Source organism: Metapseudomonas otitidis (assembly GCF_900111835.1).
Lineage (GTDB): Bacteria > Pseudomonadota > Gammaproteobacteria > Pseudomonadales > Pseudomonadaceae > Metapseudomonas > Metapseudomonas otitidis.
In genome coordinates this window covers 112,332-169,493 of the sequence record NZ_FOJP01000017.1, presented here as the reverse complement: position 1 = coordinate 169,493, position 57,162 = coordinate 112,332, and the positions used below count along the sequence as shown (strand labels likewise).

Annotated in this window: 46 protein-coding genes, 1 tRNA gene and 2 pseudogenes (2 of these 49 running past the window's edge); 26 read left to right on the top strand and 23 right to left on the bottom strand. The window is 66.3% G+C overall.

All coding sequences use genetic code 11. The annotated features are described in order from the left end of the window. The 4 genes in view from BM198_RS22140 to BM198_RS22125 are tightly spaced (at most 51 nt apart) and all read left to right on the top strand, a layout consistent with a single transcriptional unit that may run on beyond the window. On the top strand, positions 1-195 hold the 3' end of the coding sequence (locus BM198_RS22140; RefSeq protein WP_074972487.1) for a hypothetical protein. 765 nt of this gene lie to the left of the window's left edge; 195 of the gene's 960 nt are visible here — the last part of the coding sequence; its start codon lies beyond the left edge, outside the window; it ends in the stop codon at positions 193-195. A gap of 18 nt (positions 196-213) precedes the next feature. Then, entirely contained in the window at positions 214-546 is a 333-nt protein-coding gene (locus BM198_RS22135) for a hypothetical protein (protein WP_074972444.1), read from the top strand. Positions 547-597: 51 nt separating this feature from the next. Beyond that, complete coding sequence (locus BM198_RS22130) at positions 598-3,927, top strand: STY4851/ECs_5259 family protein (protein ID WP_074972442.1); 3,330 nt, start codon at positions 598-600, stop codon at positions 3,925-3,927. Then, entirely contained in the window at positions 3,920-10,255 is a 6,336-nt protein-coding gene (locus BM198_RS22125) for a DEAD/DEAH box helicase (protein WP_074972440.1), read from the top strand. The genes BM198_RS22130 and BM198_RS22125 overlap by 8 nt, the downstream gene beginning before the upstream one ends. A gap of 354 nt (positions 10,256-10,609) precedes the next feature. Here BM198_RS22125 and BM198_RS22120 read toward each other — a convergent pair. Next, positions 10,610-10,686: transfer RNA gene (locus BM198_RS22120), tRNA-Arg, on the bottom strand. Between the two features lie 420 nt (positions 10,687-11,106). Here BM198_RS22120 and gabD point away from each other — a divergent pair. The 3 genes from gabD to BM198_RS22105 all read left to right on the top strand — a co-directional run bounded on the left by gabD (position 11,107) and on the right by BM198_RS22105 (position 15,417). Further along, on the top strand, positions 11,107-12,558 hold the full coding sequence (gene gabD / locus BM198_RS22115) for an NADP-dependent succinate-semialdehyde dehydrogenase (RefSeq protein ID WP_044401960.1): 1,452 nt from the start codon (positions 11,107-11,109) through the stop codon (positions 12,556-12,558). A 175-nt stretch (positions 12,559-12,733) separates the two neighbouring features. Then, the gene (gene gabT / locus BM198_RS22110) at positions 12,734-14,011 is read left to right on the top strand and encodes a 4-aminobutyrate--2-oxoglutarate transaminase (protein ID WP_044402076.1); all 1,278 of its coding nucleotides are present in this window, start codon (positions 12,734-12,736) and stop codon (positions 14,009-14,011) included. A 197-nt stretch (positions 14,012-14,208) separates the two neighbouring features. Beyond that, entirely contained in the window at positions 14,209-15,417 is a 1,209-nt protein-coding gene (locus tag BM198_RS22105) for an HDOD domain-containing protein (protein ID WP_074972438.1), read from the top strand. Here BM198_RS22105 and BM198_RS22100 read toward each other — a convergent pair. Both BM198_RS22100 and BM198_RS22095 read right to left on the bottom strand, forming a co-directional pair. Next, positions 15,404-16,000: a 2-hydroxychromene-2-carboxylate isomerase gene (locus BM198_RS22100; RefSeq protein ID WP_074972436.1), complete on the bottom strand. Its 597-nt coding sequence runs from the start codon at positions 15,998-16,000 to the stop codon at positions 15,404-15,406. The two genes, BM198_RS22105 and BM198_RS22100, sit on opposite strands and share 14 nt — an antisense overlap. A gap of 157 nt (positions 16,001-16,157) precedes the next feature. Next, positions 16,158-16,898, bottom strand: coding sequence for an SDR family oxidoreductase (locus BM198_RS22095; protein ID WP_074972434.1), 741 nt, complete (start codon positions 16,896-16,898; stop codon positions 16,158-16,160). Positions 16,899-16,980: 82 nt separating this feature from the next. Between BM198_RS22095 and BM198_RS22090 the strand changes: the two genes are divergently transcribed. Then, on the top strand, positions 16,981-17,553 hold the full coding sequence (locus tag BM198_RS22090; protein WP_074972432.1) for a TetR/AcrR family transcriptional regulator: 573 nt from the start codon (positions 16,981-16,983) through the stop codon (positions 17,551-17,553). A gap of 66 nt (positions 17,554-17,619) precedes the next feature. Here BM198_RS22090 and BM198_RS22085 read toward each other — a convergent pair whose 3' ends face one another. Further along, positions 17,620-17,784, bottom strand: a complete 165-nt coding sequence (locus tag BM198_RS22085) for a rubredoxin (protein ID WP_044401971.1) — start codon at positions 17,782-17,784, stop codon at positions 17,620-17,622. 117 nt (positions 17,785-17,901) lie between these two features. Further along, complete coding sequence (locus BM198_RS22080; RefSeq protein WP_074972430.1) at positions 17,902-18,969, bottom strand: fatty acid desaturase; 1,068 nt, start codon at positions 18,967-18,969, stop codon at positions 17,902-17,904. Between the two features lie 102 nt (positions 18,970-19,071). Between BM198_RS22080 and BM198_RS22075 the strand changes: the two genes are divergently transcribed. Beyond that, positions 19,072-20,082: an AraC family transcriptional regulator gene (locus BM198_RS22075; RefSeq protein WP_074972428.1), complete on the top strand. Its 1,011-nt coding sequence runs from the start codon at positions 19,072-19,074 to the stop codon at positions 20,080-20,082. 617 nt (positions 20,083-20,699) lie between these two features. Then, positions 20,700-21,107: pseudogene (locus BM198_RS30805) on the top strand (methyl-accepting chemotaxis protein); the annotation flags it as partial. A 7-nt stretch (positions 21,108-21,114) separates the two neighbouring features. Here BM198_RS30805 and BM198_RS30550 read toward each other — a convergent pair. The 3 genes and pseudogenes from BM198_RS30550 to BM198_RS22060 all read right to left on the bottom strand — a co-directional run bounded on the left by BM198_RS30550 (position 21,115) and on the right by BM198_RS22060 (position 22,966). Then, positions 21,115-21,486, bottom strand: a complete 372-nt coding sequence (locus BM198_RS30550; protein ID WP_236213881.1) for a CZB domain-containing protein — start codon at positions 21,484-21,486, stop codon at positions 21,115-21,117. A gap of 24 nt (positions 21,487-21,510) precedes the next feature. Further along, positions 21,511-21,801 (bottom strand): annotated as a pseudogene (locus BM198_RS30800) (methyl-accepting chemotaxis protein); the annotation flags it as partial. A gap of 469 nt (positions 21,802-22,270) precedes the next feature. Further along, positions 22,271-22,966 carry a Crp/Fnr family transcriptional regulator gene (locus tag BM198_RS22060; protein ID WP_074972423.1) on the bottom strand — a complete coding sequence of 232 codons (696 nt, stop codon included), beginning with the start codon at positions 22,964-22,966 and terminating at the stop codon, positions 22,271-22,273. A 90-nt stretch (positions 22,967-23,056) separates the two neighbouring features. On the opposite strand from BM198_RS22060, the gene BM198_RS22055 reads away from it, so the two are divergent. Next, the gene (locus BM198_RS22055) at positions 23,057-23,581 is read left to right on the top strand and encodes an Mpo1 family 2-hydroxy fatty acid dioxygenase (protein ID WP_074972421.1); all 525 of its coding nucleotides are present in this window, start codon (positions 23,057-23,059) and stop codon (positions 23,579-23,581) included. 37 nt (positions 23,582-23,618) lie between these two features. On the opposite strand, the gene BM198_RS22050 is transcribed toward BM198_RS22055, so the two are convergent. Together BM198_RS22050 and BM198_RS22045 are read right to left on the bottom strand one after the other, a co-directional pair. Further along, complete coding sequence (locus BM198_RS22050) at positions 23,619-24,359, bottom strand: hypothetical protein (RefSeq protein WP_074972419.1); 741 nt, start codon at positions 24,357-24,359, stop codon at positions 23,619-23,621. 136 nt (positions 24,360-24,495) lie between these two features. Continuing rightward, positions 24,496-25,287 carry a helix-turn-helix domain-containing protein gene (locus BM198_RS22045; protein ID WP_074972417.1) on the bottom strand — a complete coding sequence of 264 codons (792 nt, stop codon included), beginning with the start codon at positions 25,285-25,287 and terminating at the stop codon, positions 24,496-24,498. Between the two features lie 134 nt (positions 25,288-25,421). On the opposite strand from BM198_RS22045, the gene BM198_RS22040 reads away from it, so the two are divergent. Beyond that, positions 25,422-25,826, top strand: coding sequence for a hypothetical protein (locus tag BM198_RS22040; protein ID WP_044401991.1), 405 nt, complete (start codon positions 25,422-25,424; stop codon positions 25,824-25,826). A gap of 122 nt (positions 25,827-25,948) precedes the next feature. On the opposite strand, the gene BM198_RS22035 is transcribed toward BM198_RS22040, so the two are convergent. The 6 genes from BM198_RS22035 to dibA all read right to left on the bottom strand — a co-directional run bounded on the left by BM198_RS22035 (position 25,949) and on the right by dibA (position 32,172). Further along, entirely contained in the window at positions 25,949-26,938 is a 990-nt protein-coding gene (locus BM198_RS22035) for a sulfate/molybdate ABC transporter ATP-binding protein (protein WP_044401994.1), read from the bottom strand. 3 nt (positions 26,939-26,941) lie between these two features. After that, positions 26,942-27,811, bottom strand: a complete 870-nt coding sequence (cysW, locus tag BM198_RS22030) for a sulfate ABC transporter permease subunit CysW (RefSeq protein WP_074972415.1) — start codon at positions 27,809-27,811, stop codon at positions 26,942-26,944. A gap of 10 nt (positions 27,812-27,821) precedes the next feature. Further along, on the bottom strand, positions 27,822-28,640 hold the full coding sequence (gene cysT / locus BM198_RS22025; RefSeq protein WP_074972413.1) for a sulfate ABC transporter permease subunit CysT: 819 nt from the start codon (positions 28,638-28,640) through the stop codon (positions 27,822-27,824). 137 nt (positions 28,641-28,777) lie between these two features. Then, positions 28,778-29,788, bottom strand: coding sequence for a sulfate ABC transporter substrate-binding protein (locus BM198_RS22020; RefSeq protein WP_074972411.1), 1,011 nt, complete (start codon positions 29,786-29,788; stop codon positions 28,778-28,780). 129 nt (positions 29,789-29,917) lie between these two features. Beyond that, entirely contained in the window at positions 29,918-30,097 is a 180-nt protein-coding gene (gene oscA / locus BM198_RS22015) for a sulfur starvation response protein OscA (RefSeq protein ID WP_044402006.1), read from the bottom strand. 134 nt (positions 30,098-30,231) lie between these two features. After that, positions 30,232-32,172: a phosphodiesterase DibA gene (gene dibA, locus BM198_RS22010; protein WP_074972409.1), complete on the bottom strand. Its 1,941-nt coding sequence runs from the start codon at positions 32,170-32,172 to the stop codon at positions 30,232-30,234. Positions 32,173-32,355: 183 nt separating this feature from the next. On the opposite strand from dibA, the gene desA reads away from it, so the two are divergent. Then, a complete protein-coding gene (gene desA / locus BM198_RS22005; protein ID WP_074972406.1) occupies positions 32,356-33,540 on the top strand; it encodes a delta-9 fatty acid desaturase DesA in 1,185 nt (394 codons plus the stop codon). Between the two features lie 184 nt (positions 33,541-33,724). On the opposite strand, the gene BM198_RS22000 is transcribed toward desA, so the two are convergent. Beyond that, positions 33,725-33,922: a hypothetical protein gene (locus tag BM198_RS22000; protein ID WP_044402015.1), complete on the bottom strand. Its 198-nt coding sequence runs from the start codon at positions 33,920-33,922 to the stop codon at positions 33,725-33,727. Positions 33,923-34,018: 96 nt separating this feature from the next. Beyond that, positions 34,019-34,975 carry a LysR family transcriptional regulator gene (locus BM198_RS21995; RefSeq protein ID WP_044402018.1) on the bottom strand — a complete coding sequence of 319 codons (957 nt, stop codon included), beginning with the start codon at positions 34,973-34,975 and terminating at the stop codon, positions 34,019-34,021. 164 nt (positions 34,976-35,139) lie between these two features. Here BM198_RS21995 and BM198_RS21990 point away from each other — a divergent pair, with 164 nt between their 5' ends. From BM198_RS21990 to BM198_RS21980, 3 genes are all read left to right on the top strand, one after another. Then, positions 35,140-36,201, top strand: a complete 1,062-nt coding sequence (locus BM198_RS21990; protein WP_074972404.1) for an HlyD family secretion protein — start codon at positions 35,140-35,142, stop codon at positions 36,199-36,201. Positions 36,202-36,209: 8 nt separating this feature from the next. Further along, positions 36,210-37,232, top strand: a complete 1,023-nt coding sequence (locus BM198_RS21985) for a DUF2955 domain-containing protein (protein WP_074972402.1) — start codon at positions 36,210-36,212, stop codon at positions 37,230-37,232. Positions 37,233-37,306: 74 nt separating this feature from the next. Next, positions 37,307-38,275, top strand: coding sequence for a GGDEF domain-containing protein (locus BM198_RS21980; RefSeq protein ID WP_044402027.1), 969 nt, complete (start codon positions 37,307-37,309; stop codon positions 38,273-38,275). 174 nt (positions 38,276-38,449) lie between these two features. Here BM198_RS21980 and BM198_RS21975 read toward each other — a convergent pair whose 3' ends face one another. From BM198_RS21975 to BM198_RS21965, 3 genes are read right to left on the bottom strand one after another with little or no spacing between them, the layout of a single operon-like run. Further along, on the bottom strand, positions 38,450-40,057 hold the full coding sequence (locus tag BM198_RS21975) for an arylsulfatase (RefSeq protein WP_044402030.1): 1,608 nt from the start codon (positions 40,055-40,057) through the stop codon (positions 38,450-38,452). A 13-nt stretch (positions 40,058-40,070) separates the two neighbouring features. Continuing rightward, complete coding sequence (locus tag BM198_RS21970) at positions 40,071-40,922, bottom strand: ABC transporter ATP-binding protein (RefSeq protein ID WP_074972400.1); 852 nt, start codon at positions 40,920-40,922, stop codon at positions 40,071-40,073. Continuing rightward, positions 40,919-42,508: an ABC transporter permease gene (locus BM198_RS21965; RefSeq protein ID WP_083422454.1), complete on the bottom strand. Its 1,590-nt coding sequence runs from the start codon at positions 42,506-42,508 to the stop codon at positions 40,919-40,921. Before BM198_RS21965 ends, BM198_RS21970 begins: the two co-directional genes overlap by 4 nt. A gap of 278 nt (positions 42,509-42,786) precedes the next feature. Between BM198_RS21965 and BM198_RS21960 the strand changes: the two genes are divergently transcribed. Continuing rightward, entirely contained in the window at positions 42,787-43,833 is a 1,047-nt protein-coding gene (locus BM198_RS21960) for an ABC transporter substrate-binding protein (protein WP_074972397.1), read from the top strand. 205 nt (positions 43,834-44,038) lie between these two features. Here BM198_RS21960 and BM198_RS21955 read toward each other — a convergent pair whose 3' ends face one another. After that, complete coding sequence (locus BM198_RS21955; protein WP_044404533.1) at positions 44,039-44,968, bottom strand: LysR family transcriptional regulator; 930 nt, start codon at positions 44,966-44,968, stop codon at positions 44,039-44,041. A 360-nt stretch (positions 44,969-45,328) separates the two neighbouring features. Between BM198_RS21955 and BM198_RS21950 the strand changes: the two genes are divergently transcribed. The 5 genes from BM198_RS21950 (at position 45,329) to BM198_RS21930 (ending at position 51,422) form a co-directional block, all read left to right on the top strand. Beyond that, a complete protein-coding gene (locus BM198_RS21950) occupies positions 45,329-47,671 on the top strand; it encodes a TonB-dependent receptor (protein WP_074972395.1) in 2,343 nt (780 codons plus the stop codon). Between the two features lie 36 nt (positions 47,672-47,707). Then, complete coding sequence (locus BM198_RS21945; RefSeq protein WP_074972393.1) at positions 47,708-48,613, top strand: TauD/TfdA dioxygenase family protein; 906 nt, start codon at positions 47,708-47,710, stop codon at positions 48,611-48,613. An 848-nt stretch (positions 48,614-49,461) separates the two neighbouring features. Continuing rightward, a complete protein-coding gene (locus tag BM198_RS21940; RefSeq protein ID WP_074972391.1) occupies positions 49,462-50,277 on the top strand; it encodes an energy transducer TonB in 816 nt (271 codons plus the stop codon). Between the two features lie 34 nt (positions 50,278-50,311). Then, entirely contained in the window at positions 50,312-51,019 is a 708-nt protein-coding gene (locus tag BM198_RS21935) for a MotA/TolQ/ExbB proton channel family protein (protein ID WP_074972388.1), read from the top strand. Between the two features lies 1 nt (position 51,020). After that, positions 51,021-51,422: an ExbD/TolR family protein gene (locus BM198_RS21930; RefSeq protein ID WP_044407112.1), complete on the top strand. Its 402-nt coding sequence runs from the start codon at positions 51,021-51,023 to the stop codon at positions 51,420-51,422. Positions 51,423-51,553: 131 nt separating this feature from the next. Here BM198_RS21930 and BM198_RS21925 read toward each other — a convergent pair whose 3' ends face one another. Further along, a complete protein-coding gene (locus BM198_RS21925) occupies positions 51,554-52,102 on the bottom strand; it encodes an RNA 2'-phosphotransferase (protein WP_074972386.1) in 549 nt (182 codons plus the stop codon). A gap of 137 nt (positions 52,103-52,239) precedes the next feature. Here BM198_RS21925 and BM198_RS21920 point away from each other — a divergent pair, with 137 nt between their 5' ends. The 4 genes from BM198_RS21920 to mdcA all read left to right on the top strand — a co-directional run. Continuing rightward, positions 52,240-52,818, top strand: coding sequence for an RNA polymerase sigma factor (locus tag BM198_RS21920; protein ID WP_083422453.1), 579 nt, complete (start codon positions 52,240-52,242; stop codon positions 52,816-52,818). Continuing rightward, positions 52,818-53,816: a FecR family protein gene (locus BM198_RS21915; RefSeq protein WP_074972384.1), complete on the top strand. Its 999-nt coding sequence runs from the start codon at positions 52,818-52,820 to the stop codon at positions 53,814-53,816. Before BM198_RS21920 ends, BM198_RS21915 begins: the two co-directional genes overlap by 1 nt. Before the next feature lie 225 nt (positions 53,817-54,041). Continuing rightward, positions 54,042-56,477, top strand: a complete 2,436-nt coding sequence (locus BM198_RS21910; protein WP_083422452.1) for a TonB-dependent siderophore receptor — start codon at positions 54,042-54,044, stop codon at positions 56,475-56,477. Positions 56,478-56,656: 179 nt separating this feature from the next. Then, a protein-coding gene (gene mdcA / locus BM198_RS21905) for a malonate decarboxylase subunit alpha (RefSeq protein WP_074972382.1) crosses the window boundary here: on the top strand, positions 56,657-57,162 show its 5' portion. It continues 1,159 nt past the right edge of the window; the window shows 506 of its 1,665 coding nt (coding positions 1-506); its start codon is at positions 56,657-56,659; its stop codon lies beyond the right edge, outside the window.

Genomic DNA, 57,162 nt, shown 5'->3' with positions numbered 1-57,162 from the left:
GCAGACAATGAGGATTGGGTGGGGCAACTGACACAGTCATCTGCCGGAAAAATCGTTTCCCTACTGCGTTATCGGAAGGAGGCGGCACCTGCCATTGAGTATCAGGCCAGCTTGCTGGATTTTTCTTCTGAAAGGCCGTCGGTGCTTGAGTCGCTCAGCAATGAGACCGCTGAGATCAAGCTATTGGTGGCTTAACTGTGTCAGGGAGGCGAAATGGAAAGCAGCTATCAGCTCTACAAGCTTGCACATACTCCCTCGGGACAGCGCCTATGGACTTATATGGCAGCCATTCTTGAGGTCACGGAGATGGATCAAGGCAAGCCGTTTCCATTGAAGCGATTCCTGAAAAACTTTCAGACTCACCTAGACGCAGGGCGAATCGAGCGCGTGCCCGAAGGCTACAGACTGACCTGCATCGGGCGGGACTATTTTCATGACCGCTACCGGGTCGGGAGCCCCCAGTACATTGAGCGGGCGGCGGTCGAGCGGATGATCAGCTTTATCCGCACCGGTAGCGGAGAAGGGGATTGGGTTCTGCTGACCTGAGGTGCGTGTTTATAGAGATTGGGAAGGGTAATTCCATCAGGGAGGGTTTTCATGTCGTACTCCGTAATCAAGTACTCGTCCTGGCTGGGTCGCTTCCTCCAGCGCCGTGGGCTTTCAGCGCCCGATCAGCGCGGGCTCTACGCGTACCACTGCAGTCTTGAGGAGTATGGCGAGCTGCAGCATTTGCTCCGTGAGTTGGGGGGCTTCGATGCTGCGTTAAAGGACCCGGCGGCCTGTGCCTGTTTGGTGCTTTTCGGCTCGGAATGGTACCGCCGTGAGTACCGCAGCGAGTATGCCTGGACCTGGGACCCGATCTGGCAAGCTTTGGGATTCCGCCTGTCTCCGGTAGACCTGAGCAAGGCTATCCCTAAAGGACTTGAGGGGTATTGGAAGCGTCCTCTTCATCTCTACGAAGCAGGCCACCGCGATTTTCTGGGGTCTCTGTTTGGTGAGGGGGGCTTGCCCTTTCAGGTTTTGCGCGAGGGGGGAAGCCGCTTCCGATCTCTATTTGACCGTTTGCTAAAGCAGTACGATCAGTGGCACCTGCTGGGGCTCAACACCCTCCAGCAGGTGGAGCAGCAACTGGAAAAGGCCAGTCTTCCTCAGGTGTTTGCCTCGCGTACGTCGGTGGAGCTGATTGCGCGAATGGCCGATGAGCTGGTGGCTCTGGTCCGGAATTATGGACTGACGCAAGCAGATGAGCCTGTCATGCACCTGGATGCCATGAACCCCAAGTGGCGTGAATTGTTTCCTCTGCCGCTGGATAACCAGACGGGCAACGAACTCCTCAATGGCCTGCTAAAAACCGCGACCAACGAGGGCAAAAGGCGCCGCCGGGATGGATGGGCATGCCAGCATTTCTGGCATGAGGCGCAGGCGGATGCGCTCAAGGTTCAGGTATCAATGCCTGAGGTGGTGGTGTTTCGTCTGAGGACGCAGCCATCCACCACTCGTTTTGAGCTGGTGATTGCCGAAGAGGGGCAGGTGATTGCTGACCTTGGTCCCGGCTATGCGTTGGTGGACAACGGTGTTGCGCACATTCGCTTGCGCTTGCGAGAGGTGATTGGCAAGCGGCGGGATTGCAGCATTCCTCTGAGCCTGGTGGCTATGGCTGGCGGCATGCAGATCTCTACCCTGCCGATAGAAGGCAGTGCGGTGGCACTGGGTGAGGTGCCGCTGGGCTTCGAGCCAATAAACGACCGCTGGCAGCTGTGCGGCCAGGCTTCATTCAATACGGCCAGCGAAGAGTTGCTGCTGGTGTTGCCTGACGGTGGCAGTTTGGGCACGGTAGGCAGCAACGAGGAGGCCATTTTCAGTGATATGCCTCCAGCGTTCTCGCGGCGTACGGTCAAGGTGCAGGGCAAGGTGCAAGTCCTGGTTGAGGGGGAAGAGTGTTACCGGATACGCACGGGCCATGCCGCCGGTATGGGGATTGGGTTGGAACTGACTGGTGCCCAGACTGGATGGCCGACCAAGCCCACGATGACCTTTGTCGGCTTGCCCCGTGTGCAGTGGCCGACCGCTGCTGGTGAGCTGCAACAGCAGGGTGGTGATCTGTACGTTGCCGGCAAGCAGCCGGGTAGCGGCTTGTTGCAGGAGATGCTCGGTACCCAGTATGTATCGGTGCGCAACCGCACCGGCGATACCTTGCTGCGCCGCAGGGTAGGCATCTTGCCGACGGATTTCCGTGTTGAGCTGCGTAGTGGTGACGCACCGGGGATGGGCAGCGTTCTGGTTTACTCTCGGCAGCGCTGCCTGCTTCAGGTTGATGACGAAAGCCTGCAGGTACAGCAGGTAAGGCATGAAGCCCATACCGAGCTTAGGCTTTCGGCAAAGGGCTTCCCCCCGATCAGGGTCCGGCTTTCCGTTTTCCCGAGCTTGATGGCCGATCCGGTGGAAATTGACCTGCCATTTCCCAGTTCGGGCTGCTTGGCCTTTGACGGCAACGGGAAGCAGCTGAAACGCACTTTCAGCGTCGATGACCTACTCGGGGCACGATTGTTTCTGTTTGGTCGATCCGGTACACCCACTCGTTTTGGTATTGAGTTGACCCTCAGGGGCAGCGTGGCTAGGAATGCTTGTTACAGCTGGTCCTACACGGTCGCCAACAAGCCGTTAGAGATCAGTCTTTTCAATATCCAGGAGCAGATTGTTGATCTGCTGTCGCTTCAGTCGGGTATCGATCAGGTTGTCGAGATGCGAGTGTACGGTAATGGCCAGGATGCCCATTACCGTATCCGCAAGTATGCGATGGAAATGCAACTGGATCATGGTCGCCAGTTACTGAGTGCTGTGAATCTGCACGATGGCGCCGACTCTATTCCCGAGCCGGTGTTGATGCTGCTGCATGATCCTATGCGTAGCTGTATCGCGCTTCGTTCACGCGCCAGTGAAGGTGTACCCACAGGTGACTTCGAGTTGCCGGCAGCCGCTGAGAGGGACGGCCCCTGGCTGGTGCTACCTAGGGCAGGCTCATCGGTATCCTTTCGGCCGCTCTTTGTCGCGGGTGGCTGGCAGCCTTTGGCGTCTGACGAAATGATCCAGAGTCTGCAAAAGGCAGTGCTGTCCTTCGATCATGCTTCACCTGTCAGTTCTTTCTCGCCCGTGCTGGATGCCATGGCGACAAACCCCATGCATAGCGGCTGGCAGTTTTTGCGGGCCTTGTATGAGGGGTACGGTTATCTGCCGCTGGCGACCTTCGAGGTCTGGAAGACACTGGTGGGGCATACCCGCACATTGGCGATGGCGCTTTTCAAGTTTGAGATGGATGCGAAATTCCTTGGCCGCCTGGAGGCTGAGTTCCCGCTTTTCTGGGAGTTTCTTCCCATTACAGAAATCCATCTTGCGGCAAAGCGTTTCGCGGCATTCCTTAAAGTGAAGGGAGTTGCTGAGGAGGCTGTTGATAGCCTGATCGGACGAATGTTTTCGAAATTGGGGGAAACCTATCCGTCTTATGGTCAGAGTGTGCAACGCTTCCTTTCAGGGAAGCCTGTTGGCCCAGAGATCAAGGTGCCTCTAGCGGTTTTCAAGGACGTCCTGCATGGCTGGTACCTTGAGTTGATTCGTGAGCGCAGCGAGGCTCAGTGGCCGGAGTTCGGCGGCAAGCGCCTGGAGCGTTGGTACAACAGCCAAAGCGACTCGGTAATCGCTTTTAGGTCGGATATGGATTATCGCAATGCAGTGCTATACCTGCCGGTTTTTGCTGCTGCAGTCGCCTGTGGCAAAGCCCAGTTCACCGATGTATTTACGGACGGAGTGGAGGCGATTTTCTTCCTGCGCCAAGTCCGCGATTTCGATTCGAAATGGTTCAACTCAATCTATCAGTATTGCTTGTTGAACAGCGTCATGGAAATGCATAAGGCCGAGTCGGTTAATGGATAAGTATTTCTCTGGACTAGTTGAACAGGCGCTTTCCCGCACCACTGAGTCCACCTTGAGCATCTTGAGCATCACCGATCCGGGCTTGCGTGAGCACCTCGGCAGTCTGATGCGAGCGGAGTGTGGCAAAGAAGGAGCATTCCTGGCGCCCCCTCTGTTCGAACAGACCTTCGGTTGGGAAGAGTCTTCGCTCACGATGGAGCAGCTGGCGAGTGATGAGCGCTTGCTTAGCAAGGAGATCATTGCTTCGCTCGACGGCAAGGCGAATGGGCGTTATCGCTTTGGGGCAAGCTGGAAGCCTTTCACCCACCAGTTGGCCAGCTGGCGCTCCTTGCTTGAGAAGAAGCATTCGGTAGTCGTCACTAGTGGTACCGGCTCGGGCAAGACCGAGTGCTTTATGGTGCCGGTGCTGGAGGATCTGTATCGCGAGTACCATGATGCTGGTCGTAAGCCGCTGGTCGGTGTCCGTGCGCTGTTCTTGTATCCACTGAACGCTCTGATCAACTCGCAACGCGAGCGTTTGAATGCCTGGACGCAGAGCTTTGGAAGTGGCATCCGCTATTGCCTTTACAACGGTAATACACCGGAGCTGCAGGCCAAGGTGCGCAGCGAGCAGAGCCTAAAGCCTAACGAAATTCTGTCGCGCGAGCTGATGCGCTCGCAACCGGCACCCATTCTTGTCACCAACGGCACCATGCTCGAATACATGATGGTGCGCCAGGTTGATGCGCCCATTGTAAGAATTTCCAGAGAGCAGAAGTCGCTGCGCTGGATCGTTCTGGACGAGGCCCACACCTACGTTGGATCGCAGGCGGCTGAGTTGGCATTGCAACTACGTAGGGTGATGACAGCCTTCGGCGTTACGCCCAAGGATGTCCGCTTCGTGGCGACCTCGGCGACCATTGCCGGTGAGGATGCTGCAGGACAGCTGAAGCAGTTTCTCTCGGATTTGTCTGGGGTGCCGGTCGCGCAGATTGATGTTTGGGGCGGGAACCGGGTCATCCCTTCTCTTGCACCATGTCAACAAACGCCGGTTGCTCTGGATGCGCTCGAATCGATGCCGGCGGTCAACGCGAACGATCCAGAGGTTCATCCCGAACGATACGATGCCCTGGTGCACTCTCCACAAGCCCGCGCACTGAGAAACCTGCTGGTCACCAGTCCTAAACCATTGAAGCTGACCGAGATGGTTAGCCATATGCGTCAGGAGGGGGAATGGTCGCTATCGCAAGGAGAAATACTGCGCTGGTTGGATGTGTGTTCGGGCACTCGTCCTTCGGCTAACGAGCCGGCGTTTCTGAAATTGCGAGCGCACTTCTTCCAGCGTACTACTCACGGGCTGTGGGCCTGTTTTGACAAAAACTGCTCGGCAAAGTCAGGCACGGCTCTGCAGCAAAGCTGGCCCTTTGGCTATGTCTACGCCAATCAAAGGCAAACCTGTAGCTGTGGCAGCTCGGTATTCGAGCTGGCTTTCTGCAATGATTGCAATGAGCCGCATCTGCTCGCTCGGGATAAGAACGGAAAGCTAATCCAGTGGGAAAGCTCCGGGGGGGATGAGTTTTCCCTGCAGGCTGAAACACCCGTTGAGGAGGACGCGGCTGATGCTTCTGCCGGGCAGCTGTCGGCCAAGACGCCGTTGGTGCTGTGTTCCTTCGAGAATACTGGTAGCGCCTATATCCCCGTTGAGATCGATAAGTTCGCTGGTTCATTCGCAGCAGTTTCTGCTGAGCGGGTACGGCTTGGGGTGAGGGATCTTGATGCTGTGTGCAGCCGCACCAGTTGTGGCTTGAGCGGGCTGCACGGGGCGTCTCCATTCCGCCGCGCCATGCTTGGCGGACCTTTCTATGTGGCCAATGCCGTGCCGACAGTTCTTGAGTACTGTCAGGACTATCAGGAAGAAGATCAGAAGCCGGACTATGGTCCCCAGTCTCTGCCGGGTAGAGGCCGTCGGCTGATTACTTTTACGGACAGCAGGCAGGGCACGGCGCGCATGGCTGTTCGTATGCAGCAGGAGGCCGAGCGCAGCAGGTTGCGCGGACTTGTCTTGGAAATTCTGAGCTGGCACCAGCGGAGCCAGACCACCTCGTCGGCGGATGCCAGCAGCCTCGACCCGTCGGTGTTACATCAACTTATTGCCAAGGCGAAAGCTGACGTGGAGTTGTACCGCAGCATTGGCATCAAGGAGGAAGCCAGAGCCGCAGAGGAAAAAGTCGCACGACTCTCGACCATGATAGCTGCAACTACTGGATCGAAAATTAGGCCAAAGCTGGTTTCTCTAGCCTGGCCGGAGCTCGCCAATGAGCTCAAGCAGAAGGCGGATTTGAAAGGCTCGATGCTGCTTTACAACAAGTATCAGAAGCCCGAGATATTCAGAGACAATGATGGCCCCTACAAGCTGGCGGAGATGCTGCTGTTCCGCGAGTTCATGCGCCGTCCGAGACGGCAGAACAGTCTGGAAACCCAGGGACTGGTGAAGGTCGAATACGTTGGCTTGGCTAAGGTCCAGGAAGTGCCGGCGTACTGGGAACAGAAAGGCCTGACGCTCGATGATTGGCGTGACTTCCTGAAGGTGGCGCTGGACTTTCATGTTCGGGAAAACAGCTATATCCAGGTCGATGAGGGCTGGTTGAGTTGGATCGGCAGCCGCTTTTCTGCCAAGAGTCTGCGTAATCCCGAGTCGCAAGAATCGGATGAGATCCGGGTCAAGCGCTGGCCTCAGATCCGCAACGGCAACCATTCCCAGCGACTAATCAAACTGTTGTTGCTTGGTGCTGGCCTGAATCCGGCCAGCACGACCGACGTTGATCTGGTCAATGCTTGGCTGCGGGCTGCCTGGCTGCAGTTGACCAGACCGGGCTCGACGCTTAAGGCTGACGAAAACCGATACTTCCTGCCCAGAGAGCACATGCTGTTCTCGTTGGTTGATCGGGCTTATGTCTGTCCGGTGACCAACAAGCTGTTGGATACCACCTTCAAAGGCCTTACCCCTTACCTGCCTACTCATCTGGATTTCTCTCGGCTGACTGAAGAGCAGTGTAAGGGCTATCAGGCGGAGCTGGTTGAGCTACCAGGCCTGTGGGAGTTTGACCGTTCGCAGGACGACTATGCGCCTGGACTTGTGCGAGTTAGAAACCTGGTGGCGAACGATCCTCTTGTTAGCGATCTGCGAGCACGAAACCTGTGGACAGATATCAATGATCGGGCAGTGGAGGGTGGATACTACTACCGCACAGCAGAGCACTCTGCCCAGCAGTCTTCCGAGCGCCTCGGCTCCTATGAAGAGATGTTCAAAAAGGGACAGCTCAACGTCCTGAACTGCTCCACTACCATGGAGATGGGCGTGGATATTGGCGGTATTTCTGCTGTGGTCATGAACAATGTGCCGCCGCACCCGGCCAACTATCTGCAGCGCGCCGGTCGTGCTGGGCGAAGCAAGGAGTCCAGGGCGCTTGCCTACACCCTTTGTAAAAACAACCCGCATGACCAACAGGTTTTCGCCAATCCGGGTTGGCCGTTTGAGACTAAGATCCCCGCGCCAGTAGTGGCGTTGAATTCCGAGCGACTCGTGCAACGGCACGTTAACTCACTACTGTTGGCGGACTTTCTCTGCAATGTGGTTGGTCCTACTCAGACAGAGAAAACCAGTTTGAATACCCAGTGGTTCTACGACGATGAGCACGGTGTTTCGCAGTGCGACCGGTTTATTGAGCGACTGGGTCAGGTTGTCTCTGATCTGGATGATGCACTGAAGGACTTGGTGATGGGCACAGCTCTGGCCGGTGTGGACGCGGCTCAGCTGCGCCGTCGTGCAGTCGATGCAATCAAGCCATTGCAGAGTCGCTGGTTGAAGAGCTATCGCTTCCTGCTTTCTGAGGAGAAGCAGGCGAAAGCCAACAGCCCTTATCTGAAGCGCCTTCAAATAGAAAAGACCCGCCATTGCAATGAGTACCTGTTGCGGGACCTTGCGGCGCGTACCTTCCTGCCCGGCTACGGCTTCCCCACCGATGTGGTTAACTTCGATAACTTCACGATAGAGGATTACGTTCGCGAGCGAGATGCGGGGAGCGCTCTGAAGCAGGACCGTGAGGACAATGTATCCCGATACAAGGGACTGCCTTCACGCAACCTGTCGATAGCCATTCGCGAGTACGCTCCTGGCGCAGAAATTGTTCTAGATGGTCGGGTGTTCAGATCTGCCGGTGTTTCCCTTCACTGGCATAACCTCAATGCAGACAGCAAAGAGGCGCAGAAATTGGACATCGCGTGGCGTTGTGATGTCTGCGGCACGGTGGATTATGAGGAGGCGCTGGTGAAGGCCGACGAGCTGACTTGCAGCAATGTCGACTGTCAGGCGCTGATTAAGCCCCAGAACCTTCGTAAGGTCCTGCGGCCCACCGGCTTTGTCACCGATGCCTATGTGTCGGCATCCAATGACATCCAGCATCAGAAATTCATCCCAGTTGAGACTGCCTGGGTTTTCGTAAATGCCAGCAAGACCCCGCTGCCAAACCCGGCAGTCGGGGCGATGACTTACGGTGCCGATGGGAAGGTCTTCCATCACAGCTCAGGTGAGCACGGAGCAGGTTTTGCCTTGTGTATGAGTTGTGGCCGAGCGGAGTCCATGCAGCCGGATGGGACGTTTCCGCGAGACCTGTCACCTTCCGGTGACCACTATCCGCCGCGCCCGACCAAAGAGGATAAGGACCAGAACAACAAGCGTCTCCCTTGCCAAGGAAGCGGGAGCATCCTTCCTAGCGTGAGCCTAGGTGCGGTGGCTACCACTGATGTATTTGAGCTCACCTTGCATCATCCAGTACGCGGTGAGTTTATTTCAGACTCGGCGCAGGGCAGTGTAATTGCCATGACACTCGCTGTAGCTCTGCGCGCCGCCCTGGCTGAGATATTGGGGGTATCTGCTTCCGAACTGGGCTATGCAACCCGTCCAAGCAAGCTGCCCAGCGGGCAGTCCATTCGCGTCCTTCAGCTTTTCGACGTCATCAGCGGTGGTGCGGGCTTTGCTACTAGCGCGCCGTTGCATGTCGAACGACTGCTGCGCGGGATGGTGGAAAGGCTCCACTGCAAGCATTGTGAAACTGGTTGCAGTGAGTGCCTGCTGGACTCTCAAACGCGGCATGACCACGACAAACTGGATCGCCAGGCAGCGCTCGACTGGCTAGGCTCGGACTTCATTCATCACGTGGGGTTGACCGCCGAAAACAAACTCTCCTTTGCGGATGGCCAATATGCGCCAGGCAGCATCGAGAGCGTTCTGCGCCGGCTCATCAATGAGGGGGCTGAGAGGGTCACTCTACTGACCTCTGGTGATACGGCGGAGTGGGATCTTCTTGCACCACAGTTCCGTAAGGCAATTCAGACCTATGCTCTGGCTGATGAGCTCACTGTTGACCTGCTAGTGCCAGCGGATATCAACGATGAGGAGCTCATGCAGGATCTTCAGCGTCTGTCGAGCCTTGGGGTTAATGTTGGGAATGTTATTACTAAGCCAGGTGAGCATGTCGTTGCCCAAGCATTTATAGGGGGCGAGGTTATTACGCTGGCCTCCCGCAGCCTTGTGGCAACCGTCCCAGGCTGCAGTTGGCATCAAAGCGATGAGCTAGTCGTTCTCTCAAGAAGTCAGCCGGGGCTTGACTGGAAAGCGATGGACCTTTTCCAGGCCGCGAGTGGCTCCTCCGGCAAGGTAGGGATCGTCGATATATCAATTCATGAAGAGCTCAATGGGCCACTGCTGCAGTTCGGTGAGCGTTTCTGGGAACTGCTTGGTGCTAGAGATCAGCAAGTTGCTGATGTGATTGCGACTGCGAAGATCAACAGGCTGACCTACTCAGATCGTTACATTCAGAATCCCGCAGCCGTGACGATACTGGGTGCGGTTCTGAAGAATCTGAAGAGCCGCATTTCTGCCGAAGCGTTTGTGCAGGTGAAGACCCTATTCAAATCAGGTCGGATGCAAGGGCGTAAGGCCTTTGATGACTGGGCTAGTCAGGACGACTTCGAGTTCTTCTCACGCAATTGGCTGTCGGCAATGGTTGGGTGTCAAGTTGAGCTGGTTGTGGAGTCGTCGAATCGCGAAATCCCCCATCACCGTAGGTTGGAGCTTGAGTTTGAAGACGGCAGGACGCTGAAGGTCAGGTTCGACCAAGGTGTCGCCTATTGGCGGGTTCGCTTCGGCTCGCACAGTGACATGTGGTTTGACTTTGACCTGGCTGTGCAAGATCAGCTAATGCATATGGCCAGGGTGGTTGAGACCGCCCGGATTCAGAACTCTGAGCAGAAGTGGGCGACGGACGTGTTGGTCGAGCTAAAAAGCTAATAGGGCCTGCTTTGGTGTGGAAAGGGGAGATTTTGGGGACGTGTTTCTAGGAAAGCGGGGGCGAATCAAATCGTCTTGGGCAATGACAATATGGCGGCAGAATCTCGCTGCCTTTATGCGCCAAGGCACGACGAGCTAGTACTCGCGCAGCTGTAGAGGCACGACAGGTGAACAGACTGTGCGGCACGGTTTAGGCACAGAATTGGCACAGCCCGAAAAACAGTCGAAAAGCGGCGATGAGGGCAGTGCTCATCGCAACCTGATGATTGGCATGGAGAATAGTCTTGGGGAGTGAGCCAATTCGGGGGCTGGATCGGCGAAGCCTTGTGGAAAAGACTTGTGAATCAAGGAGATTGGCGCACCAGGCGGGATTCGAACCCACGACCCCCGCCTTCGGAGGGCGGTACTCTATCCAGCTGAGCTACTGGTGCGTATGTGTTGCGGCAGTCTATTTGACCATTAGCTGACACCCTTCTCAACTCGACGAGTATTGCCTTCGGAGGGCAGTACTCTATCCAGCTGAGCTACGGATGCTTGAGAGCGCGCAATCATACCTGCACGTGACGTCGGAGTCCATTTTGCGTGGTGTGTTCTGAATATTGAACGCGCACGCTCCTCGTAACGGATTCTGCACAGCAAAACCCGACGGGCGCTCATTTTTTTGTCTGTTTTATCGAACGTAGTATTGCCCTTTGATGCCTCTGGCCCTAGCATTCGTTTGAGATTTCAAACGCCCCTTGCACTGCCAAGCCCGGCTGCTGCAATCGACTTCCTTTCCTGGCCAATCCTGGGGTTGGCCGAACAAAAACAACGGACCCCGGCTCCTTGTAACCGGTGCGAAGGAGACAGAGATGCAATTGAAAGATGCCACGCTGTTCCGCCAGAAAGCCTACATCGACGGGGCCTGGCTGGACGCTGACAGCGGCCAGACCATCAAGGTCAACAACCCGGCCACGGGTGAGATCCTGGGTACCGTTCCGAAGATGGGCGCTGCCGAGACCCGCCGTGCCATCGAAGCTGCCGAACGTGCTCTGCCGGCCTGGCGTGCCCTCACTGCCAAGGAGCGTGCGGCCAAGCTGCGTCGCTGGTTCGAACTGATGATGGCCAACCAGGACGACCTGGGCCGCCTGATGACCCTGGAGCAGGGCAAGCCGCTGGCCGAAGCCAAGGGTGAGATCGCCTACGCCGCCTCCTTCATCGAATGGTTTGCCGAAGAAGCCAAGCGCATCTACGGCGACGTCATCCCCGGCCACCAGCCGGACAAGCGCCTGATCGTCATCAAGCAGCCCATCGGCGTGACCGCGGCCATCACCCCGTGGAACTTCCCCGCTGCGATGATCACCCGCAAGGCCGGCCCGGCCCTGGCCGCCGGCTGCACCATGGTGCTCAAGCCTGCTTCCCAGACCCCGTACTCCGCCCTCGCCCTGGCCGAACTGGCCGAGCGCGCCGGCATCCCCAAAGGCGTGTTCAGCGTCGTCACCGGCAGCGCCGGTGAAGTGGGCAGCGAGCTGACCAGCAACCCCACCGTGCGCAAGCTGTCCTTCACCGGTTCCACCGAGATCGGTCGCCAGCTGATGGCCGAATGCGCCCAGGACATCAAGAAGGTATCTCTGGAGCTGGGTGGCAACGCCCCCTTCATCGTCTTCGACGATGCCGACCTGGACGCCGCCGTCGAAGGCGCATTGATCTCCAAGTACCGCAATAACGGCCAGACCTGCGTCTGCGCCAACCGCCTGTACGTGCAGGACGGCGTGTATGACGCCTTCGTCGAGAAGCTCAAGGCCGCCGTGGCCAAGCTCAACATCGGCAACGGCCTGGAAGACGGTGTCACCACCGGCCCGCTGATCGACGAGAAGGCCGTGGCCAAGGTCCAGGAACACATCCAGGACGCCGTCAGCAAAGGCGCCAAGGTCGTTTCCGGCGGCAAGCCCCACGCCCTGGGCGGCACCTTCTTCGAGCCGACCATCCTGGTCGACGTACCGAAGAACGCCGCCGTCGCCAAGGAAGAGACCTTCGGCCCGCTGGCCCCGCTGTTCCGCTTCAAGGACGAGGCCGAAGTCATCGCCATGTCCAACGACACCGAGTTCGGCCTGGCCTCCTACTTCTACGCCCGTGACCTGGGCCGCGTGTTCCGCGTGGCCGAGGCGCTGGAATACGGCATGGTGGGCATCAACACCGGCCTGATCTCCAACGAAGTGGCGCCGTTCGGCGGCATCAAGGCCTCCGGCCTGGGTCGCGAAGGCTCCAAGTACGGCATCGAGGACTACCTGGAAATCAAGTACCTCTGCCTCGGCGGGATCTGAACCTGATGCAAAGACGGGGCAAGGCGCGAAAGAGCGCGCGGCGCCCCAGCTCCACAACCTGAACCGACGAACCTCCGGCGGGCCTGCGCAGTCGATCATCGAATGCTGCGCAAGCGCCCACCGGGGGTATTCATCCTTGAGACTGCGCCGCCCGATGAGCGGCCGTGAGGAAGACATGAGCAAGAACGAATCCCTGCTGAAACGCCGTGCCGCCGCTGTAGCCCGTGGTGTTGGCCAGATCCACCCGGTGGTCGCCGAGCGCGCCGAGAACGCCACCGTCTGGGACGTGGATGGCCGTGAGTACATCGACTTCGCCGGCGGCATCGCCGTGCTGAACACCGGCCACCTGCACCCGAAGGTGATCGCCGCTGTCCAGGAGCAGCTGACCAAGCTGTCCCACACCTGCTTCCAGGTACTGGCCTACGAACCCTACATCGAGCTCTGCGAAGAAATCGCCAAGCGCGTACCGGGTGACTTCGCCAAGAAGACCCTGCTGGTCACCTCCGGCTCCGAAGCCGTCGAGAACGCCGTCAAGATCGCCCGTGCCGCCACCGGCCGTGCCGGCGTCATCGCCTTCACCGGCGCCTACCACGGCCGCACCATGATGACCCTGTCCCTGACCGGCAAGGTGGTTCCGTACTCCGCCGGCATGGGCCTGATGCCCGGCGGCGTGTTCCGTGCCCTGGCCCCGTGCGAACTGCACGGCGTGAGCGAAGACGACTCCATCGCCAGCATCGAGCGCATCTTCAAGAACGACGCCCAGCCCCAGGACATCGCCGCGATCATCATCGAGCCGGTCCAGGGCGAAGGTGGCTTCTACGTCAACTCCAAGGCCTTCATGCAGCGCCTGCGCGCCCTGTGCGACCAGCACGGCATCCTGCTGATCGCTGACGAAGTGCAGACCGGCGCCGGCCGTACCGGCACCTTCTTCGCCACCGAGCAACTGGGCATCACCCCGGACCTGACCACCTTCGCCAAATCCGTCGGCGGCGGCTTCCCCATCTCCGGCGTGTGCGGCAAGGCCGAGATCATGGACGCCATCGCCCCCGGTGGCCTGGGCGGCACCTACGCCGGCAGCCCGATCGCCTGCGCCGCGGCCCTGGCCGTGTTGAAGGTGTTCGACGAAGAGAAACTGCTGGAGCGCAGCCAGGCTGTTGGCGAGCGCCTCAAGGCTGGCCTGCGTGACATCGCTGCCAAGCACAAGGTCATCGGCGACGTCCGCGGCCTGGGCTCCATGATCGCCATCGAACTGTTCGAAGGCGGCGACGTGCACAAGCCCGCTGCCGAGCTGGTTGGCAAGATCGTGGCCCGTGCCCGTGAGAAAGGCCTGATCCTGCTGTCCTGCGGCACCTACTACAACGTGATCCGCTTCCTGATGCCGGTGACCATCCCCGATGCCCAGCTCGACAAGGGCCTGGCCATCGTCGCCGAGTGCTTCGACGAACTCGCCTGAGGCTCACCAGCCAGGCGTACTTGAGACCCGCTTCGGCGGGTCTTTTTTTGCCTCGGATCAAGCCGATTTCATCCAGTCGGTCAATATGCCATCGGGCCACTACTCAGCCCTTCATCGGCGCTTTAGACTTGTCGCCTTCTTTTTTGCCAACTCCGTCGCACCCACTCACGGCACTCCCGCAGTAGCCCGAGGTACCCATGACCGCCTACGCCAAGGTTCCGGAAGTCCTGATTGCCGAGGCAGACCCGTGGACGGCCGACCTGCTCGCTCAACTGGTGCTGGACATCCGCGCCGACGCCAACCTCGTCCGTGTCGCCGACGCGCCCACCGCCCTGGCGCGCTGCAAGCGCCGCCTGCCCGACCTGGTGATCGCCGACGGTGAACTGCAGGGCGGTGGCGGCCTGGAGCTGCTGCGCCAGCTGCGTCGCCACCCGCGCACCCCCATGCTGCCGTTCGTGCTCATCAGCGCCCGGGTGGATGCCGGCAGCGTGCGCGCCGTGCTGCCCCTGGCGCCGTCCGCCTACCTGGGCAAGCCCTTCAATGCCGAGAGCCTGCGCCAGCGCCTGGCCAGCCTGCTGCCTGCCGGCGAAGGCCGCGAGCCGACCGCACCGCTGCTGGTGGCCACCCTGGAGGAATACCTCGACAGCGTGCGCGAGGAAGGGCAGGGCGCACCCCTGCTCAGCGACGTGCGCGACGCCGTCAGCCGCTGCCTGCAGGCCAGCGACCTCGACCTGCGTGACCTCGACGAAGTCTTCTCCCGCGACCCGCAGATCACCGCCCGGCTGATCGCCGCCGCCAACAGCGCCGCCCAGCACCTGGGCACGCCCTGCCAGACCCTCACCCAGGCCCTGCAGCGCCTGGGCGTGACCCGAGTGCTCAACCTCGTGCTCGGCATGGCCCTGGAACGCAACGCCCGGCTGCGCGACCCGCGCCTGGCCGAGCTGGCCGACATCGCCTGGCGCGAGGCCCAGCGCAGCGCCGAGCTGGGCTACTGGATGGCCAGCGAGCTCGATCTGGATGCCGAGCTCTGCTACACCGCCGGCCTGCTGCACAACATGGGCGAACTGGCCCTGCTGCGCAGCCTGCAGGACTGGCAGGACGCCGGCGGCACCCTGGAGGACGACGCCCTGGAAAGCGTGATGCGCAAGCGCGCCGCCGGTTTCGGCTCCGCCCTGCGCATCCGCTGGCGCCTGCCCTTCGGCCTGCGCGAACTGGTGGCGGCCTTCTACGGCCTGGGCAGCGGCGTGTTCTCCCGCGAGGCGCTGACCATGAACCTCTGCGCCGGCCTCCTGCGCCTGCCCGCCAACGCCGCCCCGCGTGACCTGCTGGACGAGCGCTCCGCCCGCCTGCTGCGCCTCGACCCCTCGCTGCTGGATCGCCTGCCGGCCCGCCTCATGCAGGCCTGAGGGCCTCCTCGACGAAGTCCAGGCGGTCCTGACCGAAGAACATCTCCGTGCCCACGAAGCAGGTGGGCGCCCCGAACACCCCGCGCCTGACCGCCTCCTCGGTGGCCGCCTTCAGCGCCTCCTTCACCTCCGCCTCGGCCGCCAGTGCCTGCACGGTCGCCGGGTCGAAGCCGGCCCCTTCCAGCACGGCCGCCAGCACGGACGGATCGCCCAGGTTCTTCGCGTCCTGCCAGAGCGCGCGGAAGGCCGCGTCCAGGTACGCCTCGAAGCGCTCCGGCTCGTGCAGCTGCAGGCCGGTGGCGATGCGCATCAGGGTCAGGGTGTTGATCGGGAAGTGCGGGTTGAACACCATCGGCACGCCGTAGCGGCGGGCGAAGCGCAACATGTCCACCAGGGTGTAGCGCCCCTTGGCCGGTACGCTGATGGGCGAGGCGTTGCCGGTGGCCTGGAACACCCCGCCCAGCAGCATCGGCCGGTAGCGCAGCGCTGCGCCATGGCGGGCGCACAGCGCCGGCAACTGGGTCCAGGCCAGGTAGCTGGCCGGGCTGCCCAGATCAAAGAAGAATTCGACGCTCTTGTTCATTTTTTGTCCTTCGAATAACGCTACGGAGTCGGGGTCGAGCGAGCGGTACTCAGGCTAGGCGGCGGGGCGTCGGGAAAGCGGAGTTGGCGTCTGCCAATGAGCATTTCACGGCGTCACGCCAACAACGCCTGAGCGTCGCGCAGCCGGCCGTCAGTAATCACCAGCGTTCCATCCAGGGGCGCAGATCGAGTTCGAACGTCCACGCATCCCGCGGCTGGCTGTGCAGGAACCAGTAGTTGTCGGCGATGTGCTCGGGGTCGAGGATGCCGTCCTGGTCCTTGCGCGCGTAGAGGTCGGGGAAGGTGTCGCGGATGAACGCCGTGTCGATGGCACCGTCCACCACCACATGAGCGACGTGGATGTTCCTCGGCCCCAGCTCCCGCGCCATGCTCTGGGCCAGCGCGCGGATGGCGTGCTTGGCCCCGGCGAAGGCGGCGAAGCCGGCCGCCCCGCGCAGGCCCGCCGTGGCCCCGGTGAACAGCAGCGTGCCGCGCTCGCGGGTGACCATGCGCTTGGCCACCGCCTGGCTGGTGAGGAAGCCGGCGAAGCAGGCCATTTCCCAGATCTTGAAGTACTTGCGCGGCGTCTCGTCGAGGATGCTGCACGGCACGTTGGCGCCGATGTTGAAGACGAAGGCCTCGATCGGTCCGATGTCGCGCTCGATCTGCTCCACCAGCGCGTTCACCTCCTCCTCCTTGCGAGCGTCCGAGCCGAAGCCGAAGGCCTGGCCGCCTTCGGCGCGGATCTCGTCCACCAGCGCCTGCAGCTTGTCCGCGCTGCGGCGGGTCACGCAGGCGATGTAGCCCTCGCGGGCGAAACGCTTGGCGATGGCTCCGCCCGTGGCGTCCCCGGCGCCGATCACCAGCACCACCTTGTTCGTATTGTCCTGACGGGTCATCGCGGATTACCTTGGGTAAACGGTCGTTAGGTGAACGGACGTTATGCTACAGTCCGCGCCAGCGTCAAGCGAGGAAAGCCCCATGCGTTACTCCCCCAGCCACAAGGAAGAAACCCGCCAGAAGCTGCTGGAAAGCAGCGGCGCCATCGCCAAGGGCGGCGGTTTCGCCAGCACTGGCGTGGATGCCCTGATGAAGGCCATCGGCCTGACCGGCGGTGCCTTCTACAGCCACTTCCCCTCCAAGGACGACCTCTTCACCGCCGTGGTCGAGCGCGAACTGTCCGGCAGCCTGATCGGCCAGGCCGCGCGCGAACCGGGCTTCGACCGCGCCCGCCTGCAGCGCTGCCTGCACCACTACCTGAGCCTGGCCCACGTGCAGGACCCGGCCGCCGGCTGCGCCATTCCCGCCCTCGGGGCCGAGATCGCCCGGGCGGATGCCATGGTCAGGGAAACGGCCGAGCACTGGCTGCTGCAACTGCAGCGCGCCTGGGCGTCGATCCTCGAGGATGGCGACCTGGCCTGGGCCCTGCTGGCCCAGTGCGTCGGTGCCCTGGTGGTGGCGCGCATGCTGGCCAGCCAGCCCGCGCAGGAAGCGGTGTTGCAGGGCAGCCGCCGGTGGGTGGACGACTGCCTGGAGGGCGCGTGCAGCGCTTAGAGGGGCACTTCCAGGGGCTGCCGGCCTGACGGCCTCGCCCACGTTTCCGGAGGCGCCCCGGAGGGGTCAGATTTCCTGCATGTCGAAGTCGGCCTTGCCCACGCCGCAATCCGGGCAGACCCAGTCCTCCGGCACATCGCCCCAGGCCGTGCCGGCCGGGATGCCTTCCTCGGGCCAGCCCTTGGCTTCGTCGTAGATCAGGCCGCAGACCACACAGATCCAGGTTTTCATGCCGTTACCTCTTGTCGTTCACGGGGGCAGGAAGCGGGTCGAGGGGCTCGGCCAGCGGGCAGCGATAGTACGTGCAGACGGGCCGCACGGCGGCCCATCCAAGGTTGGGGCGGACGGTCAGGCCGTGTGGGCCTGGAGCGGGCGCTCCTGCTCGCGGGCACGCCAGCGGTTGGCGCGGGCGAAGGTGCCGATGTCGTTGAAGCGCACCCCCATCTCGCGCATCACCCGGTGGGCCACCGGCGCGGTCATCTGGCGGATGTAGAAGGGCTCCTTCACCACGAAGTGGTGGATCGCGTGGGTGCTGCCGAAGTTGAAGCAGAACGCCTGCAGCGGCCACAGCCACCAAGGGTTGAGCACCTGGGTCTGCTGGATCACGTTGCCCGGCTCCACGTCGCCGTAGTAGTGCATGTTGGAGCTGACGAAATGCAGGCAGAAGGTGCGCAGCACGTTGGGGCCCACCAGCACCACCACCGCGATGTCCACGCCGTGCATCACCGCCAGGGTGGTGTCCGACCAGGCCACCGGCGCCCCCAGCAGCGCACTCACGCCGTTGATGGCGTGGAAGCCGAGGAAGACGTACCAGGTGCCCCAGTTCATCAGCGCCAGCGGTGCATAGACCTTCAGCGTGCGCACCAGGATGAACTTCCTGTGCTCCCAGCTCCTGGCCCGCAGCATGCGGATCAGCGAGGACATCACGTTGTCGCCCACCATCAGCAGCCGGGCGATGCCCCAGGGCTCGCCGTTGGTGATGGCGCGCTCCTCCATGTCGGCCTCGGTGCCGGAGACCTTGTGGTGGTTCAGGTGCAGGTGCCGGCGGACCCACGGATTGATGGTGCTCGGCCGGGCCAGCCACACCAGCGCCATCATCAGGTTGTGCGGCACCTTGCGCTTGCGGAAGTACATGCTGTGGATCAGGTCGTGCTCCAGCTCGTGGGTCAGCGAAGCGAAGAACGCATTCAGCAGCAGGCATGCCCACCCAGGCAGCACGTCGTTCAGGTAGAGCAGTGCCGAGCCCACCATCCCCGCCAGGGCGAAGGCCAGGATCGCCGCACCGATGAAGTCCTGGTGACGCAGGAAGGGGTAGCGCTGGCGCAACTCCGCGCCACGGGCCATCACCACTTCGCGAATGTGGGCTGATCGCTGCGGGTCATCGAGGGGCGTGGGGCTTGCGGTGATCGGGGGCATGCTTACATCCTCTTGTCCGTCTTGTGGGCACCACTGTGCCGCCGCCCCGGCGGTGCCGCCCGACCGAGCACGCCAACCTGTTGACCGGACACGCCAACCTGCATGAGCGCCGAACCCACCACCCTGGCCAGCTGGACCCGCGCCCTGCGCAAGCAGCTCGACGCCCTCGGCCTCGACAGCGCCGCCCTCTGCCGGCAGGCCGGGCTGGACCCGGCGCTGATGGACGACCCCAACGCCCGCTACCCGCTGTCCGCCACCACCCGCCTCTGGCACCTGGCCGTCGCCGCCAGCGGCGACCCCGCCCTCGGTTTGCGGGTCTCGGCCTTCGTCGGTCCCACCACCTTCCACGCCCTGGGCTACGCCCTGATCGCCAGCGCCAGCCTGCGCGAGGTGTTCGAACGCATCGAGCGCTACCACCGGGTGGTCAGCGACGCCCTCAGCCTCCGCCTGCACCTGGAAGACGAACGCTACGCCTTCCACCTGCAGGTGCCGGTCGATGGCCCCGCCCCGGCCGATGAAGCCATCGACGCCTTCGCCGCGCTCTACGTCCGCACCTGCCGCAACCGCCTGGGGCGCGACTACGCCCCCCTGGCCGTGCACCTGCGTCGCTCCGAGCCCGCCGATCCGGCGCCCTGGCACCAGGTGTTCCGCTGCCCGCTGCGCTTCGCTGCCGAGGAGAATCGCCTGGAATTCGCCCGCGCCGACTTCGAGCGGCCCCTGGAAGGCGCCAACCCCGAGCTGGCCGAACACAACGAAGCGGTGCTCAAGCGCACCCTCGAACACCTGCAGGGCCCGAGCTGGTCGAGCCGCGTACGGGCCTGCCTGGAAGCGCGCCTGCCCAACGGCGAGCCCTCCGCCGAAGGCATCGCCCAGACGCTGCACCTCAGCCTGCGCAGCCTGCAGCGCCACCTGGCCGACGAAGGCACCCGCTACGAGCACCTCCTCAGCGACACCCGCCACGCCCTGGCCCTGGCCCACATGCGCGACCCGCGCTGTTCCATCAGCGAGATCGCCTACCTGCTCGGCTTTGCCGACACCAGCAGCTTCAGCCGTGCCTTCAAGCGCTGGACCGGGCAGAGCCCCAGCCAGTACCGCGAGGGCCTGTCCCGCTGAGCGCGGCCCCGGCGGCTGCCCGTGCTGGCGAGGGGCCGGCCGAGCAGCCAGAATGCCTACCCATAACAAGAACCGCCGAGGCCCGCATGCGTCCCGCCTATGCCCGCCATCCCTACGCCTTCATCCTCCACGCCCTGGGCCTGGCCCTGCTGATGCTGGTCTACGGCCGCTGGCAGGTGCCGCTGGCCTGGAGCGTGCCGGCCTACCTGATCCTCGCCCTGTGTCCCTGGCTGGGCCCGTGGAAGGTGCCGGAAGAGCCGGCCCCGCTCATCGATCCAGCCGCCGATGCCCGTCTTGAACGGGAGCGCCACCTGGAACAGGACGCCGCCGAGCGGCGGCAACTGGAAGCCGAACTGGCCGACGCGCGCGCCCGGTTGCACACCCACCGACAACACGCCCAGGCGCTGCTGGACGAAGCCGCCGAGGCACAGCCGCTGCCCCATGCCGAGGGCCTCGACGCCGCCACCCGGCAGGTACGGGAAGCGGTCGAACAGGGGCGCGCCACCCTCGACGCCGCACAGCAGCGGCTCACCGCCCAACTGGCGCGCAGCGGGGAAGGGCGCCAGCGGGTCGAGGCCCTGGCCACCCGCAGCGAAGCCATCCAGCAGGTGGCCCAGAGCATCCAGTCCATCGCCAGCCAGACCAACCTGTTGGCCCTCAACGCCGCCATCGAAGCCGCCCGCGCCGGGGATGCCGGGCGCGGCTTCGCCGTGGTGGCCGATGAAGTCCGCAACCTTGCGGCACGCACCGCCCAGGCCACCGAGGAAGTCGGGCGCATGGCCGAGGACATCCGCCAGCAGACCGCCGCCGCCGTCGAACACCTGGCCAGCCAGGACCAGGGTCTGGTCGACGGGGTGGCCGCCCTGGCACCGCTCGGCGAAACCCTGCAACGGCTCGACCGGGACAGCCAGGCGGTCGGCGAGGTGCTGGCGCCGCTGCAGGCGGAATGGTCGGCGTGTCACGCCCGGCAGCAGGCCCGTTGCGATGCCTGGGCCGAATGGGCCCGCCAATGGGCGGCGGAGTAGGGAACCGTCAGCGCACCTGGTGGGCCAGTTCGCGCAGCAGGCGGTTCACCTCCTGGCTGCTGCCCTCCATGTCGTTCACCGCCTGCAGCAGGGCCCGGTGGTTGTTCCCTGGCAGCTCGTCCAGCGCGCTTCGTGCCGCCTGGTGGACCCGTGCATGGGGCGCGGAGAGCGCCTGGAAGGCACGCAGCGAGCCGTACCGTGCCTGGATCGCCGAAGACTGGTACCACTGGCCCAGCCGGCAATGCTGGTGGTCGCTCAGGTTGGCGTGGTGTTCACCCTTGAACAGGTGCTGGTAGACCCCCAGCTTGAACAGCAGGTGGTCCAGCTTGACCGCCTCGGTGAAGGCGCTGAGGGCGATGCCCTCGATGAAGCGATTCATGTGCTCGCCCAACTGCACCATTTCATCCAGCGTCTGTGCCGAGTTGGACACGTTCTCGGACAGGCGCGTCGACTCGCTGGACAGGCTGCCGATGGCCTGGCTGGCGCGGCCGGTTTCCTGGTTGATGCTGTCCACCAACTGGCTGATTTCCTGGGTTGCCTGGCTGGTACGCCCGGCGAGGGCACGCACTTCATCGGCCACCACGGCGAAGCCGCGACCCTGCTCACCGGCCCGTGCGGCCTCGATGGCGGCGTTGAGCGCCAGCAGGTTGGTCTGGTCGGAAATCGCCTTGATCAGGTCGACGATGCGGCTGATCTCCTCCACGCGCTGGCGCAGCAGGTTGACGCTTTCCACACTGCTCACGCCCTGTTCGGCCATGGAGGCCAGGGCGCCGGAGAAACCACCCAGCAGGCTGGAGGTTTCCTGGAACACCCCCTGGTGGCGCTGCAGCTTTTCCACCTCCACCTGCAGTTGCTCGGCCTGGGCAACCACACTGTCGCGGGTGTCCGACAGGGAGTCGGCGAACAGCCCCAGCTTGCCGTGCAGCTCGCCGTGGAGCTGGTGCTGCGCCAGCACGCTGTCCGCCTCCGTATGGCGGGCCTGGCCCTGGCGGCGAAGGGCCTCCAGCTCCTCGCGTAGTTGCTGGTTCTCGCGGGTCAGTTGGTTGACCTGGCTTTCGAGTTCTTCACTGCGTTGACGCCACTTCCCACCGAACATAAGGACTCCGGGAACAGAGAGGACAGGTTTCCAGCTTATCGCCTCGCCGCGGCGATTCTTGAACCGTTCAGCGCCCGCCGGCCGCGCGCTGGCGCAGGCCGTCCAGGTCCAGCAGCTCGATACCGCCGTAGATGAGGCGCACCAGGCCCAGCGCCTCCAGCTCCTTGAGGATCTGGTTGGTGGTCTGCCGGGAAATGGCCAGCATCTGCGCCAGTTGCTCCTGGGCCAGGTGGATCACCCGGCGCTGGCCGTCCGCCTCGCCGTAGCCCTCGGCGATCAGCAGCAGGCGCCGGGCCAGGCGCTGGGGCGCGGGCAGCAGGCTCATCTCTTCCAGGGCGATGAACGCCAGGCGCAGCTTCTGGCTCATCAGCAGGGCCATGTCGCGCCAGCGGGCCGGGTGCTGTTCCAGCAGGCGCAGCAGCGCCGCCTGGGGCACGTTGAGCAGGTGGCTGGGGCTTTCGGCAAAGGCGTCGTGGGTGCGCGGCTGGCCGTCGAACAGGCAGATCTCGCCGAACCAGTGGGGCGGCTCCACCAGTGCCAGCAGCGCTTCCTTGCCGTTCTCCGTGCTGCCGCCCACGCGGATCGCCCCGCCCAGCACCGCGTACAGGCCGCAGGGCGGATCGCCGCGGCGGAACAAGCGCTGCCCCGCCGCCAGTTCCAGCGGGCGCGCGGCACCCAGCAGGGCCTCGCGGAAGGCCTGCGGCAGGCTGGCGAACCAGTGGCCGGCGAGCAGGCGTTGGTGACAGTCGGAAAGTTCGGGCATGGCGGGCTGGGGTTTGTCGGCTAGGTGACAGAGGATAGGCCAGTGCAGGCGCCATTATCGACCGCACTGCCCGAACCCGAGGAAACAACAATGAAACCCCTCATCGATCACCTGAGCCAGTACGCCGACTACCACCGCGACCGGCGCAACATCTTCAGCCACTTCATCGGCATCCCCATGATCGTGGTCGCCGTGGCCGTGCTGTTGTCCCGCCCGGGCCTGCCCGTCGCCGGCCTGTGGCTGTCGCCCGCCAGCGTCGTGGCCCTGGCCGCCGCGCTGTTCTACTTCCGCCTCGACACGCGCTTCGGCGTGGTGATGACCGCGCTGCTCGGCCTCAGCCTCTGGGCCGGCCAGCACCTGGCCGTGCAGTCCACCGCCGTGTGGCTGGGCGCCGGGCTGGGGTTGTTCTTCGTCGGTTGGGTCATCCAGTTCATCGGCCACTACTATGAGGGCCGCAAGCCCGCCTTCGTCGACGACCTGATGGGGCTGGTGGTGGGCCCGCTGTTCGTGGTGGCGGAACTGGGCTTCATGCTCGGCCTGCGCAAGGAGGTGGAGCGCGCCATCGAGGAACGCTCCGGCCCCACCTGCATCCGCGAGAAAAAGGCCACCGCCTGAGCTGCTCTGTGGATAACCCGCGCTGCGACCCGTTCCCTCAACCCCCTGCCGCCAGCAACTGGGTGCTCATGGAGCGTGCGTGGCGGTCCACCATCATCGGTGCGTAGGGGCGGCCGGAGGCGCTGACCAGGGTGTTGCTCTGGCTGTTCATGTCGGCCAGCGCGGCCTTGAGGAAGCCCCAGCGGGTCTTCAACTTGCCCACCACCGGGTCGGCCTTGTCCAGGGGCTGGAGCTGGGCGTCGATGGCCGGCAGCAGGGTGCGCTCGTCCTGGCCGATGTAGGTGTCGCCGTTCTCCCGTGCGATCTCGAAGGTGCCGATGTAGGCGCGGCTGAGGTACTGCACGGCGAGGTACTCGACCTTGGCCGGCAGCTCGCCCTGGGGGGTGTTGCCGGGGGCGGCGCGGGCGGCGATCAGCAGGTCGCGCAGGGATTTGGCCAGCTCCTGGGGGAAGCGCCAGGGCACGTCCTCCTCGTTGTGGCCGTAGGAAACACCCTGCTGCAGCTGGGTAACAAGGGCGCGGTACTTCTGCCGAAGCCCGTCGCTGGGCTGCGGCACCGCCTGGAACGCGGCATCCAGGGCCTGGAGGTCGGCCTCGAAGCGGGCCTTGTGGGTCTCCTGGAAACCTTCGCCCCGGTACAGCAGCAGGCTGCTGGTGGCGCGGCAGGCGTGGACCTGGACCTGGTCGATGGGGGCCAGCTCGGCGGCCAGGGCCATCCCGGCCCCTGCAAGGCCCAGCAGCAATCCGATGAAAGCGCGTGATAGAGCGTCTGAAAGCATCCCGGCGTGCTCCTTTTCTTGTTGTTGTGAGCAGACGAAGGACGAGCCCGTGGGGCCCGCCCGGTGCGCGCACAGCCTACTGCGACGCGGGATGGACGGAATTACCCGAAAGAGTGATTTGGTGCCGGCGGGGCCTTCATTCCGACGGTCGAACCAGTTGGCGCAGGCGCTCGGCGCTCTCCGGGTCGGCGGGGAACAGGGTCTCCAGGGCCAGCTCCGAGAGGGTGATGTCCACCGGCGTGCCGAACACGGTGATGGTGCTGATGAAGCGGATCACCCCCAGCGGCGTGTCCAGCAGCAGCGGCACCAGCACCGCATCGCCGCTCGGCGTCTCTGCGCTGGGCGGCGCCGGGTAGGCCGCCAGCTCGGCATGCAGGGCGGCCAGGGCCTCGTCACCGCTCGCCTCCAGGTCCCGGCGCAGGCGCGCCAGCAGGTGGGCGCGCCAGGTGCCGAGGTTGAGGATGCGCGGCGCCAGCCCCTCGGGGTGCAGCGACAGGCGCAGGGCGTTGATCGGCGGCACCAGCAGCGCCGGCGAGACACCCGCCACCAGCGCCATCACCGCGTCGTTGGCGGCCAGCAGGTTCCAGTGCCGGTCGATGGCCAGGGCAGGGTTCGGCTCATGGGCCTTGAGCAGTTGCCTGATGGCCTGGCGGGCGGCGTCCAGGGCCGGGTCGTCGAGGCTGTGCTGCGGGTAGAGCGGGGCGAAGCCGGCGCTGGCCAGCAGCCGGTTGCGCTCGCGCAGGGGAATCTCCAGGTGCTCGGCCAGGTGCAGGAGCATCTCCCGGCTCGGCTGGGCCCGTCCGGTCTCGACGAAGCTCAGGTGGCGGGTGGAGATGTCGGCGCTGCAGGCCAGGTCGAGCTGGCTGAGGCGGCGGCGCTGGCGCCAGTGGCGCAGCAGGGCGCCGATGGGGAGAGTCGGTGCGTTCATGGCAGCGACGATAGTCGAGGCCGGTAGGGCTGGCCATTACCTGCCAGGTAATCGACGCGATGCTGCGGGACGGCGAATCCTCGGCCCATCGGCAGTGGCCTTCGCCGCCGCCTCGTCCAGCCAGGAGACTCGCCATGAACACCGTGCAACCGAATCCTCTGCTCCGCCGTGTCCTGCAACTCGATGCCCTGCTCAGCGGCGGCGCCGGCCTGTTGCTCTGCCTGGGGGCGGCGCCCCTGTCGGCCCTGCTGGGGCTGCCCCTCGCGCTGCTGCAGATCGCCGGCCTGCTGATGCTGCCCTGGTGCGGCGTGCTGCTGTGGATGGCCCGCCGCGCGCCCCTGGACCGGCGCGCGGTGTGGGCGGTGATCGCCGTCAACGCCGCCTGGGTGGTGGACAGCCTCCTGCTGCTGGCCAGCGGCTGGGTGCAGCCGACCTTCTGGGGTCAGGCCTTCGTCATCGCCCAGGCGCTGGCGGTGGTGCTGTTCGCCGAGCTGCAGTACCTGGGGCTGAAGCGCTCGGCCGAGGCGGTCTGTGGATAACCCGGGCAAGCCGGTCGCTGCTGTCCATCCACCCTGGGCGTTCGCTTGAGCGGGGTCCACCCCGCCCAGGGTCGCGCGCCCATGAAAAAGCCCCTCCGGGGAGGGGCTTGCGGGTCACCGGCTCAGAGCGAGGACGCGGCCTGCCAGGCCTTGGGCTTGAAGAACAGCGTCTCGCCGCGGGCCAGGCCCACCAGGCTGTCGTGATCCTTGACCACTTCGGCCTCGATCAGCTCGTCCTGCCCGTCCACCTTCAGGGTGACGCGGGTGATGGCGCCCAGCGGGCGGATGTCGCGCACTTCGGCGGCGCGGTGTTCGTCCACCGCCTGGCGCGACAGGGACACCTCGTGGGGGCGGAACAGCACGTGCTCGTCGCTGCCCAGGTAGAGGCGGTTGGAGTCACCGAGGAAGTGGTAGACGAAGTCGCTGGCCGGGTTCTCGTAGACCTCACCCGGGGCGCCGATCTGCTCGATCACGCCCTTGTTCATCACCACGATGCGGTCGGCCACTTCCATGGCTTCTTCCTGGTCGTGGGTGACGAACACGGAGGTCAGGTTGATCTCCTCGTGCAGGCGCGCCAGCCAGCGGCGCAGCTCCTTGCGCACCTTGGCGTCGAGGGCGCCGAAGGGTTCGTCCAGCAGCAGGATCTTCGGCTTCACCGCCAGGGCGCGGGCCAGGGCGATGCGCTGGCGCTGGCCGCCGGAGAGCTGCTCCGGGTAGCGGTCGGCGAGCCAGTCCAGCTGCACCATGTTCAGCAGCTCGTGGACCTTCTCGGCGATCTCCGGCTCGCTGGGGCGCTCGCCCTTGGGCTTCATGCGCAGGCCGAAGGCGACGTTGTCGAACACGCTCATGTGGCGGAACAGGGCGTAGTGCTGGAACACGAAGCCGACGTTGCGATCACGCACGTCGTGCTGGGAGACGTCCTCGCCGTGGAACACGATGTTGCCGGCGTCCGGGGTCTCCAGGCCGGCGATGATGCGCAGCAGGGTGGTCTTGCCGCAGCCGGACGGGCCGAGCAGGGCGACCAGCTCGCCGCTCTGGATGTCCAGGTTGATGGCGTTCAGCGCGCGGAAGGCGTTGAAGTTCTTGCTGACGTTACGGATTTCGATGGACATGGGTTACTCCTCCGCGTCGGCGTGACGTAGGCGGGACAGACGGGCTTCGCTCCACTGCTTGAGCAGCAGGATGAACAGCGCCAGGAGCAGCAGCAGGCTGGCGACGCTGAACGCGGCGACGTGGTTGTACTCGTTGTAGAGAATCTCGACGTGCAGGGGCAGGGTGTTGGTGACGCCGCGGATGTGGCCGGACACCACCGACACCGCGCCGAACTCGCCCATCGCCCGCGCGGTGCACAACACCACGCCGTAGATCAGGCCCCATTTGATGTTGGGCAGGGTCACGTGCCAGAACATCTGCCAGCCGTTGGCGCCCAGCAGGCGCGCGGCTTCCTCTTCCTGGGTGCCCTGTTCCTGCATCAGCGGGATCAGCTCGCGGGCGACGAAGGGCACGGTGACGAAGACGGTGGCCAGGACGATGCCGGGTAGGGCGAAGACGATCTGGATGTCATGCTCGCTCAGCCATTCGCCGAAGTAGCCCTGGGCGCCGAACAGCAGGATGTAGATCAGGCCGGCGATTACCGGGGAGACGGAGAAGGGCAGGTCGATCAGGGTGACCAGGATGCTCTTGCCACGGAACTCGAACTTGCTCACGCACCAGGCGGCGGCGACGCCGAACACCAGGTTCAGCGGCACGGAGATGCCCACGGCGATCAGCGTCAGCTTCAGGGCGGAGAGGGCGTCCGGTTCGAGGATGGCCTCGAAGAAGGTGCCGAAGCCCTGCTTCAGCGCCTCGCTCAGGACGATGTACAGCGGCAGCAGCAGGAACAGTGCGAACACCAGCCAGGCGGCGGCGATCAGCGCACGACGCCCCCAGACGTTGCCGCGACGGGCAGCGTTGGCGGAGGTGGCGGTCAGGGTAGCGGAACTCATGGCGGCCTCCTCAGGGGGTTTCGATGCGGCGCTGCAGCAGATTGATCAGCAGCAGCAGGATGAAGGAGACCACCAGCATCAGCACGCCGATGGCGGTGGCGCCGGCGTAGTCGTACTGGTCCAGCTTGACCATGATCAGCAGCGGCAGGATCTCGGTCTTCATCGGCATGTTGCCGGCGATGAAGATCACCGAGCCGTACTCGCCCACGCCCCGGGCGAAAGCCAGGGCAAAGCCGGTCAGCCAGGCGGGCAGCAGCGCCGGCAGGAGGATGTGGCGGAACACCTGCAGCGGCTTGGCGCCCAGGCAGGCGGCGGCCTCTTCCACCTCGCGGGGGATGTCGGCCAGCACCGGCTGCACCGTGCGCACCACGAAGGGCAGGGTGACGAAAGTCAGCGCCAGGGTGATGCCCAGCGGGGTGTAGGCGATCTTGAAGCCCAGGTCGGTGGCGAACTGGCCGACCACGCCGGCCGGCGCATACAGCGCGGTGAGGGCGATGCCGGCGACGGCAGTGGGCAGGGCGAAGGGCAGGTCGATCATGGCGTCGATGATCTTGCGCCCGGGGAAGTCGTAGCGCACCAGCACCCAGGCCAGCAGGGTACCGATCAGGCCGTTGATCACGGCGGCGGCCAGCGCGGTGCCGAAGCTCAGCTTCAGCGCGGCCAGCACACGGGGTGAACTGACGATGCCCCAGAACTGGGTCCAGCTCAGGTCGAAGGTCCGAAGGAACATGGCACCCAGCGGGATCAGGACCAGCAGGCTGAGGTACACCAGCGTGTAGCCCAGCGTCAGCCCGAAGCCGGGTATGACGGGGGAGATACGTCGAGACATCATCTGTCCTTTTTCTGCGTTGGAACGCTCAAGCCCGATGCCGGCCGTCGCTGGCCCGGGCACGGCAAAGGGAAGCTCGCGCTTCCCCTTGTCCGGGCGGGATTGGAGCCCGCCCTTGTTTCTGCTTCAGCGGCGCGTCATTGCGCCTGGTAGATCTGGTCGAAGATGCCGCCGTCGTTGAAGAACTTCGGTTGCGCTTCCTTCCAGCCGTTGAAGTCCTTGTCCACGGTCACCAGATCCAGTTTCGGGAACTGGTTGGCGAACTCGGCAGCGACCTTCTCGTTGCGCGGGCGGTAGAAGTTCTGCGCGGCGATGCGCTGGCCTTCCTCGCTGTACAGGTACTGCAGGTAGGCTTCGGCGACCTTGCGGGTGCCCTTCTTGTCGACGTTCTTGTCGACCACGGAAACCGGCGGCTCGGCGAGGATCGACAGGCTCGGCGCGACGATCTCGAAGTTCTCGCCACCCTGCTCCTTGAGGGCCAGGAAGGCTTCGTTCTCCCAGGCCAGCAGCACGTCGCCGATGTTGTTGTTGACGAAGGTGATGGTCGAACCGCGGGCGCCAGTGTCGAGAACCGGCACGTGCTTGTACAGGGCCTGCACGTATTCCTGGGCCTTGGCGTCGCTGCCGTACTGCTTCTTGGCCCAGGCCCAGGCGGCCAGGAAGTTCCAGCGGGCGCCGCCGGAGGTCTTCGGGTTCGGGGTGATGACTTCCACGCCTTCTTTGGTCAGGTCGCCCCAGTCCTTGATGCCCTTGGGGTTGCCCTTGCGCACCAGGAACACGATGGTCGAGGTGTAGGGGGTGCTGTTGTCCGGCAGGCGTGCCTGCCAGTTCTCGGGGATCAGCTTGCCGAGCTTCTGCAGCTCGTCGATATCGCCGGCCAGCGCCAGGGTCACCACGTCGGCCTTGAGGCCATCGATCACCGCACGGGCCTGCTTGCCCGAGCCACCGTGGGATTGCTGGATCTTCACGTCTTCGCCGCCCTGGGCTTTCCAGTGCTTGGCGAAGGCGGCGTTGTAGGCCTGGTACAGCTCACGGGTCGGGTCGTAGGAGACGTTGAGCAGTTCGGTCGCGGCGGCCACGGGGCCGACCACCAGGGTGGAGAGCAGGGCGCCGGCCAGGCTGGCCAGGGCAAAACGGCGGATGGACATGGAGGCTCCTCAGAATTTGGTCGTGTCGGCGAGGGTGTTGTTATTGGGCACGGCCGAGCGGCGACGTGCGTGTGGCCCGCCGATGTGGTCGGCGCGGCAGCCCTCCGGTGGTCCAGTCGGGCCTGTGTCTCAACCGTGCTTGGCCGGTTGCTGCAGGCGGAACTTTTCCTTGCGTTCGATCTGGACCACTTGCCCGTTGTGGACGGTGATCTCGACGGCACCGAACCGCAGGCCGTTCAGTGCACTCTGGATTTCGCGCAGGATGCTGGCCTCGTCCTGCCCGTCGATGCTACGGAGGGTTGCGCTCATGATCTTGCTCCTTGATGAGTGGCCCCGCGTCGATGAACAGGTTGTTCGCGTGGCGTGGGCGCATTTAAGCAAGGCGCAAATATTCTTAAAAATACTATTTAAGAATTTTTATATAACTTTCAGGCAGGTTGGCGTCAGATCAGCGGAATCTGCCCTGGGTGCTCCTGTGGGTGGGTCACCTGGTACCACTCCGCCTCCAGCTCCGCCGCCGGGCGCGGGCGGTTGAACAGGTAGCCCTGGCCCTGGTCGCAGCCCAGGCCCAGCAGCGTCTCGATCTGGTCCTGGCGCTCGATGCCTTCGGCCAGCACCTGCAGGCCCAGGCTGTGGCCGAGGGCGGTCACCGCGCGGGCGATGGCCATGTCGTCCTGGTCCTGGGGCAGGTTGCGCACGAAGCTCTGGTCGATCTTCAGCTTCTGCACCGGCAGGCGCTTGAGGCGCTGCAGGGAGGAATAGCCCGTGCCGAAGTCATCGATGGCCAGGCGCACGCCCAGGGCGCAGAGGCGCTGGAGCAGCTCCAGGGCAGTGTCCGGGTCTTCCATCACCGCGCTTTCGGTGATCTCCAGCTCCAGGCGCCCCGGCTCCAGGCCGGTTTCCTTGAGGACACGGGCGACGCGGGTGTCCAGCTCGCCCCGGCTGAACAGGCGGCAGGAGACGTTCACCGAGATGAACGAGAGCGCCAGGCCGCGCTCGCTCCAGGCCTGCATCTGGCGGCAGGCGCGCTCCAGCACCCAGGCGTCGATGGCGCCCACCAGGCCGCTTTCCTCTGCCACCGGGAGGAACTCGCCGGGCGGCACCAGCCCGCGTTGCGGGTGCTCCCAGCGCACCAGGGCCTCGGCGCCCAGCAGGCGACCGGTGGCCAGGGCGTGGATGGGCTGGAAGTAGACCCGCAGCTCGTCCCGCTCCAGGGCCTGGCGCAGGGCGCTGACCAGCTCCACCCGCTGGCGGGCCTGCTCGGTGAGGTCCTGGCTGTAGAAGGCGAACGTCTGGCGCCCGGCGCTCTTGGCCTTGAACAGGGCCGAGTCGGCGTTGCGCAGCACCTGCTCGACGTTGGTCGCGTCCCCCGGGAAGCGGGCGATACCCAGGCTGGCACTCATGAACAGCGCGCGGCCGCCGGATTCGAAGGGGGCCTCCAGGCGTTGCTGGATGCGCCCGGCGAGATCGGCGGCCTGCTCGGCGCTGCGTCGCTCGGCCAGCAGGCCGAACTCGTCGCCCCCCAGCCGGGCCAGGGTCATGCCGCCCTCGGCCAGCGGCCCCAGGCGTTCGCCCACGGCCTTGAGCAACTGGTCGCCGACGTTGTGGCCGAGGCTTTCGTTGATGTGCTTGAAGTGGTCCAGGTCCAGCAGCACCACGATGCCCTCGCTGCCTTCCCGACGGGCGCGCTCCAGGGCGTGCTCCACGCGCTCGGTGAACAGCAGGCGGTTGGGCAGGCCGGTCAGCGGGTCGTGGTGGGCGAGGAAGTCCAGCTCGTTCTGCGAGCGCTTGATGGCGCTGATGTCGGAGAACACCGCCACGTAGTGGGTCAGCGCCCCGTCTTCGTCGTGGATGGCGCGGATGTTCTGCCACAGCGGGTAGGTCTCGCCGTTGCGCCGGCGGTTCCAGATCTCCCCGCTCCACTCGTTGCGGTTGGCCAGGGCGTTCCACATCGACTGGTAGAACGTTCCATCGTGCCGGCCGGACTTGAACAGCATCGGCGTACGGCCGATCACCTCCTCCTCGCTGTAGCCGGTGATGCGGGCGAAGGCCCGGTTGACGTGGACGATGCGCTGCTCCGCGTCAGTGACCAGCACCCCTTCCTGGGTGCTGTCGAACACCGCCGCCGCCTGGCGCAGGCTGGCGTCCTGCTCCCGGCGCGCCTGCAGGTACGCCCTCAGGCGGCGCAGGTACAGGCAGATCAGCAGGTAGAGGAAGGCGCTGCTGAGCAGTACGAAGAACAGGCCCTTCGCCGATTGCAGCAGGTCGCGCTGGGCATCGCCGAGCGGCAGCTGGCGCAGCAGGTAGTCACTGAAGATGACCCACAGGCAGGACAGCAGGAAGTAGGGCAACACCACGCGCATGGCGCTGAATCGGGCTCTCATGGGGTGGTCGGGGCCGTGTCGGATTTGTGATCGATTGCGCATTATAGATGAACGCGCATTCATCTCTTTCTTATCTAAAGAACAGGATGGTTTTCTCACGAAGCATGGGGATAATGAGGTCGTTTGTCCGACAAATCATCGCGGGCAGATCTCGTTCCTTCTTCCCCCGAGGTTATGCACCCCATGTGGTACAACGGTTTTCTCGACCTGTCGGCCTGGCAGCTCGTGGCAGTCACCCTGGTGATGACGCACATCACCATCGTCAGCGTCACGGTCTACCTGCATCGCTACTCCGCCCATCGATCCCTCGAACTCCACCCGGCCCTCAAGCACTTCTTCCGTTTCTGGCTGTGGATGACCACCGCCATGAACACCCGTGAGTGGACGGCCATCCACCGCAAGCACCACGCCAAGTGCGAAACCGTGGACGATCCCCACAGCCCCGTGCACAAGGGCCTGTCCACCGTGCTGCGGCGCGGCGCGGAACTCTACCGCGAAGAGGCCCGCAACGAGGAGACCCTGCGCATCTACGGCAAGAACTGCCCGGATGACTGGCTCGAACGCAACGTCTACTCGCGCTACCCCATCGGCGGCGTGACCCTGATGGCGATCATCGACCTGGCGCTGTTCGGCGCCGCCGGCATGACCGTCTGGGCCGTGCAGATGATGTGGATCCCCGTCTGGGCCGCCGGCGTCATCAACGGCCTCGGCCATGCCATCGGCTACCGCAACTTCGAATGCCGCGACGCCGCCACCAACCTGGTGCCCTGGGGCATCCTCATCGGCGGTGAAGAGCTGCACAACAACCACCACACCTACCCCAACTCCGCCAAGCTCTCGGTGAAGAAGTGGGAGTTCGACCTCGGCTGGGCCTGGATCAAGCTGTTCAGCCTGCTCGGCCTGGCCAAGGTGCAGCGCGTCGCGCCCATCGCCCATCGCGTGGAAGGCAAGGGCAGCCTGGACATGGACACCGCCATGGCCATCCTCAACAACCGCTTCCAGATCATGGCCCAGTACCGCCGCCTGGTGATCGCCCCGCTGGTGAAGCAGGAGCTGGCCAAGGCCGACGAGTCGGTCCGCCACCTGTTCCGCCGCGCCAAGCGCCTGCTCTCCCGCGAGACCAGCCTGCTGGACGACGGCCACCACGCCCGCATCGCCGCCATGCTGGAGCAGAGCCAGGCCCTGCGCACCATCTACGAGAAGCGCCTGGCCCTGCAGCACATCTGGGCCAAGACCAGCGCCAACGGCCACGAGATGCTCGAAGCCATCAAGCAGTGGGTGCACGAGGCCGAGGCCAGCGGCATCCAGTCCCTGCGGGACTTCGCCGAGCAGCTCAAGACCTACTCGCTGCGCCCGGCGACTGCCTGAGGTCCAGCGGGTTACGGAAAGGCCGGCACATGCCGGCCTTTTTCATGCCCGCGCATCACGCCCTCCACCCAACGAGCGCGCAAAAAAAAGCCGCCCGGGGAGGGGCGGCTGGAACAAGACACCGGGCGGGTTAGGAGCGGATACCCGGTGTCAGGAGGTCAGGGAAGGAAGGAAACGCGGTCAATCAGCTGTCCTGGGCGGTGTCGGCCGGTTGCTCGGCACCCTGGCGGGCGACGGCCTGCTCGTGGGCGGCGTCGATGGCGCGCTGCTGATACTGCGCATTTCGCGCAACAAAGGCGGAGGACTCTTCAGCGAAGGAGAACTGGGCGAAGGACAGGGCGAAAGCGGCGAAGCTGGCAGTAATGAAGAGATTGCGGTGCATGGCGTGATCCTCGGCGGGACGCATCTGGGAACGGGGGCCATCTTAGGCGCCGGCCCCACCCGGAAAAACCGCCAGGCAGGTGAATCACAATTGCTTCTAGCGCAACAATGAATTCGGTCGCGCCCAGTGCCGAGGATCGTCCAGCACCGCGTCGTCCTGGGCGAACAGCGGGGGCAGTTCGGCCTTGAGGAAGTCCACCCAGGTGCGGATCTTCGCGTCGATGAAGTGCCGCGACGGGTAGATCGCATAGATGTTGCGCTCGCGCAGGCGGTGTTCCGGCAACAGCCGCAGCAGGCTGCCTTCGCGCAAGGGCTGGCAGGCGACGAAGGAGGGCAGCAGGCAGAAGCCCATGCCGGCCTGGGCCGCCCGCGCCAGGGACTCGGCCACGTTCACCTGGAAGGCCTCCGCCGGCAGCACGTCGTATTCGCCGTGCTCGTCGCTCAGGGTCCAGTTGTCCTGGTAGAGCGGGTCCAGCAGGCGCAGGTAGCGGTGCCGGCGCAGGTCCGCCGGGCCGCTGGGCACGCCGTGACGGGCCAGGTAGTCGGGCGAGGCGCAGAGCACGCTGTACATCTGCCCCAGTGACTGGGCGATGCGCTGGGAGTCCGGCAGCTCGCGGGCGAAGGTCAGCACCACGTCCTGGCCGTCCTCGATGGGGTCGGGGTTGCGCTGCGACAGCGTCAGCTCCACCACCACCTCCGGGTACAGCGCGCTGTAGCGGGCCACCAGCCCGGTGACGTGCTGCAGGCCGAGGCCGGTCATGGTGTGCACCCGCAGGCGGCCGCTGGGCTTGAGGTGCGCCCCGCGCGCCTCGGCAGCGGCCTGGTCCACCTCGTCGAGGATCGAGCGGCAGCGCTGCAGGTAGCGCTCACCCACTTCCGTCAGCCCCAGGCGCCGCGTGGTGCGGTGCAGCAGCCGGGCCTGCAGTTGCTGCTCCAGCTCCGACACCAGGCGCGACACCTGGGCGGTGGACAGGTCCAGGGCCTGGGCGGCGGCCGTGAAGCTGCCGGTCTCGATGACGCGAACGAACACACGCATGCTGTTCAGGGTGTCCATTGTTACTCCTCGCGCAAGGCTGCTTCTCTGGGGACGCGGATTATCAGGGAAAAGCGGCCCAATATACTGCTGTGCCGAACTGTTTCCCATTTCGCTGGTGTGCCGCCTTCCGGCCCGTTCCGTGGCCTTGCGGCCTGTTCGTCCAGCGCCGCCAGAGGTAATTCATGACCCCCGATCAACGCTTCGCGCGCCGGGTCCGCGCCGCCATCGTCGCCTTCGTCCTGCTGTTCGCCTACTTCCTCGCCGCCGACCTGTGGATGCCCGTCACGCCCCAGGCCCAGCTGACCCGTCCGGTGGTGCGCCTGGCGCCCCGCGTCAGTGGCCAGGTGCTGGACGTGGCCGTGGCCAACAACCGCCACGTCGAGGCCGGCCAGGTGCTGTTCCGCCTCGACCCCGAGCCCTACCGCCTCGCCGTGGCCGCCGCCGAGCTGGTCGTGGAGGCGGCCGCGCGGGACAACGCCGAGCTGGACGCCGGCCTCGCCGCCGCCCGGGCCTCGCTGCACGCCGCCGAGGTGACCGCCCGCGAGCTGGAGCGCGAGACCGACCGCCTTGCACGCCTGGTGCAGACCCAGCACGTCTCCCGCCAGCTCTACGAACAGACCGAGTCACGCCGCAGCGCCGCCCGCGCCGACGTCCTCGCCGCCCAGGCACGCATCCGCGAGCAGGAGGCCCGCCGGGGCACCGCTGGCGCCGACAACCTGCGCCTGCGCCAGGCCCGCAACCAGCTGGAGCAGGCCCGCCTGCAACTGGCCTACACCGAGGTCCGCGCCGAGCGCGCCGGGGTGGTCAGCAACCTGCAGCTCTCGCCGGGCGCCTACGTCGCCGCCGGCACCCCGGTGGCGGCCCTGGTGGCCGACGAGGTGGACATCAGCGCCGACTTCCGCGAAAAGGCCCTGCGCTATGTCGGCCCGGGCGATGCCGCCGCCGTGGTCTTCGACGCCTGGCCGGGGCACATCTTCCCGGCCCGGGTCAGCGCCATCGACGCCGGCGTGCGCGAGGGCCAGCTCGATGCCAACGGGGACCTGGCGGCTCCCGCCAGCTCCGACCGCTGGGTCCGCGATGCCCAGCGCCAGCGCCTGCACGTGGTGCTGGAGCAGGCGCCCGAGGCGCCCCTGCCCAGCGGCGCCAAGGCCACGGTGCAGCTCTACCCCCACGACTCGCCGCTGGCCAGCGCCCTGGGCCGCGCGCAGATCCGCCTCATCGCCTGGCTCCACTACATCTACTGAGTCCGACAATGAAGCGCGCCCTCGACGAAAACGGCCTGCGCCAGTGCCTACGCCTGGCCTGCGGCGGCACCCTCGGGCTGTTCATCTGCAAGCTGATGAACTGGGACAACGGCTCGTTCTTCTGCGTCTACCCCATGCTGCTGCTCGGCCTGGTGCCCACCCTCAACGCCCACCTGATCCGCCAGTTCCTCGCCCAGGCGGTGCTGGTGAGCCTGGAGACACTGGTCATCTACGGCCTGTTCGGCGACCGCCCGCTGCTCATCGTGCCCCTGGTGTTCCTTGCCTTCTTCTGGCGCTTCGCCCTCATGGCGCGTGGCCCGCTGTTCCTGTTCGGCGCCCTGGGCTGCGTGTTCCTCTCCATGCAGCTGCACTTCGCCAGCTACCCCGACACCCACCTCTACGACCTGGTGGTCAGCAACCTGGTGGCCGCCGGCCTCACAGTGCTGATCGCCTGGCTGATGTTCTACTGCTTCCCCGACGCCGAGCCGCGCGCACCCCGCGTCCTCCCGGAGAAGGACCTGCCCAGCCGGCGCCACGAGGCCGTGCTCGGCGCCAGCCTCGCCACGCTGTCCTTCATGCTCTTCCAGACCCTCGACCTCAGGGACTCGCTGTCGGCCCAGATCGCCTCGATCCTGGTGCTGTTTCCGATGCACTGGCACGGCATCCGCTTCGCCGGGCGTATCCGCGCCCTCGGAACCCTGCTCGGCTGCGTCATCGCCCTCAGCCTGCAACTGCTGCTCTACGACCACTACGACGTACTACCGCTCGTCACCTCGCTGTACTGGATCGCCGCGTTTTTCTGTGCCCGGGTGCACGTATTGGAGGGTGCACAGGGGGTTGGCTTCGGCGCGTTGACAACTTTGGCCATCGTTTTCGGTCAATACCTGACGCCGAGTCACGACATGATGTTCAGCCTGGCCTATCGGCTCAGTTCGGTTTGCGTAGCGGTCTTCGTCACCCTCCTTGCGGTGTTCGTCCTACACCGGCTCCTCAACCGTTTTGCCGCCACCCGCCACCAGAGCCATGCTTGATTCGGCCTTGCCCCGCCTGCCCGGGATGGGCGGGCTCAACCCGATCGAGGACGCGAAGGAAGGCTATGGGACGGATGGAAAACCTGGACGAAATACCCAGCGAGGCGGAAAAGCTCACCCTGGCGCTGCTGCACAGCCGGGGTGAGGTGGAGCGCCTGCGCGAACGCGAGGCGCTGTTCAACGTGCTCCTGGGCAGCGTCAACGCCGTGCTCTGGGCGCTGGACTGGGAGGCGCAGAAGATCGTCTACGTCAGCCCCCACTACGAGCGCCTGTTCGGCCGCCCGGCCGAGCTGCTGATGGTGGACGTCAACGAATGGCGCAACTGCATCTACCCCGACGACGTCGAGTACGCCGCCAGCAGCCTCGCCCAGGTGCTGGAGAAGGGCGCCATCGAGGCGCGCGAGTACCGCATCATCCGTGGTGACGGCCAGGTGCGCTGGCTCAGCGACAAGTGCTTCGTCAGCCGCCAGGGCCAGGCCGGGCAGACCACCCTGGTGGTGGGCATCGCCGAAGACATCACCGAGAAGAAGACCCTGGAGGCCGAGCTGCAGCGCCTGGCCACCACCGACGTGCTGACCGGCACCAGCAACCGCCGGCACTTCTTCGAATGCGCCCAGCGCGAGTTCGACGTCGCCGAGCGCTACGAGCGCTCCCTGGCCTTCCTGCTGCTGGACATCGATGACTTCAAGCAGATCAACGACACCTTCGGCCACCAGGTGGGCGACGTGGTGCTGCAGCGCATCGCCCAGTGCGGCGCCGGTGCCCTGCGGCGGGTCGACCACTTCGGCCGCATCGGCGGCGAGGAGTTCGCCGCCGTGTTCCCCGGCTGCGACCCGGCCCAGGCCCTGCAGGTGGCCGAGCGCCTGGAGCGCGAAGTGCAGCGGCTGTCGTTCAGCGCCAACGGCAAGGTGTTCAACGTCACCCTCAGCCAGGGCCTCACCACCCTGCGCCCCGGCGACACCCTCGAACAGCTCTACACCCGCGCCGACGAGGCCATGTACACCGCCAAGCGCAGCGGCAAGAACCGCATCGTCCAGGTCTAGCCACCCGGGCGATCCGGGGTTCGTGCCGTAGGGGCGGCTTCAGCCGCCAAGCGGGCCGCAGGCCCGCCCTTCGGAATCCATGGGACCGCTATGCGGTCCTTGGGCGAATGAATTCGCCCCTACAGGTTCATCGCCACCACGGTCCACCCTGCGCCCCCATTCTTCGCGCTCGCCCTACGGCTGGAACGGCGACTCGCTGAGGATCACCCCCGTCTCGTCCACATAGCGCTGCCAGGCCTCGATCAGCCCGGCCAGCGCTTCCGGCCGCTCCTGGGCCAGGTCGTGGATTTCCCCCGGGTCCTTCTCCAGGTCGTACAGCTGCCAGGTTTCCGGCCCCACCGGCGCGGGGATGTACACCGCCTTCAGGTGCCCCTGGCGGATGGCACGCATGCCGAACAGCTCCCAGCCGGTGGCCGTCCTGCCGTCGTGCACCTGGGGCGTCTCGCCCGAGAGGTAGCCGAGCCAGGAGCGCCCGCGCACCGGCGCCACCTCGCGGCCGCGCCAGCGGGTGCCCGGGTGGCGCACGCCGGCCAGGTCCAGCACCGTCGGGGTGATGTCCATCACCGTGGCGAAGGTGTGGCTCACTTGCTTCTGCCGGCGCAGCTGTGGATAACGCACCAGCGCCGGCACGCGGATGCCGCCCTCGGTGGTGAAGGCCTTGTACAGGCGCGACGGCGCCGTGGCCGCCTGGGCCCAGCGCGGGCCGTACCAGACGTAGGAATTGGCGCGGCCGATGTTCTCCAGGCTGTTGTCGTAGTGCTGGTCGAGGAAGCTCTTCAGGTTCGGGCCGAACTTGGGGAAGGCCTCCAGCAGCGCGCCCTCGGCGCCGTTGTCGGACATGAAGAGGATGAAGGTGTCGTCCTCCAGGCCCTGTTGGCGCAGGTAGTCCAGCACCCGGCCGATGTTCCAGTCCATACGCTCCACCATCGCCGCATAGACCTCCATGGTCCGCGCCGACACCTGGCGTTCCGCCTCGCTCAGCGCGTCCCACTCGGCGCTGATCGCCCGCACCGGGTGCGCTTCCACATCCGCCGCCACCAGCCCCAGCGCCTTGAGCTTCTCCAGGCGTTCCAGGCGCAGCGCCTCGGGCCCGGCGTCGTAGCGGCCCCGGTAGTTATCCACAACCTCGGCTGGCGCCTGCAGCGGCCAGTGCGGCGCCGAGAAGGGCAGGTAGGCGAAGAACGGTCGGCTCTGGTCGCGCTCCTTCAGGTACTGGATCAGCCGGTCGGCGAAGGCGTCGGAGGAATAGAAACCCTCCGGCAACTGCTCGATGAAGCGGTCGTCTTCCACATACAGCGCCGGCGTCGCCTTGAGGATGCCCGGCGTGGTCTCGTCGTAGGGCGGCTCGTAGCCATAGTGGTTGGCCGCCCCCGGCAGCAGCGAGAAGGAGCGCTCGAAGCCCCGTGCATGGGGCGCCCGCTCGGCAGTCAGGCCCAGGTGCCACTTGCCGGACATCAGCGTCTGGTAGCCCGCTTCGCGCAGCAGCTCCGGCAGCGCCACCACGCGGTCGTTGAGGTAGCCCTCGTAGCCCGGCTTGCCGATCAGCTCCGGGGTCAGCGCCTCGGCCATGGTGCCGATGCCGGCGATGTGGTGGTCGGTGCCGGTGAGCAGCATCGAGCGGGTCGGCGAGCAGGTGGGCGCGGTGTGGAAGTCGGTCAGGCGCAGGCCGTCGAAGGCCAGGCGGTCCAGGTTCGGCGTGGCGATCTCGCCGCCGAAGGCGCCCAGGTCGGAGAAGCCCAGGTCGTCGGCGACGATGATCAGGAAGTTCGGGCGTTTGCTCATGGAGGCTCCAGGGTCAGAGGGCGATGGATTCGAACGGCAGGTCGGCCAGCCGGGGCGGCTGCGGCGGGCGGTAGTCGCCATCGCCGGTGAGCTGGTGCAGCAGTGCCTCGCGTACCTGGTGGAAGTCATGGCCGGTGCGCTGGCGCGGGCGCGGCAGGTCGATCGGCACCACCTGCTTGATGCGCCCGGGGCGGGGCGCCATCACCACCACGCGGTCGGCCAGGTAGATGGCCTCCTCGGCGTCATGGGTGACCAGCAGGGTGGTGATGCGCTGGCGCGCGCGGATGGCCAGCAGCTCGTCCTGCATCTGCTGGCGGGTCAGCGCATCGAGGGCGCCGAAGGGCTCGTCCAGCAGCAGGATGCGCGGGCTCGCCACCAGCCCCCGGGCGATGGCCACGCGCTGGGCCATGCCGCCGGACAGCTGGTGCGGGTAGGCCCCCTCGAAGCCGCCCAGCCCCACCAGCTGCACGAACTGCTGGATGCGCCGGGCGCGCTCGCCCTGTTCCAGCTTCTCGTTGACCAGGCCCAGGCCGATGTTCTGCGCCACCGTCAGCCAGGGGAACAGGCGGTGCTCCTGGAACACGATGCCGCGTTCGCCACCGATGCCGCGCACCGGCTGGCCGTCCACCTCGATGCGGCCGTCGAAGGCAGTGTCCAGGCCCACCAGCAGGCGCAGCAGGGTGGATTTGCCGCAGCCGCTGGAGCCGACGATGGCGATGAACTCGCCCTCTTCGATATCCAGGCTGAAGTCCTGGATGGCCTGGAAATCCTGGCCATCCACCTCGAAGACCTTGCCGACCCCGGCGAAGCGCACCGTCGGCGCGCGGGTCGTGGCGGGTGGCGACACCCGGTGGAATGCGTTCATGCGGTTCTCCAGCGCGTCGCGCGCGCTTCGATGCGTTGTCCGAGGGTGCCCAGCAGCGCGCCCACCAGGCCCACCAGGACCATGGCGGCCATCACCTGGTCCATGCGGAACAGCTGCTGCGCGCCGAGCATGTAGCTGGCGATGCCGCCGTCCGAAGGCATGAAGTACTCGGCACCGATGGTGCCCAGCCAGGCGTAGATCAGCCCCAGGCGCAGGCCGGCGAAGATCGCCGGTGCCGCCCCCGGCAGCACCAGCAGGCGCAGGCGCTGGCCCAGGCCGAGGCGCATCACCTGCGCTGCCTCGCCGAGCTGCGGCGAGAGCGCCAGGACGCCGCGCTGGGTGGCGATGAACAGGGGGAAGAAGGCCGCCAGGGCGACGAAGGCCAGCTTGGCCGCCTCCCCCAGGCCGAACCAGGCGGTGAGCAGCGGCACCCAGGCGAAGATCGCCACCTGGCGCAGGGCCGAGAGGCTGGGGCCGGCGAAGCGCTCGGCACGGGCGGAGAGCCCCAGCAGCAGACCCAGCGCCAGCCCCGCGCCGCCCCCCAGCGCCAGGCCTGCCACGGTGCGCTCGAGGCTGGCACCCATGGCCGTGGGCAGGCTGCCATCCAGCAGCCCCTGGTGCAGGGCACGCAGCACCTCCAGCGGGGAGGCGAGGATATTGGCGTCGATCCAGCCCAGGCTGTTGCTGGCCTGCCACACCGCCAGCAGCACCAGGGGCAGCACCGCCGCCTGCAAGCGCTGCCAGCCCCGCAGGTGCGGGCCGCGCGGGCGCTCGGCGGTGGCCGGGTGCGGCCAGAACAGCAGGCGGGCGTCGAGCAGGTTGATGCCGCGATCCATCAGCGCGCCCACCAGGCCGATCACCAGGATGCAGACGAACACCAGGTCGAGCATGAACAGCTGGCGGCCCCAGACCATCAGGTAGCCGATGCCCTCGCTGGAGGCCAGCAGCTCCACCGCCAGCAGCGAGGTCCAGCCGGTGGCCAGGGCCAGGCGCAACCCGGCCATGAAAGCGGGCAGGGCAGCCGGCACGACCAGGCGCCAGGCCAGCAGGTGCGGCGGCAGGCGCAGCACCGCCGCCGCCTCGCGCAGGCGTGGCTGGGCATCGCGCACGCCGGCCAGGGTGTGCAGGGTCACCGGCACCACCACGGCCTTGACCAGCACCACCAGCTTCAGCGCCTCGCCGATGCCGAACAGCAGCATGAACAGCGGGATCCACGCCAGGGTGGGGATCTGCGCCAGGGCCATGAAGCTCGGGTAGACCAGTGCCTCGGCCCGCCGCGACAGCCCCAGCCAGGTGCCCAGCAGGGTGCCGGCGGCGACCCCGAGGGCAAAGCCCAGCAGCAGCCGCTGCAGGCTTATCCACAGGTGCGCCCAGAGTTCGCCGGAACCGAATTCCACCGCGCTCTGCCACACCAGCGCCGGAGACGGCAGGATCTGCCCGGACATCCACTGGCCCCGCGCGGCCAGCCACCACAGCAGCAGGAGCGCGGCGGGCAGGGCCCAGGGCAGCAGCACGGCACCGACCCGGGGGCGTCGGCGCACGGCTGGCAGGGGCAGGGTGGGGAACGGCGTCTGGATCGTGCTCATCGGGTCTCCCGGCGCGCCATGAATATTTCCCGGAGGCATAAGAAGCGCTGGCTTCTGCTGTTCCAGGGATAAGAAGGGCTATTCATAGGGAGCGGCGAGGGAGGGCGGCAAATGCATTTGCCGAATATTTTCCATGCGCGCGGCGCATACCGGCCTGGCGGGTGCGGCAGTGCTGGCTTAAGCATCCAGGGAATAAGTGAATGAGTTTTTATTATTTAATTTGCCGTTCAGCCTGTGGATAAGGTGCCGCCATCGACCTTATCCACAGGAGCCCCGCCATGTCCCTTTCCCTGCCGCGCCTCATCGGGCGCTTCGCCCCCGCCTTGCTGGCGGGCTGGCTGGGCACCTTCGCCCTGCCTGCCCAGGCAGCCGCCCCCAGCACCCTGCGCATCGCCGTGCCCGACCTCAGCGCCGGCAGCGAACACAGCGGCGGTGGCGTGGTGGACGTGCTGCGCAGCCGGCAGATCCTCGAACAGGAATTCGCCGCCGACGGCATCCGCGTCGAATGGCTGTTCTTCAAGGGCGCCGGCCCGGTGATCAACGAAGCCCTGGCCAACGGCCAGGTGGACTTCGCTTACCTCGGCGACCTGGCCGCCATCATCGGCAAGGCCAGCGGCCTCGACACCCGCCTGCTCAGCGCCACCGCCCGCGACGTGAAGAGCTACCTGGGCGTGGTGCCCGGCTCGGGAATCAAGACCCTGGAGGACCTCAAGGGCAAGCGCGTCGCGGTGTTCCGCGGCACCGCCAACCAGTTGTCCTTCGCCAACGCGCTGGCCAGCCGAGGCCTGTCCGAACGCGACTACAAGGTGATCAACCTCGACTTCAACGCCGCCAACGCCGCCCTCGCGGCCAAGCAGGTGGATGCCTCCTGGGGCCTGGCCGGGCTCATCGCCCTGCGTGAGAAGGGCCTCGCCGAACTGCCCCTGAGCACCCGCGACCTGGGTGGCGCCGGCAGCACCCAGGCGGTGCTGGTGGGCACGGGCGCCTTCGTCCGCGACTACCCCGAGATCACCGCGCGCCTGGTCAAGGCCCAGCAGCAGGCGGTGGAGTGGCTGCGCGACGAAGACCACAAGCAGGCCTACGTCGAGCTGGTCTCGCGCCTGGCCAGCTACCCGCCGGTGATCCTCGGCACCGACCTCAAGGACGACAGCTTCCACACGATCTTCGACCCGCGCCTGGATGCCGACTTCCTCGCCCGCCTGCAGAAGGGCGTCGACTTCGCCGCCGAACAGCGGCTGATCCGCAAACCCTTCCAGGTGAGCGACTGGGCCGAACCGCGCTTCCTCGATGCCGCCCTGGCCGAGCACGCCCAGGCCTCGCGCTGAACTCCGATTCGCAGGGTGGGCTTCAGCCCACCGACGGAGTCGCGGTTGGCCCCGATCGTGGGGCGGCGGGCCGCCCGCCAGGCGCATGGGCACCGCCCGTAGGATGCGGTGAGCTGTGCGAACCGCATCGAGCCCGAGGCGCCCGGCCATGATGGGCTTCGCACAGCTTCAGCCCACCGACAGGTACCCCCACGGGCCGCGTCCGTCAGGCGCTCTGGCGTTCTGGCGCTGCGTCGGCCTGGTCCCGCTCGACGATGATCTCGATCAGCGCCCGCGCCGCGGGGGAGAGGCGGTAGCCGGTGCGGGTGACGATGCCGCAGCGGGCGGAGAGGCTGTCCAGGTTCTCCGGCAGGTTGCGAAAGCCCAGCAGCGCCAGCTCGCCGCGCTCCAGGTGGGGCGCCAGGGTTTCCAGCATGGCCAGGCCCACCGCATCGGTCTGGCTCACCACCTGCACCAGCGCGGGTACGTGCTCGCATTCCACGTTGAGGCTGAAATCGGCCTTGCCGCTGAAGCCGGCCAGCAGCTTGCGCACCCCGGCCGGCAACCGCGTGGCGGCCAGCGGGTAGTCGAACAGGTCGTTAGTGGAGAGGCTGTCCTTGGCCAGCAGCGGATGCCCCGCCCGGCAGAAGAAACGCCCCCGGCGCGGGCTCAATTCGCGGGTCTGGAAGTTCGGGTCGGTCTCGAACTGGCGGATGTCGGCGATGAAGAACTCGATCTCCTCGCGCGCCAGCAAACGGCCCAGGGTCTCCCAGTTGTTCACCTCGAAGCGCGCATTCACCCGTGGATGGCGGCGGATGAACGCTGCCAGCGCATCCGGCACCAGGCTCGCCGCTGGCGCCGGGCCGCAGCCGAAGTGCAGCTCGCCGGCGTCCAGCTTGGTCATCTGGTTGATCTCGTGCACCAGGTTGCTGGCGCCCTGCACCAGGCGCAGCGCGTGCTGCAGCACCACCTGGCCCTCCGGCGTGGGGCGCAGGTCCTTGTTGCCTCGGTCCACCAGCTGGCAGCCCAGCGCCTGCTCCAGGCCCTGGATGCTGCGGCTGAAGGCCGGCTGGGTGATGCCCATGGCATCGGCCGCGCGGACGAAGCTGCGGTATTCGATCAGGGCGACGAAGTAACGGAGTTGGCGCAGGTCCATACATGCTCTTCCGGCATCGAAAATATAGGGCGAAGGCATTTGCCGGCCTCTGGGGGCTGGTTTTAAATGCAGGCTCTTATTCCGTCAACGAAGCTTAAATAGATAAATAAGATTTAAATGGAATAAGCATATGGCCCAGCCCAGAGGGGGACCTGCACCATGAAACCGCTTGCCATGCCCATCGCCTTGCCGCCGTGCCCGTGCCCCATGTCCGTCCGGATGGGGTGTCGCTGAGGCACCGTCCCAGCGGCTGAGCGCCCCGCGCCGCGCCGCACTCCCTGAACACCGCGCTGCCGTTGCCCGCCTGGGTGACGTGGCCCCGCTCGGCCCGGCGCCGGGCCCGATGCCAAGGAACCGATCATGAGAAACCGCCGTACCGCCTTGCGACCGCCCTTCACCCTGCGCCGCCTCGACGCCAGCCTGGCACTGCTGCTGGCCTTCGGCAGCGCCCCCGCCTGGGCCGCCGAGCGGCCTGCCGACAACCCGAAGGCCGAGGAGGACGTGGCCCTGCAGAAGGTCACCGTCACCGCCCGTCGCCGTGAGGAAAACGCCCAGGACGTCCCCACGCCGATCACCACCCTGGGCGGGGAAAACCTCGAAGCCCAACGCATCTACAAGGTGCAGGACCTGCAGCAGGTGCTACCCAGCGTCAACGTCGCGTTCATTCATGCGCGGCAATCCAGCGTCGCGGTGCGTGGCATTGGCAACAACCCGGCCAGCGACGGCCTCGAAGGCAGCGCCGGGGTCTACCTCGACAACGTCTACCTCGGTCGCCCGGGCATGGCCGTGTTCGACTTGCTGGACATCGAGCAGCTGGAGCTGCTGCGTGGCCCCCAGGGCACCCTGTTCGGCAAGAACACCACCGCCGGCGTGCTCAACATCAGCACCCGCGCCCCCACCTTCAGCCCCGAGCGCACGGTGGAGGTTTCCGGCGGCCAGGACGGCTACTTCCAGGCCAAGGGCACGGTCAACGGCGCCCTCACCGACACCCTCGCCGCACGCCTGTCGGCCTACCGCACCCGCGACGACGGCTTCATCAAGAACATCCACACCGGCGACGACCTCAACGGTGGCGAGCGCCAGGGCGTGCGTGGGCAACTGCTGTTCAAGCCCAGCGACGACTTCAACCTGCGCTGGATCAACGACTACAACGAGGAGGATTCCAGCACCGGCACCATGGTCGTCTACGGCGCGCCGGCGCGTTACTGGCAGCGTGCGGCACTGGTGGGCGCCTCGCCGGTGCGCGACCCGGACGACAAGAAGGTCAACATCGACGGCCGCCAGAACGTCAGCGTGCACCAGGGCGGCAGCTCGGTGGAGGCCAACTGGAACCTCGCCGGCGGCTACACGCTGACCTCCATCAGCGCCTACCGCTACTGGCACTTCACCCCGGCCAACGACGAGAGCCTCAACGTACCGGCGCTGCTCAACACCGGCGTGGAAGTGCACGACCGCCAGTTCTCCCAGGAGATCCGCCTGGCCTCGCCCACCGGCGGCGCCTTCGACTATGTGGTCGGTGCCTACGTGTTCAACCAGAACCTCGGCAACAAGACCTTCACCGACTACGGCTCCCGGGCCGACCTGTTCCTGCTCGGCGCCAACCTCAACGCCTTCAACAACGTCAGCACCCAGGCCAACGGCAAGATCGAGACCGACAGCTACGCGCTGTTCGCCCAGGGCACCTGGCACCTCACCGACCGCCTCGACTTCACCGCCGGCCTGCGCGGCACCTACGAGGAGAAGGACGCCAAGGTCGAGCGTTTCGCCCCGGTGGGCGGTGCTGCCGTCAGCGGCCAGGCCGCCGCCATCCGCGCGGCGCAGCTGGGCGCCTACGACTCGGGCGACCTCAGCCTGCACAACGCCGCACCGTCCTTCCTGCTGAACCTGGCCTACCGGTTCGACGATGACCTGCTGGGCTACGCCTCCCTGGCCCATGGCGAGAAGTCCGGCGGGGTGAACCTGGCGGTGGGCTCGGCCCCGGTGGCCGGTGCCGACTCCCTGGTGGTCGGGCCCGAGCGCGCCAACGACGCGGAGCTGGGCTTCAAGAGCACCCTGCTGGACAACCGCCTGCAGCTCAACGCCAACCTGTTCTGGACCGGCATCCACGGCTACCAGGCCACCACCCTGTACCAGGCGCCGGGCTCCACCAACGTCGTGCAGGTGCTGGCCAACGCCGGCAGCGTGCGCTCGCGCGGCCTGGAGTTCGAAGCCACCGCGCTGCCCTTGCGTGGGCTGACCCTGCGCTTCAACGGCTCCTACAACGACGTCACCTACCTCAGCTTCAAGGACGCCCCGTGCCCCGGCGAGGTGAGCACCGCCCCCGGCGCGCCGGCCACCTGCGACCTCACCGGCGAGCGCGTGGTCGGCGCCTCGAAATGGATCGCCAACCTCAGCGGCGAATACAAATGGCAGCTGGAGAACCGTATCGAGCCCTACCTCACCGCCAGCTACGCCTACCGCTCCGAGGCCGAAGGCACCCTGGACAACTCCGACCTTTCCAAGATCGACGGCTACGGCCTGGTCAACCTCTCGGCCGGCGTGCGCCGCGACCTGGGCGATGGCCAGGTGGACGCCTCCATCTGGGTGCGCAACGCCACCGACACCGACTACTACCTGAGCGCCTTTGCCTACCTGAACGGCGCCTACACCGCCTCGGTGGGTGCCCCGCGCACCGCCGGCGTTTCCCTGCGCTACGACTTCTGACCCCCAGCACCACCCACCCAACGCGAGGACCGCACCATGAGCAACGCAGCACTGGCCACCCAGCAGCCCGAGATCCAGCTGGACATCCACCCCATCGCCGGACGCATCGGCGCCGAGATCCGTGGCATCAGCCTCTCCGCCGAGCTGGACGCCGCCACCGTCGACGCCATCCAGGCCGCCCTGGTCCGTCACAAGGTGATCTTCTTCCGTGGGCAGACGCACCTCGACGACCAGGGCCAGGAGGCCTTCGCCAAGCTGCTCGGCGACCCCGTTGCCCACCCCACCGTGCCGGTGCGCGAAGGCACCCGCTACCTGCTCCAGCTCGACGGCGCCGAAGGCCAGCGGGCCAACTCCTGGCACACCGACGTGACCTTCGTCGACGCCTACCCCAAGGCCTCCATCCTGCGCAACGTGGTGGCCCCGGCCGCCGGCGGCGACACCGTCTGGGCCAACACCGCCACCGCCTACAACGACCTGCCGGGCGAACTGCGCGAGCTGGCCGACAAGCTCTGGGCCATCCACAGCAACGAATACGACTACGCCGGCGTGCGCCCCAACGCCCCGGTGGAAAAGCTGGAGGAGTACCGCAAGGTGTTCACCTCCACCGTCTACGAGACCGAGCACCCGGTGGTGCGCGTGCACCCCGTCAGCGGCGAGCGCAGCCTGCTGCTGGGGCATTTCGTCAAACGCCTCAAGGGCCTGTCCCAGTCCGACTCGGCGCACCTCTTCGCCGTCCTCCAGGGCTACGTGACGCGCCTGGAGAACACCGTGCGCTGGCGCTGGCAGCCCGGTGACGTGGCCATCTGGGACAACCGCTCCACCCAGCACTACGCCGTGGACGACTACGACACCCAGCCGCGCATCGTCCGCCGCGTGACCCTGGCCGGCGACGTCCCGGTGGGCATCGACGGCCAGCGCAGCCGCACCACCCGCAAGGGCTGACCCCGCCACCCTCCGCCGGGCGACGCTCGTCGCCCTGCGGCTCCCCGGTCTCGTTCGCGATCAGCGCCTGCATCGCGGTTGAACCACCTCCACACCCCTGTCACGCATCGATGCGGTTCGCACAGCTCACCGCATCCTACGGGCCTGCTCCGTCCGTAGGATGGGCTGAGCTGTGCGAAGCCCATCGTTGTGGCTGGCTGCGGATCTGTGGTGTGCACCTCGCTTCACCGATCCCCGCCGTAGCCCGGACTTCAGTCCGGGGAGGCCCGCTCCCGACCTCGGGGCTGACGCTTCGCGGTTGAAACCGCTCCCACTTGCACGGGCGTATTTGATGAATGCCGTGCAGCTTCCCGGGCGAAGCCCGGGCTACGGGAGCCCCTGCTGTCACGCATCGATGCGGTTCGCCGAGCTCACCGCATCCTACGGGCCTGCTCCGTCCGCAGGATGGGCTGAGCTGTGCGAAGCCCATCGTTTAGGTGGATGGCTGCGTATCGGTGGTGTGGGCCCCGCTTCACCGGCCCACCGCCGGGGCCACCTGCAACACCGTTGGTGGACGTAAACGCGACGACGTCCATCCCAAACCGTCGCCTGCGCGGTCTGTCGATGCCTTCCCGGCATATTTTCAATGCCGCTAAAGCATCTTTTTTTAAAATTCTTTATTAATCAATTGGTTAGAAATTTATATTCCTTAATGTAATTACAAAATCATTAAAAATTACTTTATGGGATAAGCGTCCGAACCAATCATTCCCGCCGTGGCCGACCGCTCTGGATCGGCCCTCACGCGGCCCAGCCGCCCGTTTTCGTTCACCGGCCCCGGCCGGTTTCTTCAACCAGGAGTCCTGCCGATGGGCAATGTCCTCAAGGCCGACAGCGCAAGTGGCCTGCCGTGGCCTGATGTGCGCGCGCCGGGTGAGGTGCGCGACCTGGGCGTGCAGGTGCGCCAGGCGCTGGCCGCCTCCCGCTTCCGCAGCGGCCAGGCCCGCGTGCTCGGTCGCCGCGAGGCGTGGCTGCTGGGGGCCTTCGCCCTGGTGCTGCATGCCGGCGTCCTCTACTGGGTCAGCAGCAAGCCCACGCCGCCGCTGCCCGAGGTGCCGCCCCAGGTGCCGCCGATGACCATCGAATTCACCACACCGGCCCCGCCCGTGGTGGAGCCGCCACCCCCTGAGCCACCACCCCCGCCGCCGGTCGTCGAGCCCCCGCCGCCGGTGGTCGAGGAGCTGGCGGTGAAACCGCCGCCGCCCAAGCCGGTGCCCAAGCCGAAACCCGTGCCCAAGCCCGCGCCGAAACCGGCTCCCAAGCCGGTGGATGCTCCGCCGCCGCCGAAGGTTGAGGCCCCGCCCGCGCCGCCGGCCCCCCCGGCTCCGCCCGCTCCGGCTCCGGTCACGCCGCCCTCGGCCAACGCCGGCTACCTGCGCAACCCGGCGCCGGAGTACCCCGCCTTCGCTCAGCGCCGTGGCTGGGAAGGCACGGTGCTGCTGCGGATCCATGTGCTGGCTAGCGGCTCGCCCAGCGAGGTGCAGGTGCAGAAGAGCAGCGGCCGCGACCTGCTCGACGAGGCGGCGGTCAAGGCCGTCAAGCGCTGGACCTTCGTCCCCGCCAAGCGCGGCGACGTGGCCCAGGACGGCTGGGTCAGCGTGCCCATCGATTTCAAACTGAACTGAATACCGGCGCCCTGCGCCCTGTGAGGACTGCACCATGGACCTAATCAGCAACCCCTTCGGCTCCGTCGAGCACCTGGTCATCTGGCTGCTCATCGGCTTCTCGGTCGTCACCTGGGGCCTGGCCCTGGTCAAGGCCATCCAGTTCGCCCGCCTGAAGCACCGCGACCGCCAGTTCCAGAAGCGCTTCTGGAGCGCCACCAGCCTGGACAGCGCCGCCGAGCTGGTGCAGGGCCATGGCGGGGCCGTAGCCGATGTGGCCCGCGCCGGCTTCGCCGCCCTGCAGGTGCCCGGCGGCCAGCCCGGTGACCTGAGCCAGGCGATCAACCACCAGGACCGCCTCGAACGCGCCCTGCGCCAGCAGATCCAGCGCCAGCGCCGCGCCCTCGAGTCGGGCCTGGCGGTGGTGGCCTCCATCGGCTCTACGTCGCCCTTCATCGGGCTGTTCGGCACCGTGTGGGGGATCATGGAGGCGCTCAAGGGCATCAGCCTGGCCGGCTCCGCCAGCCTGGAGACCGTGGCCGGCCCCATCGGTGCGGCGCTGGTCGCCACCGGGGTGGGCATCGCCGTCGCGGTGCCGGCGGTGCTGGTTTACAACTACTTCCTGCGCAGCCTCAAGCTGACCGCCGCCGACCTCGACGACTTCGCCCACGACTTCTACCTGCTGGCCCAGAAGAGCGCCTTCAGGCTGATCGTCAGCCCCGCTCCGGCCCGTGCGGCCGGCGCTGTGAAGGAGGCGTCCTGACATGGCCTTCTCCACTCAGGACAGCGACGAGGTCCTCTCCGAGATCAACGTCACCCCGCTGGTGGACGTGATGCTGGTGCTGCTGGTGGTGTTCATCGTCACCGCGCCGCTGCTCACCAACGCCATCCCCATCAACCTGCCCAAGACCGAGGCCGTCGCCCCGCCGGACCAGAAGGACCCGCTGGTGGTGAGCATCGATGGCGAGGGCAAGGTGTTCATCAACAAGGACGAGATCCAGCCCGACCTGCTGCAGGCCAACCTGGAGGCCGCCAAGGCCAAGGACGCCGAGCTGCGGGTGCAGCTGCAGGCCGACGACAAGGTGGACTACGGCGCGGTGGCCAAGGCCATGGCCTCCATCGAGCGGGCCGGGATCACCAAGCTGGCGGTGATCACCGCTCGCTGAAGGATTGGCTGCCCGCCTTCAGGCAGGGGGCGGGCGGCCTTTTTTATGACCACGCGGGGCCGGTGCGCCCTGTAGCCGGCCCGACCGCGCTCACCGCCCCGGCGGAGGGGCAGAGCGGTGGGGCGTGGCCCTCAATCCTCCACCTCGAAGAACGCCGGCGGCACGGCATCGGCCAGCCACACGCCGTTGTCCGCCCGGTAGAAACGATGCCCGGCCTGGTGCATGCGTGCGGCGGCGATGCGCAGCAGCACCGGCTGGCCGTAGCGGGTGCCGACGGCGATGGCGGTGTCGCGCTGGTCCGAGAGGTGCACATGGTGGCGGCGGCCGGGGCGCAGGCCCTGGGCGCGGATGGCGTCCATGAAGCGCGAGGCGGTGCCGTGGAAGAGGTGCTCCGGCGGCACCTGCTCGGCGTAGTCGATGGCCACGCCGGTGGCGGTGTGGCCCTGGGCGGCGCGGATGCGCTGGCCGTCGTCGGAGAGGCTGAAGCGCTTCTTGTCGTTGCTCGCCACCACCTCCAGCACCTGCTCGCGGTCGATGGCCTGGCCAGTGGCGCGGGCGAGGCGGATGAGGGTGTCGAGGTCGGCCCAGCCTTCGCGGTCCAGGGTCAGGCCGATGGCGCCGGGCTGGTGGCGCAGGAGGTAGCTGAGGTACTTGCTGAGGGTGGTAAGGCGTTTGTCCATTCGGGGTGGGGTCGTGTCGTCCATGGGGCGGCCATTTTAAAGGCAGTCACCGGTCGGCGGCAGGGGGATCGTCCCTAGTCAGGTCTATTTGATAAGCATTATCATCTCGCTCCCTTCCTGGCCCCGCCGGCTTCTCCATGCCCGACCAGCCCCTCCCGCCGACCCTTGCCGAGGCCGAGCGCGCGAAAGCCGCGCCGCGCGAGGTGCTGCTGCGCACCTTCCTCGCCGAGCGCTCGCGCATGGAGGCGCTGGTGAATCGCCAGGTGCGCTGCCGGGCCACGGCGGCGGACCTGGTGCAGGAGCTGTTCCTGCGCTTCTGGCGGCGGGCCGACGCCCAGGTGGAGGACCTCGCCACCTACCTGCTGCGCAGCGCGCGCAACATGGCCATCGACCACCTGCGCAGCGAGGGTTCGCGCTCGCGTACCGAGGCCGGCCTGCTGGCCGAGCAGCACCTGCCGGAGCCCGCCGACCCGGAGGCGGCCCTGGCCGCCGGACACGACCTGCGCCACGTGCAGGCAGCCCTGCGTGCGCTGCCCGAACGCACCCGGCACATCTTCCTGCTCAACCGCATCCACGGCCGCACCTACGGCGAGATCGCCCAGGCCATGGGGCTGTCCCAGAGCGCGGTGGAAAAACATATGATGCGCGCCTTGGAGGCCTGCAAGGCCAGCCTGGCGGAGCCCACCGCCGGCCCATCGCCCGGGAGCGCGACCTGATGAAGCCCGATCCACAGCGGCCGCCAGCGGCCAGCCCTCGCCAGAGCGCCGTCGAACAGGCGGCCTGGCTGTGGGCGGGGCGCATGCAGGACGATCCCGACGCCGGCCAGCGCGAGGCCTTCGAGCGCTGGCTCTACGCCGACGTCCGCCACATCGATGCCTACGCCCAGGCCGAGGCGCTCTGGCGCCGCACCTGGCCGGCCGCCGCGCTGCTGGCGGACGAGGAGGCGGACCAGCTGCGCCAGTACCTGGCGCCGCGTCCCGTGCCCTCGCAACGGCGCGCCCGCTGGGGTGGCGTGCTGGCCATGGCCGCCAGCCTGGTGCTGATGGTGTGGGCCGGTGGCTGGCACCCGCTGGACCGCCTGCAGGACCTGGGCGCCGACTACGTGTCCGCGCCGGGGGAAGTGCGCACCCTCACCCTGGCCGACGGCTCCCGGGTGGTGCTGGATGCCGACAGCGCCCTCAGCGTCGACTACCGCGCCGATGAGCGCCACGTGGTGCTGCACCGGGGCGGTGCCTACTTCCAGGTCACCCATGGCGAGCCGCCCTTCGTGGTGGAAGCGGCCGGGGGCGAGGCGCGCGTGCTGGGCACCCGCTTCGGCGTGCGCCTGCAGCTCGGCGGCGCACGGGTCACCGTGGAGCAGGGGCGGGTGGGCGTCCGCGCCCGGGCGGATGCCCCGCAGCAGGTGCTCACCGCCAACCAGCAGGTGCGCTACCTCGACGGCCGCGGGGGTGAGGTCTACCCGGTGGATGCCGAGGCCCAACTGGCCTGGCGCCAGGGCCGGCTGACCTTCTACAAGACGCCGCTGGCCGACGTGCTCGACGAGCTGGGCCGCTACTACCCGGGCCGCATCCTGCTGCTGGACACCGACCTCGCCGGGCAACGGGTCAGCGGCAGCTTCCCCAACAACGACCCCCGCGCCGTGGTGGATGCCCTGGGCGCCGTGCTCGGCTTCCAGCGCCACGAAGTGCTGGGCCGGGTGATGGTCCTGCGCTGAGCTGTCAGCCGCATTCCGCTGCCCTTCCTTCTCGCGTCTCCGCCGCCTGTCGGTCACGGCAACGCCGTGGCCTGTGGAAAACCGTCTGCGCCGTTCCGACGTCGCCTGCCGCCTGTGGAAAAAAACTTCAGGGCAGGGGTGAGGTGTTCCCGCTCGGCATCCGTGTAGGGGTGATGGAATGCGATTTATTCGCAACGAGAAGCCACAGCCAGGGGTACGCCTTACATGAATCACAGCTCATCGCGGTTGCAGCGCGGCGCCTTCAAGCGCCTCGGACTGGTCTCGGCCCTGCTCGCCCTGGGGAGCGCACCCTGGGTGCCCCAGGCCCTGGCCGAGGCCCCGGCGGCGCTGGCGCGGGAGCAGGTCTTCGCCATCGAGGCGCAGCCCCTGGCCCCGGCCCTGGCCGCCTTCACCCGCAGCACCGGACTGGCGGTGGTCTACACCCAGGCCCTGCCGGAAGGGCGCAATGCGCCGGCCGTGAAGGGCCGGATGAGCGCCGAGCAGGCCCTGGCACGCCTGCTGGCCGGCAGCGGTTTCAGCTTCACCGAGGCGGCGCCGGGCACCCTGACGCTGGTGCCGGTGGCCAGCTCCGACGCCCTCGACCTGGGCGCGGTGAACGTCGACGGCACCCGCCAGGCGGAAGGCGCCGCCAGCTACCAGCCACCGCCCACCACCCGCCTGGCCCGCAGCGACACCCCGCTGCTGGACATCCCCCAGGCGGTGGCCGTGGTCCCGGCGCAGGCGCTGGTGGACCAGCAGCCACAGAACCTCGACGACGCCCTGGCCAACGTCAGCGGCATCACCCAGGCCAACACCCTCGGCAGCACCCTGGACGCGGTGATGAAGCGCGGCTTTGGTGACAACCGCGACGGCTCCATCCTGCGCGACGGCATGCGCACCATCCAGGGCCGCAACCTCACCGCCAGCGCCGAGCGCGTGGAAGTGCTCAAGGGCCCGTCCTCGATGCTCTACGGCATCCTCGACCCGGGCGGTGTGATCAACGTCATCAGCAAGAAGCCGCAACTGCAGGCCTACCGCGCCATCACCGCGCGCGCCTCCACCTACGGCGACGGCAAGGACGGTAGCGGCGGCACCCTCGACGTCACCGGCCCGCTGGGGGATTCCGGCCTGGCCTACCGGGTGATCGCCGACTACGACGACGCCGACTACTGGCGCAACTTCGGCCACAGCCGCGACAAGACCTTCGCCCCGTCCTTCGCCTGGTACGGCGAAGACACCACGGTGAACCTCAGCTTCGAGCACCGCGAGTACAGCACCCCCTTCGACCGCGGCACCATCTTCCTCAACGGCAAGCCCCTGGCGGTGCCCGCCACCCGCCGCCTGGACGAGCCCTACAACGTCACCGAGGGCCGGTCGGACCTGATGATCCTCGACCTCGAACACCAGCTGAACGAGGCCTGGAAGGCCCACTTCGCCTACAGCTACAACCGCGACACCTACGACGACTACCAGGCGCGGGTGCAGAGCCAGAATCCCAACGGCACGCTGCGGCGCCGCCTGGACGGCACCCGGGGCGCGGTGAGCACCGAACACTTCGCCACCTTCGACCTGGACGGCCAGGTGCAGCTGGGCGGCATGCAGCACGACCTGCTGATGGGCGTGGACCACGAGTACCGCAAGTTCTTCCGCGAGGACCTGATCCGCCAGAACACCAGCCTCGGCTTCAACCCCTGGAACCCGGTCTATGGCCAGGTACCGGTGCCCACCACGGTGGCCGCCGGCGACAGCGACCAGACCGACCGCGTGGTCAGCCAGTCCGCCTTCTTCCAGGACTCGGTGCACCTCAACGAGCAGTGGATCTTCATCGCCGGGGCCCGCTACCAGCTCTACGACCAGCTCGCCGGCCGGGGCCGCCCGTTCAAGAAAAACACCGACATCGACGGCCAGCTCTGGGTGCCCCGGGTCGGCCTGGTCTACAAGATGACCGACGAGCTGTCCCTCTACGGCGGCTACACCGAGTCGTTCAAGCCCAACTCCACCATTGCGCCGCTGACCGGCACCGCGTCCATCAACGGTATCGCCCCGGAGGAGGGCAAGAGCTGGGAACTCGGCGCCAAGCTGGACATGCCCGGCCGCATCACCGGCACCCTGGCGCTGTTCGACATCGTCAAGGAGAACGTCCTGGTGACCCAGAACGTGACGATCGACGGGAAATCCGACACCGTCGCCAGCGGAGCCGGTGAAGTGCGCTCACGGGGCATCGAGCTGGATGTGACCGGGCAACTGACCGACAACCTCAGCCTGATCGGCACCTACGCCTTCACCGACGCCGAAGTGACCCGCGACCCCACGCTCAAGGGCAATGCGTTGCAGAACGTCGCCCGTCACACCGCTTCGCTCTCCGCCGTCTACGACTTCGGCCCGCTGTTCGACGGCGACCGCCTGCGTGCCGGCCTGGGTGGCCGCTACGTCGGCGACCGCGAGGGGGATGCCGAGAACACCTTCGAGCTGCCGCATTACACTGTCGCCGACGCCTTCGCCAGCTACGAAACGCCCCTGGGCAACGACAAGCGCCTCAAGCTCCAGCTCAACGTGAAGAACCTCTTCGACAAGACCTACTACAGCTCCTCGGTGAACCAGTGGAACGTCTCCATCGGCGACCCGCGCCTGGTGCAGCTCTCCAGCACCCTGGAGTTCTGAGTACCGGTCCACTCCGCATGGTGGACCGGTGAAGTGGGGTCCACCCTTGTATCTCGACGACTGCCCCACCGCAGCGGATCGTTAACCTGGCCGTAACGATCCGCCGCCGGGCTTGATTGATGACCAGCCGGTCGCGCTCCTAAGGTTCGCTCCACGACAGCGGAACCCGTGGAGCCACCATGACAACAACACCCACCTCCCCGCCGCAGTGGTCGCGTCGGCGCGCGGAAAAGCAGCGCCGCCTCGACCGCGTGCGCCACCTCGCCGATGGCGCGGTGCTGCCCGGCGAGCGTATCGTCGAGGCCCTCGAAGCCCTGATCGCCCCCGGCGACCGGGTGGTGCTCGAAGGCAACAACCAGAAGCAGGCGGACTTCCTCTCCCGCGCCCTGGCCAAGGCCGACCCCGGCCGCCTGCACGACCTGCACATGATCATGCCCAGCGTCAGCCGCGCCGAGCACCTGGACCTGTTCGAACGCGGCATCGCCCGCAAGCTGGACTTCTCCTTCGCCGGCCCGCAGAGCCTGCGCATCGGCCAGCTGATGGAAGACGGCCTGCTGGAAGTCGGCGCCATCCACACCTACATCGAGCTGTACTCGCGGCTGGTGGTGGACCTGATCCCCAACGTCACCCTGGTGGCCGGCTTCATGGCCGACCGCGAGGGCAACCTCTACACCGGCCCCAGCAC

Coding starts and splice junctions, on each gene's coding strand:
- BM198_RS22135 (WP_074972444.1), top strand. CDS start 214: ATGGAAAGCAGCTATCAGCTCTACAAGCTTGCACATACTCCCTCGGGA.
- BM198_RS22130 (WP_074972442.1), top strand. CDS start 598: ATGTCGTACTCCGTAATCAAGTACTCGTCCTGGCTGGGTCGCTTCCTC.
- BM198_RS22125 (WP_074972440.1), top strand. CDS start 3,920: ATGGATAAGTATTTCTCTGGACTAGTTGAACAGGCGCTTTCCCGCACC.
- gabD (WP_044401960.1), top strand. CDS start 11,107: ATGCAATTGAAAGATGCCACGCTGTTCCGCCAGAAAGCCTACATCGAC.
- gabT (WP_044402076.1), top strand. CDS start 12,734: ATGAGCAAGAACGAATCCCTGCTGAAACGCCGTGCCGCCGCTGTAGCC.
- BM198_RS22105 (WP_074972438.1), top strand. CDS start 14,209: ATGACCGCCTACGCCAAGGTTCCGGAAGTCCTGATTGCCGAGGCAGAC.
- BM198_RS22100 (WP_074972436.1), bottom strand. CDS start 16,000: ATGAACAAGAGCGTCGAATTCTTCTTTGATCTGGGCAGCCCGGCCAGC.
- BM198_RS22095 (WP_074972434.1), bottom strand. CDS start 16,898: ATGACCCGTCAGGACAATACGAACAAGGTGGTGCTGGTGATCGGCGCC.
- BM198_RS22090 (WP_074972432.1), top strand. CDS start 16,981: ATGCGTTACTCCCCCAGCCACAAGGAAGAAACCCGCCAGAAGCTGCTG.
- BM198_RS22085 (WP_044401971.1), bottom strand. CDS start 17,784: ATGAAAACCTGGATCTGTGTGGTCTGCGGCCTGATCTACGACGAAGCC.
- BM198_RS22080 (WP_074972430.1), bottom strand. CDS start 18,969: ATGCCCCCGATCACCGCAAGCCCCACGCCCCTCGATGACCCGCAGCGA.
- BM198_RS22075 (WP_074972428.1), top strand. CDS start 19,072: ATGAGCGCCGAACCCACCACCCTGGCCAGCTGGACCCGCGCCCTGCGC.
- BM198_RS30550 (WP_236213881.1), bottom strand. CDS start 21,486: ATGAATCGCTTCATCGAGGGCATCGCCCTCAGCGCCTTCACCGAGGCG.
- BM198_RS22060 (WP_074972423.1), bottom strand. CDS start 22,966: ATGCCCGAACTTTCCGACTGTCACCAACGCCTGCTCGCCGGCCACTGG.
- BM198_RS22055 (WP_074972421.1), top strand. CDS start 23,057: ATGAAACCCCTCATCGATCACCTGAGCCAGTACGCCGACTACCACCGC.
- BM198_RS22050 (WP_074972419.1), bottom strand. CDS start 24,359: ATGCTTTCAGACGCTCTATCACGCGCTTTCATCGGATTGCTGCTGGGC.
- BM198_RS22045 (WP_074972417.1), bottom strand. CDS start 25,287: ATGAACGCACCGACTCTCCCCATCGGCGCCCTGCTGCGCCACTGGCGC.
- BM198_RS22040 (WP_044401991.1), top strand. CDS start 25,422: ATGAACACCGTGCAACCGAATCCTCTGCTCCGCCGTGTCCTGCAACTC.
- BM198_RS22035 (WP_044401994.1), bottom strand. CDS start 26,938: ATGTCCATCGAAATCCGTAACGTCAGCAAGAACTTCAACGCCTTCCGC.
- cysW (WP_074972415.1), bottom strand. CDS start 27,811: ATGAGTTCCGCTACCCTGACCGCCACCTCCGCCAACGCTGCCCGTCGC.
- cysT (WP_074972413.1), bottom strand. CDS start 28,640: ATGTCTCGACGTATCTCCCCCGTCATACCCGGCTTCGGGCTGACGCTG.
- BM198_RS22020 (WP_074972411.1), bottom strand. CDS start 29,788: ATGTCCATCCGCCGTTTTGCCCTGGCCAGCCTGGCCGGCGCCCTGCTC.
- oscA (WP_044402006.1), bottom strand. CDS start 30,097: ATGAGCGCAACCCTCCGTAGCATCGACGGGCAGGACGAGGCCAGCATC.
- dibA (WP_074972409.1), bottom strand. CDS start 32,172: ATGAGAGCCCGATTCAGCGCCATGCGCGTGGTGTTGCCCTACTTCCTG.
- desA (WP_074972406.1), top strand. CDS start 32,356: ATGTGGTACAACGGTTTTCTCGACCTGTCGGCCTGGCAGCTCGTGGCA.
- BM198_RS22000 (WP_044402015.1), bottom strand. CDS start 33,922: ATGCACCGCAATCTCTTCATTACTGCCAGCTTCGCCGCTTTCGCCCTG.
- BM198_RS21995 (WP_044402018.1), bottom strand. CDS start 34,975: ATGGACACCCTGAACAGCATGCGTGTGTTCGTTCGCGTCATCGAGACC.
- BM198_RS21990 (WP_074972404.1), top strand. CDS start 35,140: ATGACCCCCGATCAACGCTTCGCGCGCCGGGTCCGCGCCGCCATCGTC.
- BM198_RS21985 (WP_074972402.1), top strand. CDS start 36,210: ATGAAGCGCGCCCTCGACGAAAACGGCCTGCGCCAGTGCCTACGCCTG.
- BM198_RS21980 (WP_044402027.1), top strand. CDS start 37,307: ATGGAAAACCTGGACGAAATACCCAGCGAGGCGGAAAAGCTCACCCTG.
- BM198_RS21975 (WP_044402030.1), bottom strand. CDS start 40,057: ATGAGCAAACGCCCGAACTTCCTGATCATCGTCGCCGACGACCTGGGC.
- BM198_RS21970 (WP_074972400.1), bottom strand. CDS start 40,922: ATGAACGCATTCCACCGGGTGTCGCCACCCGCCACGACCCGCGCGCCG.
- BM198_RS21965 (WP_083422454.1), bottom strand. CDS start 42,508: ATGAGCACGATCCAGACGCCGTTCCCCACCCTGCCCCTGCCAGCCGTG.
- BM198_RS21960 (WP_074972397.1), top strand. CDS start 42,787: ATGTCCCTTTCCCTGCCGCGCCTCATCGGGCGCTTCGCCCCCGCCTTG.
- BM198_RS21955 (WP_044404533.1), bottom strand. CDS start 44,968: ATGGACCTGCGCCAACTCCGTTACTTCGTCGCCCTGATCGAATACCGC.
- BM198_RS21950 (WP_074972395.1), top strand. CDS start 45,329: ATGAGAAACCGCCGTACCGCCTTGCGACCGCCCTTCACCCTGCGCCGC.
- BM198_RS21945 (WP_074972393.1), top strand. CDS start 47,708: ATGAGCAACGCAGCACTGGCCACCCAGCAGCCCGAGATCCAGCTGGAC.
- BM198_RS21940 (WP_074972391.1), top strand. CDS start 49,462: ATGGGCAATGTCCTCAAGGCCGACAGCGCAAGTGGCCTGCCGTGGCCT.
- BM198_RS21935 (WP_074972388.1), top strand. CDS start 50,312: ATGGACCTAATCAGCAACCCCTTCGGCTCCGTCGAGCACCTGGTCATC.
- BM198_RS21930 (WP_044407112.1), top strand. CDS start 51,021: ATGGCCTTCTCCACTCAGGACAGCGACGAGGTCCTCTCCGAGATCAAC.
- BM198_RS21925 (WP_074972386.1), bottom strand. CDS start 52,102: ATGGACAAACGCCTTACCACCCTCAGCAAGTACCTCAGCTACCTCCTG.
- BM198_RS21920 (WP_083422453.1), top strand. CDS start 52,240: ATGCCCGACCAGCCCCTCCCGCCGACCCTTGCCGAGGCCGAGCGCGCG.
- BM198_RS21915 (WP_074972384.1), top strand. CDS start 52,818: ATGAAGCCCGATCCACAGCGGCCGCCAGCGGCCAGCCCTCGCCAGAGC.
- BM198_RS21910 (WP_083422452.1), top strand. CDS start 54,042: ATGAATCACAGCTCATCGCGGTTGCAGCGCGGCGCCTTCAAGCGCCTC.